Source organism: Hyphomonas johnsonii MHS-2 (assembly GCF_000685275.1).
GTDB classification, from domain to species: Bacteria; Pseudomonadota; Alphaproteobacteria; order Caulobacterales; family Hyphomonadaceae; genus Hyphomonas; species Hyphomonas johnsonii.
Genome location: NZ_ARYK01000001.1, coordinates 678,510 through 736,180 on the forward strand (window position 1 = coordinate 678,510; position 57,671 = coordinate 736,180).

52 protein-coding genes (2 of these 52 cut by a window edge) are annotated in these 57,671 nt (G+C 62.2%); 48 read left to right on the top strand and 4 right to left on the bottom strand.

Translation table 11 applies throughout. The features are described from left to right. A protein-coding gene (locus HJO_RS03195) for an alpha/beta fold hydrolase (protein ID WP_035613422.1) crosses the window boundary here: on the top strand, window positions 1-838 show its 3' portion. It extends 29 nt beyond the left edge of the window; 838 of the gene's 867 nt are visible here — the last part of the coding sequence; its start codon lies off the left edge, out of view; its stop codon occupies window positions 836-838. A gap of 21 nt (window positions 839-859) precedes the next feature. Here the strand turns inward: HJO_RS03195 and HJO_RS03200 are convergent, their stop codons facing one another. Further along, the gene (locus tag HJO_RS03200) at window positions 860-2,143 is read right to left on the bottom strand and encodes an FAD-dependent oxidoreductase (RefSeq protein WP_051618092.1); all 1,284 of its coding nucleotides are present in this window, start codon (window positions 2,141-2,143) and stop codon (window positions 860-862) included. A gap of 104 nt (window positions 2,144-2,247) precedes the next feature. On the opposite strand from HJO_RS03200, the gene HJO_RS03205 reads away from it, so the two are divergent. Continuing rightward, entirely contained in the window at window positions 2,248-3,942 is a 1,695-nt protein-coding gene (locus HJO_RS03205; RefSeq protein WP_035613426.1) for a sensor histidine kinase, read from the top strand. A gap of 4 nt (window positions 3,943-3,946) precedes the next feature. On the opposite strand, the gene HJO_RS03210 is transcribed toward HJO_RS03205, so the two are convergent. Continuing rightward, window positions 3,947-4,438: a flavin reductase family protein gene (locus tag HJO_RS03210; protein ID WP_035613429.1), complete on the bottom strand. Its 492-nt coding sequence runs from the start codon at window positions 4,436-4,438 to the stop codon at window positions 3,947-3,949. 195 nt (window positions 4,439-4,633) lie between these two features. Here HJO_RS03210 and HJO_RS03215 point away from each other — a divergent pair, with 195 nt between their 5' ends. From HJO_RS03215 to lpxB, 45 genes are all read left to right on the top strand, one after another. Then, window positions 4,634-6,229: an alpha-amylase family glycosyl hydrolase gene (locus tag HJO_RS03215; RefSeq protein WP_035613431.1), complete on the top strand. Its 1,596-nt coding sequence runs from the start codon at window positions 4,634-4,636 to the stop codon at window positions 6,227-6,229. 156 nt (window positions 6,230-6,385) lie between these two features. After that, complete coding sequence (zwf, locus tag HJO_RS03220) at window positions 6,386-7,855, top strand: glucose-6-phosphate dehydrogenase (RefSeq protein WP_035613432.1); 1,470 nt, start codon at window positions 6,386-6,388, stop codon at window positions 7,853-7,855. A gap of 4 nt (window positions 7,856-7,859) precedes the next feature. Continuing rightward, entirely contained in the window at window positions 7,860-8,570 is a 711-nt protein-coding gene (gene pgl / locus HJO_RS03225) for a 6-phosphogluconolactonase (protein WP_051618094.1), read from the top strand. After that, complete coding sequence (gene edd / locus HJO_RS03230; RefSeq protein ID WP_035614413.1) at window positions 8,570-10,402, top strand: phosphogluconate dehydratase; 1,833 nt, start codon at window positions 8,570-8,572, stop codon at window positions 10,400-10,402. Before pgl ends, edd begins: the two co-directional genes overlap by 1 nt. Before the next feature lie 3 nt (window positions 10,403-10,405). Continuing rightward, window positions 10,406-11,371, top strand: coding sequence for a glucokinase (locus HJO_RS03235; RefSeq protein WP_035613434.1), 966 nt, complete (start codon window positions 10,406-10,408; stop codon window positions 11,369-11,371). Continuing rightward, window positions 11,368-12,003, top strand: a complete 636-nt coding sequence (locus HJO_RS03240; RefSeq protein WP_035614415.1) for a bifunctional 4-hydroxy-2-oxoglutarate aldolase/2-dehydro-3-deoxy-phosphogluconate aldolase — start codon at window positions 11,368-11,370, stop codon at window positions 12,001-12,003. The genes HJO_RS03235 and HJO_RS03240 overlap by 4 nt, the downstream gene beginning before the upstream one ends. A 209-nt stretch (window positions 12,004-12,212) precedes the next feature. Then, window positions 12,213-12,578 (top strand): NADH-quinone oxidoreductase subunit A, encoded by a 366-nt coding sequence (locus tag HJO_RS03245; RefSeq protein WP_422120066.1) that lies wholly within the window; start codon window positions 12,213-12,215, stop codon window positions 12,576-12,578. Beyond that, window positions 12,575-13,150 carry a NuoB/complex I 20 kDa subunit family protein gene (locus HJO_RS03250; RefSeq protein ID WP_422120064.1) on the top strand — a complete coding sequence of 192 codons (576 nt, stop codon included), beginning with the start codon at window positions 12,575-12,577 and terminating at the stop codon, window positions 13,148-13,150. The genes HJO_RS03245 and HJO_RS03250 overlap by 4 nt, the downstream gene beginning before the upstream one ends. Before the next feature lie 10 nt (window positions 13,151-13,160). Continuing rightward, window positions 13,161-13,781 carry an NADH-quinone oxidoreductase subunit C gene (locus HJO_RS03255; protein WP_035613438.1) on the top strand — a complete coding sequence of 207 codons (621 nt, stop codon included), beginning with the start codon at window positions 13,161-13,163 and terminating at the stop codon, window positions 13,779-13,781. Beyond that, complete coding sequence (locus tag HJO_RS03260; RefSeq protein ID WP_035613440.1) at window positions 13,781-14,986, top strand: NADH-quinone oxidoreductase subunit D; 1,206 nt, start codon at window positions 13,781-13,783, stop codon at window positions 14,984-14,986. Before HJO_RS03255 ends, HJO_RS03260 begins: the two co-directional genes overlap by 1 nt. After that, window positions 14,983-15,330, top strand: a complete 348-nt coding sequence (locus tag HJO_RS03265) for a nuclear transport factor 2 family protein (protein ID WP_051618097.1) — start codon at window positions 14,983-14,985, stop codon at window positions 15,328-15,330. Before HJO_RS03260 ends, HJO_RS03265 begins: the two co-directional genes overlap by 4 nt. Beyond that, the gene (locus HJO_RS03270) at window positions 15,330-15,782 is read left to right on the top strand and encodes a VOC family protein (RefSeq protein WP_035613442.1); all 453 of its coding nucleotides are present in this window, start codon (window positions 15,330-15,332) and stop codon (window positions 15,780-15,782) included. The genes HJO_RS03265 and HJO_RS03270 overlap by 1 nt, the downstream gene beginning before the upstream one ends. Continuing rightward, complete coding sequence (gene nuoE / locus HJO_RS03275; protein WP_035613445.1) at window positions 15,783-16,889, top strand: NADH-quinone oxidoreductase subunit NuoE; 1,107 nt, start codon at window positions 15,783-15,785, stop codon at window positions 16,887-16,889. It abuts the gene before it with no gap. A 3-nt stretch (window positions 16,890-16,892) separates the two neighbouring features. Next, the gene (nuoF, locus tag HJO_RS03280) at window positions 16,893-18,197 is read left to right on the top strand and encodes an NADH-quinone oxidoreductase subunit NuoF (RefSeq protein WP_035613447.1); all 1,305 of its coding nucleotides are present in this window, start codon (window positions 16,893-16,895) and stop codon (window positions 18,195-18,197) included. Between the two features lie 6 nt (window positions 18,198-18,203). Beyond that, window positions 18,204-20,303, top strand: a complete 2,100-nt coding sequence (nuoG, locus tag HJO_RS03285; protein WP_035613449.1) for an NADH-quinone oxidoreductase subunit NuoG — start codon at window positions 18,204-18,206, stop codon at window positions 20,301-20,303. A 9-nt stretch (window positions 20,304-20,312) separates the two neighbouring features. Continuing rightward, window positions 20,313-21,404 carry an NADH-quinone oxidoreductase subunit NuoH gene (gene nuoH, locus HJO_RS03290; RefSeq protein WP_035613451.1) on the top strand — a complete coding sequence of 364 codons (1,092 nt, stop codon included), beginning with the start codon at window positions 20,313-20,315 and terminating at the stop codon, window positions 21,402-21,404. Continuing rightward, window positions 21,401-21,886 (top strand): NADH-quinone oxidoreductase subunit NuoI, encoded by a 486-nt coding sequence (gene nuoI, locus HJO_RS03295; protein ID WP_035613453.1) that lies wholly within the window; start codon window positions 21,401-21,403, stop codon window positions 21,884-21,886. The genes nuoH and nuoI overlap by 4 nt, the downstream gene beginning before the upstream one ends. A gap of 75 nt (window positions 21,887-21,961) precedes the next feature. After that, window positions 21,962-22,555, top strand: a complete 594-nt coding sequence (locus tag HJO_RS03300) for an NADH-quinone oxidoreductase subunit J (RefSeq protein WP_035613455.1) — start codon at window positions 21,962-21,964, stop codon at window positions 22,553-22,555. Window positions 22,556-22,559: 4 nt separating this feature from the next. Continuing rightward, a complete protein-coding gene (gene nuoK, locus HJO_RS03305; protein ID WP_035613457.1) occupies window positions 22,560-22,868 on the top strand; it encodes an NADH-quinone oxidoreductase subunit NuoK in 309 nt (102 codons plus the stop codon). A 7-nt stretch (window positions 22,869-22,875) separates the two neighbouring features. Next, a complete protein-coding gene (nuoL, locus tag HJO_RS03310; RefSeq protein WP_035613459.1) occupies window positions 22,876-25,002 on the top strand; it encodes an NADH-quinone oxidoreductase subunit L in 2,127 nt (708 codons plus the stop codon). Next, entirely contained in the window at window positions 25,002-26,501 is a 1,500-nt protein-coding gene (locus HJO_RS03315) for an NADH-quinone oxidoreductase subunit M (RefSeq protein WP_035613461.1), read from the top strand. The genes nuoL and HJO_RS03315 overlap by 1 nt, the downstream gene beginning before the upstream one ends. Before the next feature lie 6 nt (window positions 26,502-26,507). After that, complete coding sequence (nuoN, locus tag HJO_RS03320; RefSeq protein WP_035613463.1) at window positions 26,508-27,935, top strand: NADH-quinone oxidoreductase subunit NuoN; 1,428 nt, start codon at window positions 26,508-26,510, stop codon at window positions 27,933-27,935. Then, on the top strand, window positions 27,932-28,669 hold the full coding sequence (locus HJO_RS03325; RefSeq protein ID WP_162173762.1) for a biotin--[acetyl-CoA-carboxylase] ligase: 738 nt from the start codon (window positions 27,932-27,934) through the stop codon (window positions 28,667-28,669). Before nuoN ends, HJO_RS03325 begins: the two co-directional genes overlap by 4 nt. Before the next feature lie 5 nt (window positions 28,670-28,674). Continuing rightward, complete coding sequence (locus HJO_RS03330; protein WP_035613466.1) at window positions 28,675-29,442, top strand: type III pantothenate kinase; 768 nt, start codon at window positions 28,675-28,677, stop codon at window positions 29,440-29,442. A 6-nt stretch (window positions 29,443-29,448) separates the two neighbouring features. Next, the gene (locus tag HJO_RS03335; RefSeq protein ID WP_035613469.1) at window positions 29,449-31,134 is read left to right on the top strand and encodes a ribonuclease J; all 1,686 of its coding nucleotides are present in this window, start codon (window positions 29,449-29,451) and stop codon (window positions 31,132-31,134) included. A gap of 5 nt (window positions 31,135-31,139) precedes the next feature. Then, complete coding sequence (mce, locus tag HJO_RS03340) at window positions 31,140-31,568, top strand: methylmalonyl-CoA epimerase (RefSeq protein WP_035613471.1); 429 nt, start codon at window positions 31,140-31,142, stop codon at window positions 31,566-31,568. Then, window positions 31,568-31,801: a DUF1467 family protein gene (locus HJO_RS03345; RefSeq protein ID WP_035613473.1), complete on the top strand. Its 234-nt coding sequence runs from the start codon at window positions 31,568-31,570 to the stop codon at window positions 31,799-31,801. Before mce ends, HJO_RS03345 begins: the two co-directional genes overlap by 1 nt. A gap of 49 nt (window positions 31,802-31,850) precedes the next feature. After that, the gene (gene proS / locus HJO_RS03350) at window positions 31,851-33,173 is read left to right on the top strand and encodes a proline--tRNA ligase (RefSeq protein ID WP_035614421.1); all 1,323 of its coding nucleotides are present in this window, start codon (window positions 31,851-31,853) and stop codon (window positions 33,171-33,173) included. Next, entirely contained in the window at window positions 33,170-34,462 is a 1,293-nt protein-coding gene (locus HJO_RS03355; protein WP_035613475.1) for an ABC transporter permease, read from the top strand. The genes proS and HJO_RS03355 overlap by 4 nt, the downstream gene beginning before the upstream one ends. After that, entirely contained in the window at window positions 34,462-35,151 is a 690-nt protein-coding gene (locus HJO_RS03360) for an ABC transporter ATP-binding protein (RefSeq protein ID WP_035613477.1), read from the top strand. Before HJO_RS03355 ends, HJO_RS03360 begins: the two co-directional genes overlap by 1 nt. Window positions 35,152-35,229: 78 nt before the next feature. Continuing rightward, entirely contained in the window at window positions 35,230-38,652 is a 3,423-nt protein-coding gene (gene dnaE / locus HJO_RS03365; protein WP_035613479.1) for a DNA polymerase III subunit alpha, read from the top strand. Window positions 38,653-38,797: 145 nt separating this feature from the next. Further along, complete coding sequence (gene rpsB / locus HJO_RS03370; RefSeq protein ID WP_035613481.1) at window positions 38,798-39,619, top strand: 30S ribosomal protein S2; 822 nt, start codon at window positions 38,798-38,800, stop codon at window positions 39,617-39,619. 41 nt (window positions 39,620-39,660) lie between these two features. Then, on the top strand, window positions 39,661-40,566 hold the full coding sequence (gene tsf / locus HJO_RS03375; protein WP_035613484.1) for a translation elongation factor Ts: 906 nt from the start codon (window positions 39,661-39,663) through the stop codon (window positions 40,564-40,566). A 111-nt stretch (window positions 40,567-40,677) separates the two neighbouring features. Further along, window positions 40,678-41,433 (top strand): UMP kinase, encoded by a 756-nt coding sequence (gene pyrH, locus HJO_RS03380; protein WP_035613487.1) that lies wholly within the window; start codon window positions 40,678-40,680, stop codon window positions 41,431-41,433. Beyond that, window positions 41,430-41,984 carry a ribosome recycling factor gene (gene frr, locus HJO_RS03385; protein WP_035613489.1) on the top strand — a complete coding sequence of 185 codons (555 nt, stop codon included), beginning with the start codon at window positions 41,430-41,432 and terminating at the stop codon, window positions 41,982-41,984. Before pyrH ends, frr begins: the two co-directional genes overlap by 4 nt. Further along, complete coding sequence (locus HJO_RS03390) at window positions 41,984-42,745, top strand: isoprenyl transferase (RefSeq protein WP_035613491.1); 762 nt, start codon at window positions 41,984-41,986, stop codon at window positions 42,743-42,745. Before frr ends, HJO_RS03390 begins: the two co-directional genes overlap by 1 nt. Continuing rightward, window positions 42,745-43,563: a phosphatidate cytidylyltransferase gene (locus HJO_RS03395; protein ID WP_035613493.1), complete on the top strand. Its 819-nt coding sequence runs from the start codon at window positions 42,745-42,747 to the stop codon at window positions 43,561-43,563. Before HJO_RS03390 ends, HJO_RS03395 begins: the two co-directional genes overlap by 1 nt. 3 nt (window positions 43,564-43,566) lie before the next feature. Continuing rightward, complete coding sequence (gene dxr / locus HJO_RS03400) at window positions 43,567-44,766, top strand: 1-deoxy-D-xylulose-5-phosphate reductoisomerase (protein WP_035613495.1); 1,200 nt, start codon at window positions 43,567-43,569, stop codon at window positions 44,764-44,766. 59 nt (window positions 44,767-44,825) lie between these two features. Further along, on the top strand, window positions 44,826-45,941 hold the full coding sequence (locus tag HJO_RS03405) for a M50 family metallopeptidase (protein WP_277813151.1): 1,116 nt from the start codon (window positions 44,826-44,828) through the stop codon (window positions 45,939-45,941). 38 nt (window positions 45,942-45,979) lie between these two features. After that, on the top strand, window positions 45,980-48,535 hold the full coding sequence (gene bamA, locus HJO_RS03410; protein ID WP_035613501.1) for an outer membrane protein assembly factor BamA: 2,556 nt from the start codon (window positions 45,980-45,982) through the stop codon (window positions 48,533-48,535). 28 nt (window positions 48,536-48,563) lie between these two features. Continuing rightward, window positions 48,564-49,145 carry an OmpH/Skp family outer membrane protein gene (locus tag HJO_RS03415; protein ID WP_035613503.1) on the top strand — a complete coding sequence of 194 codons (582 nt, stop codon included), beginning with the start codon at window positions 48,564-48,566 and terminating at the stop codon, window positions 49,143-49,145. 50 nt (window positions 49,146-49,195) lie between these two features. Further along, window positions 49,196-50,173 carry a UDP-3-O-(3-hydroxymyristoyl)glucosamine N-acyltransferase gene (gene lpxD, locus HJO_RS03420; RefSeq protein ID WP_241764654.1) on the top strand — a complete coding sequence of 326 codons (978 nt, stop codon included), beginning with the start codon at window positions 49,196-49,198 and terminating at the stop codon, window positions 50,171-50,173. A gap of 53 nt (window positions 50,174-50,226) precedes the next feature. After that, the gene (gene lpxA, locus HJO_RS03425) at window positions 50,227-51,018 is read left to right on the top strand and encodes an acyl-ACP--UDP-N-acetylglucosamine O-acyltransferase (RefSeq protein WP_035613506.1); all 792 of its coding nucleotides are present in this window, start codon (window positions 50,227-50,229) and stop codon (window positions 51,016-51,018) included. 7 nt (window positions 51,019-51,025) lie between these two features. Beyond that, window positions 51,026-51,871: an LpxI family protein gene (locus HJO_RS03430; protein ID WP_035613507.1), complete on the top strand. Its 846-nt coding sequence runs from the start codon at window positions 51,026-51,028 to the stop codon at window positions 51,869-51,871. After that, window positions 51,868-53,025 (top strand): lipid-A-disaccharide synthase, encoded by a 1,158-nt coding sequence (gene lpxB, locus HJO_RS03435; protein WP_035613508.1) that lies wholly within the window; start codon window positions 51,868-51,870, stop codon window positions 53,023-53,025. Before HJO_RS03430 ends, lpxB begins: the two co-directional genes overlap by 4 nt. On the opposite strand, the gene gltA is transcribed toward lpxB, so the two are convergent. Next, window positions 53,022-54,326, bottom strand: a complete 1,305-nt coding sequence (gene gltA / locus HJO_RS03440) for a citrate synthase (RefSeq protein ID WP_035613510.1) — start codon at window positions 54,324-54,326, stop codon at window positions 53,022-53,024. The genes lpxB and gltA overlap by 4 nt on opposite strands. A 40-nt stretch (window positions 54,327-54,366) precedes the next feature. Continuing rightward, complete coding sequence (gltX, locus tag HJO_RS03445) at window positions 54,367-55,836, bottom strand: glutamate--tRNA ligase (RefSeq protein ID WP_035613513.1); 1,470 nt, start codon at window positions 55,834-55,836, stop codon at window positions 54,367-54,369. 181 nt (window positions 55,837-56,017) lie between these two features. Here gltX and HJO_RS03450 point away from each other — a divergent pair, with 181 nt between their 5' ends. Further along, on the top strand, window positions 56,018-57,671 hold the 5' portion of the coding sequence (locus HJO_RS03450; RefSeq protein WP_162173764.1) for a ComEC/Rec2 family competence protein. It continues 299 nt past the right edge of the window; the window shows 1,654 of its 1,953 coding nt (coding positions 1-1,654); its start codon is at window positions 56,018-56,020; its stop codon lies beyond the right edge, outside the window.

Sequence of the window (57,671 nt, forward strand, 5' to 3'; positions counted from 1 at the left end):
CATTTCCCAGCGCCTGCGCCTGCACTATGTCGACTGGGGCAATGCCGAGGCACCGCCACTGGTCCTGGTGCATGGCGGCCGCGACCATTGCCGCAGCTGGGATTGGGTGGCTCAGGAACTGAGTCGTGACTGGCATGTCGTCGCGCCGGACCTGCGCGGTCACGGCGACAGCGCATGGTCGGAAGACGGCGAATATTCGGTTCGCGCCTGTGTCTACGATCTCGCCCAGCTGATCCATCAGCAGAAGCTTGAACCGGTCACGCTGGTGTCGCATTCCTATGGCGGCGCGATTTCATTGCGCTATGCCGGAATCTATCCGGAGAAAGTCCGCCGGATCGTCGCCATCGAAGGCCTTGGTCCCTCACCCAAGGTGCTCAAGGAACACTTCAGCGCGCCGCCCGGAAAGCGCATGCGCGACTGGATCGATTCCAAACGCGCTGCCGCCGGGCGCACATCCAAGAAATATGCGACCTTGGAGGACGCCTACCAGCGCATGAAGACCGAAAACAGCTACCTTTCCGATGAACAGGCCCGCCACCTGACGATCCACGGCATCAGCCAGAACGAGGACGGCACATATTCGTGGAAATTCGACAATTATTTCCGCGTGATGACGCCCTATGACATCCCCCATGACGCCATCGAGACATTGTGGAGCCAGATCACCTGTCCGACGTTGCTGCTGTATGGGGAAAAGAGCTGGGCCTCCAATCCCGCAGAGGATGGGCGCCTCAAGCACTTCCAGAATGCTGAAGTGAAGCTCTACGAGAATGCCGGGCACTGGCTGCACCATGACCAGTTCGACCGGTTCATCGCTGATTTGCGGGCGTTCCTCTGAGGTCCGCTGCCCGGCTCCGGTTCAGGCGGCCTCGCGCGCTTCGGCCTTGAGCGTGGCCAGCATGGCATTCACCACAACTTCGCTGCGCGCAACGACACTCGAAACAAGTTCATGGGAGAAGGTCGATCCGCTGAACCAGGTGCGCTGGTGTCCCTGGACCCTCAGCAGGTTGCCGAACAGGCCGTCGGCCACGGCTTCAGGCCGGTATTGCGGAAAGTACTGCCAGGACTTCTGAAACACGACGTTGTTGATCGTGAAGCCGTGCAGCGCGGCGTCCGCATACAGGATTTCCCGCAATTCGTCCGGTGTCAGCCCGTCGGAAAACTGGCCGGTCACATACAGCCGTCCGCCAAGGTCCGCGCTCTCGCCTTCCGCGCGACCGCCGAGAATAGCGCCCCGCAGGCTGCTGTCGCGGGACGCCCGGGAATAGCCGATCACCTGGTGCCCGGTGAACCAGTCGTTCGATGCGATCAGTGTGGTTGTATAGTTCTTCCAGTCGATTCCGTCTGCGACGGCCTGTTCCAGGCTGCTTGCCTTCGCGAATGTCGTGAAGACCTGCATGGGCACGGTCGATAACACGGCGTCATATTCGGCTTCCGTGTCCGCCGTATGGATGACTGGCTTGCTGCCGGACCGGTCGAGACCGATCACGCGTGAATCCAGCCGCACGTCAAATCCGCTGGCGAATCGCTGCCAGAATGTCGACCAGCCTTGTTCGGGCATGTGCAGGTCGTTCAGGACACCGGACAGGAGGTATTGCAGGTCGCACCATTGCACGGTCTGGCCGATCGTCGCCTCATCAACATAGCCGTAGCCCTGCGTCGTCTGAATCCGGTGCATGGCGCGCTCGATTTTCGGGATATCCAGCGCGCGGACCCATTCGATTGTCGACATCGAGGCTTCCCGCCTCACGTCCGGGTCGTCCGGCCGGTCCCGAATCGCTTTTCGCAGGGTGCCAGCCTTCCGGATGAACCTGATGACCTGGTAGGGCAGGGGCTGGCCCGCCCCGTGCCGGACGTAGTTGACCACGGGTTCGCCGTCGAAAAGCGCCAGGCCGAGGCGTTTCAGCGTGATGCCGTGGGCCTTCATCCAGCCCTTCACCATCTTGTGGGAACGGGTCGTGTAGCAGGTCCCCATCTCGTTCAGGTGGTCGCCGTTAATGATCGAGAATGACTTTCCGCCTATACGGTCACTGGCTTCATAAACGACCGGATCAAACCCTTTTTCGCGGAGGAAATGCGCAGCGCTCAGGCCCGCCGGGCCCGCGCCAATAACTGCAATCCTGAAGCGATCCGCGGTGTTCACAGGCTGTCCATCAACTCTAAATATTAACGAATTCCCTTTCAGTTTCATAAAGTTACCTCACGGTGACAAGGCTGATTTTCACCAAATGGCGGTATTCAATCGGAATGGCGACACCCGGTTCACAAATAGCCTTCCTGAAGTACCTGCTGCAGCGCAAGCATCCAAGCGCTACAGCGGTGGACCGTGTCGTGCTGCTGGAGCAGCATCTGGCCTTTGCCAGCCACACGGCAACCATGGCCGGCGTTATGCTGGTCAACTCGACCGCCACGACAATCATGATCGAACAGAGCCTCGACAATACGTCGCTGCGGTTCTGGCTGTTCCTGAACTGGCTTCTCGCGGCCGTGCTGGTGATCGACGCGATCCTGAAGCGGGGCAGGGGGCGGCCCAATGCGGTCAGCGGGCGCTATCTGCGCCGCTCGGAATGGCTGGCTTTCCTGTTCGGCGGGGTCTGGGGATCCCTGCCGTTCTTTGTGGGTGGCGATGCTGGAAGCGCGATGCTTTACGCGACGTTGCTGACCCTGCCGATGATTGCAGGCATGTCTGCGCTGCTGCCATCCGTGCCGCGCGTGGCGCTGAGATATGCGACAGCCGCGGTCCTGACCCTGCTGACATTTGTCGCGATTTCGCAGCCGGCGAGCAGCGTTGTCATGTCGATCATGATCCTGGTGTTCATCCTGGCTGTGTATTTCGGCATGAAGCGGACATTCATGACCTTCGTTTCGAACGTCGAATCCCGGATCCGCGCCACCGATTCCCACCAGATCCTGATTGGAGCCCTGAACGCCAGTGGCCAGGCGTTCGCCTACCTTGATGCCAAGGGCAACGTCCTGGTCCAGAACGACCTGCACAAGGCCTTTTTCTCCGGCACAGAGGCAGACCTGACAAGCGGGTCGCGCCGGTTGCCGAAGGCCGGTGACCGCTACTGGCAGAAATCCGTCGAATCCGTCCCGAACGGCGGGCACGTCATCCTGCACACCGATGTGACGGACTTGGAACAGAGCAAGCGCGAAATCGAGATTGCCAAGGAGGAAGCCGAGACCGCGGATGCAGCCAAGACGCGCTTCCTCAATTCGATGAGCCGCGAACTCAAGGTGCCGCTGGACGTCATCGTCGGCTGTTCCGGCCTGATGGGGTCGGATTCCAACATTCCTTTCGATGAGACGGAATTCCGCCGCTACGCCGACCAGATCCGCAAGCATGCGTCCTATCTCGGCGGCATCATCGACCAGATCATCAGCTTCTCGAAGCTGAACCGCGAGACCGTGACCGCCGAGGAAGAAGTGGTGGAACTGGCGGAAATCGTGAACAGCGCCGTCGGCCGGGTGAGGCTGGCCTCGCCGGCATACCTGTCAGTGCCATTGCAGGTGTCGATGGAGCCCGGATTGCCGAAGGTCTATTATGACCGCACGGCGCTCGAGCGAATCGTCCAGAACCTGGTCACCAATGCATTCGAGCACGGGTCGAAATCGCCGATCACCGTGAAAGTGTCGCGAATCGTGGGACGCGGCATTCTGCTGATGGTCCGTGACAGGGGTGCCGGCATGGCCAAGCAGGACATGGACCAGGCGTTCGAGCCATTCTTCCAGGGCGGCCGGGCGAACGAGTTCAAGGATGGGCGCGGCGTTGGCCTCGGACTCACGGTCAGCCGGAAACTGGCACGCCAGCATGATGGTGACGTCCTGCTGGACAGCCATGAAGGCCGCGGGACGAGCGCGTTCCTGGTTATTCCGCCAAGCCGCTGTGTCACCGGCGCAGACCGCCAGCAGCAACCCGAACCCACCCGCGACCTGGTCTGATCGGCTAGTCCGACACCGTATCCGACAGGACCGCGTAACGCCCGCCGTGGTACAATAGCGGCCGCGCGGAATGGTCAGCCATGATGCGCAGGACCCGGCCCAGGAATATCACATGGTCGCCGCCATCGTGCTGGCCGTAGGTTTCACATTCGAGCCGTGCAGCACTGCTGGTGAGTATCGGCACGCCCCCTGTGCCGGTCTCCGTCTCCACACCCTCGAAACGGTCGATACTGCTTCTCGAGAACTGGCGCGACAGTTCGGCCTGGTCTTCCCGCAGGATGTGGACGCAAAAGTGGTCGGCTGCCTCGAAGTCCGGAAGGCAGCGTGCGGTCCGGGCGAGCGACCAGAGGATCAGGGGCGGGTCCATCGAGACAGAGTTGAAGCTGTTGGCCGTCACGCCAAACGGGCGTCCCTGCGGGTCGCGGGACGTGATCACTGTAACGCCTGTCACGAACAGGCCGAGCGCGTTTCGGAAAGTGCGGGTATCGAAATCCATATCCCGACATCTAAGTCGCTTTGCGGCGCGGACAAAGCGAGATTGCAGAAGAAATTGCCGTTCGCAGCGCTCGACCGCGCGTGTGAGGCCCTCGGGAAGCCTGAATTGCGGGCGTCGTTGACGGCGCTGCAAAATACTTCGATGCCTTGAACAGGCGTCCGATTTTGGCGGATGGCAGGCGTGGGAGGGTTCTCGATGAGTGTCACGGATGGCCCCTGGTGGCGCGGTGCAGTGATCTACCAAGTGTATCCGCGGAGTTATTGCGACACCAATGGCGATGGTATCGGCGACCTTGCCGGCATTACCGCGCAGCTCGACCATATTGCGTCGCTGGGCGTCGCGGGCATCTGGATTTCCCCCTTCTTCACCTCACCCATGAAGGACTTCGGATACGACGTGGCCGACTATTGCGATGTCGATCCGATTTTCGGGACGCTCGACGATTTCGACCGCCTGCTGGACGCAGCGCACGCGCGTGGCCTGAAAGTCATCATCGACCAGGTTCTGGCGCACACGTCAGACCTGCACCCCTGGTTCACGCAGAGCCGTCAGGATCGCTCCAATCCGAAGGAAGACTGGTACGTTTGGCAAGACGCGAACGCGGACGGCACGCCGCCCAACAATTGGCAGGCGGTGTTCGGTGGCGCGGCATGGACATGGGATGCGCGCCGGCAGCAGTACTACATGCACAATTTCCTGCCCGGCCAGCCGCAGCTGAACCTGCGCAACGCGGCGGTCCAGCAGGCGCTGCTGGACAGTTCGCGATTCTGGCTTGAGCGGGGCGTCGACGGGTTCAGGCTGGATGCGATCAACTTCTCGATGTTCGATCCAGACTTCACGGACAATCCGCCCTGGGACCCGGCGGGCCGGACGATCACCCGCCCGTTTGACCTGCAACATCACATTCATAACCAGTCCCATCCCGACATTGCCACGTTCCTCGAACGCGTGAGGGCGCTGACGGATGAGTTCGGCGACATCTTCACGGTGGCCGAGGTGGCCGGTCCGGACCCGCTGCCGGAAATGCGCGCGTTCACTGAGGGCAATGGCCGGTTGAGTTCGGCCTACAGTTTCGATTTCCTGTATGCCGGAACCCTGACACCCGGGCGTGTGAAGCGGGCGCAGGGCAACTGGACGGGGCCGGTCGAGGAAGGCTGGCCATCATGGGCATTTTCCAACCATGATGCGCCGCGTTGCGTCAGCCGCTGGTATGAAGGGCCTGATCGGGCCCGGTTCGCGAAACTGACCAATGCGCTGCTGCTGTGCCTCAGGGGCAATCCGATCCTGTACCAGGGCGAGGAACTGGGGCTGCCGCAGGCCGATGTTCCGTTCGAACGACTGCAGGATCCGGAGGCGATCGCCAACTGGCCCCGCACGCTGGGCCGGGACGGGGCCCGCACGCCCATGCCGTGGGACGCGCAGGCGCCGAATGCCGGGTTTTCGACTGGAACCCCCTGGTTGCCATTGGGGGCAGGCCATGCCGATCTTGCCGTTTCAGTCCAGGATGCCGACCCGGATTCGGTGCTGGAATTCACACGCCGGTGCATCGCCGTGCGCAATGCATCTCCGGCGCTGTGCCGGGGGGACATTGAATTCGTGGACATGGACGCGCCGCTGCTCGTCTTTCGGCGGCGGACGGCCGACGAGGAGCGGCTCTGCATCTTCAATCTCGGCGAGGTTCCCGTCCAAAGGCCGGCATCTGTGCCTGTACAGGGGCAACCGCTGGTCTCATCAGGGTGGGAAAAGGACGTGGATTGCGGCGTTCCGCCCCATTCTGCCCTAATTTTGTAGTCTCGACCGCATGGACTGTGCAATGGTCAATATGTTAGCGGTCTCATTTTGTTAAACGTTGTGACGCAGAGAGAATTTGTCAGGGTCGCAAAACATAGTATTCGGTGGCCGTGTGGCGGGTTCTGAAGGCCATGGGATTTGGAGAAACGCACCACGATGGCTAAATTCATACCAGTTGATCCCTTTGATATCGTGATCTTTGGCGGCACCGGCGACTTGTCCCGCCGGAAGCTGTTGCCTGCACTCTATCACCGCTGGGTCGACGGCCAGATATCAGAAACCAGCCGGATTGTCGGGACGGCGCGGTCCGAGATGACGACAAAGGCCTATCGCGCGATGGCGAAGGAGGCCTGCGAGACGGCGTCTGGCGCCAATTGGGACGCGACGGCCTGGAAGGGCTTCGAAAGGCTGATCGAATATGTGTCGATTGATGCGACCGCCCCGGATGGCGACTGGCCGGCCCTGAAGGCCAGCATCGCCGACGCGCCTGAGCGGCCTTGCGTCTTCTACCTGGCCACGTCACCGCGCCTGTACGTCAGCATCAGCGAAGCCCTCGGCCGGGAAGGCCTGGTGACACCGCAGAGCCGTGTCGTGCTGGAAAAGCCGATCGGCACCGATCTGGAATCTGCCCGTGAGATCAATAACGGGGTCGGCGCGGTCTTCGCCGAACGCCAGATATTCCGGATCGACCATTATCTCGGCAAGGAAACTGTCCAGAACCTGCTGGTGTTGCGCTTCGCCAATATCCTGTTCGAGCCGATCTGGTCGCGCAACTATATCGACCATGTCCAGATCACCGTCGCCGAAGACCTGGGGCTCGAAGGGCGCGCGGATTATTACGACAAGTCCGGCGCGCTGCGCGACATGGTCCAGAACCACATGCTCCAGTTGCTGTGCCTGACCGCGATGGAACCACCCAACCATCTCGACGACGATGATATCCGGACTGAAAAGATCAAGGTTCTCAATGCGCTGACTCCGATCACCGGCGAGGCAGCCAAGCGCATCACGGTGCGGGGGCAATACAAGGCCGGCGTGCGGGGCAGCGAGCCGGTAAAGGGCTATCTTGACGAATTGTCGAATGGTCACAACAGCCAGACCGAGACGTTCGTGGCGATCAAGGCATCCATCGACAATTGGCGATGGGCGGGTGTGCCGTTCTACCTTCGCACCGGCAAACGCCTGCCGTCCCGCCATTCCGATATCGTCATCCAGTTCCGGCCGACGCCGTATTCCCTGTTTGGCGCCGGCAATGACGCCGTCAACAGGCTGGTCATTCGCCTGCAGCCGGATGAAGGCGTGCGCCTCTACGTCCAGATCAAGGAACCGGGCCCTGGTGGCCTGCGTGTGAAATCGCTGCCACTGAACCTTTCCTATGCCGAAAGTTTCACCGTGCGTTATCCGGACGCCTATGAACGCCTGTTGATGGACGTCGTGCGGGGCAACCTCTCCCTGTTCATGCGGCGGGACGAAGTCGAGGCGGCATGGGCATGGGTCGATGGGCTCATTGATGCCTGGGAGCAGTCCGGTGAAGCACCGGAAGTCTACGCTGCGGGCAGCACCGGGCCGCTGGCGGCAGCCATGCTGATGGATCGCGACGGCCGCGAATGGTATCAGGGCGCATGACCGGATGAAGCACGAATTCCTGCCCCAGGCGACACGCGATGACGCAGCGGATTTTGCCGCCCGCATGGCGCTGGGCGTGCTGGAATCCGCGATCGAGGAATCCGGGCACGCAAGTTTCATGGTGTCGGGCGGGACGACTCCGGCGCCGATGTTCCGTCGCCTGTCCAATGCAAGGCTGGCATGGGAGCGGGTCACGGTCGGCCTGGTCGACGAGCGCTGGGTCAGCCCCGAGGATGAGGGGTCGAATGAGGCCCTTGTCCGAAAGCGGCTTCTGACCGGCAAGGCCGGCGCCGCCGGCTTCCTGCCGATGAAGACCTGGCATGCCAATGCCGAATCTGCTGCGCCAGATCGCAACCAGGCCTATCGCCCGCATTGCGATCCGATCGACCTGATCCTGCTGGGCATGGGCAATGATGGCCACACGGCCAGCTGGTTCCCGAATGCGGCTGGACTTGATGGCGCCCTGCACGCCGACGCGTCGACCGCCGTGGCCGCGATCGATGCCACGGGGTGCCCGGTCGCCGGGGCCCATACAGATCGCCTGACGCTGACCGGGCCTGCAATCATCGATTCGGACGCGGCGATCCTGCTGATATTCGGCGCCGAAAAGCGCGCCGTATTTGAAAACGCACTGTTGGCGGACCCTGTCCTGATGCCGGTGCGTTACGCCATTGATGGACTGGGGCCGCGTCTGACGGTCATATGGGCACCCTGATGAATGAAATGCATCCGAAAATCGTTGAAGTGACAGAGCGGATCCGGGCGCGATCCGTCGACACGCGGACGGCCTACCTGGACATGATCCGGGCGCGCCGGCCGGATACGTTTGCCCGGCTCAAGAAGACAGAGGGAAACCTCGCGCACGCCTCGGCGGGCTGCGCGGTGATCGAAAAGGCAGAACTGCTCGGCGCAGGCTGGCCCAATATCGGCATCATCACGGCCTATAATGACATGCTGTCGGCGCACGCCCCGTTCGAATCCTACCCTGACATCATCCGCAAGGCGGCCCGGGACGTGGGCGCGATTGCGCAGGTCGCCGGCGGCGTGCCCGCGATGTGTGATGGCGTCACGCAAGGCCAGGAGGGCATGGAACTGTCCCTGTTCTCGCGCGATGTGATTGCCATGGCCTCAGCCATCGGTCTCAGCCATGACGTGTTCGACGCAGCGCTGCATCTCGGCGTCTGCGACAAGATCGTGCCGGGCCTGGTGATCGCTGCCCTGCGGTTCGGCTGGCTGCCATCGGTATTCGTGCCGGCGGGGCCGATGCCGTCGGGCCTGCCGAATCCGGAAAAGGTGCGGATCAGGCAACTGTTTGCCGAGGGCAAGGTTGGCCGGGACGCCCTGCTCAAGGCGGAGTCCGAGAGCTACCACTCGCAAGGCACGTGCACCTTCTACGGCACAGCCAATTCGAATCAGATGCTGATGGAAGTCATGGGCTTCCATCTGCCGGGAGCCGCCTTCACCAATCCCGGAACGCCGCTGCGCGAAGCGCTGACGCGGGCGGCGACCCAGCGCGCGGCGGAACTCACCGCGCAGGGTGGCACGTACCTCCCGGCCGGCGAAATGATTGATGAACGGTCCATCGTGAACGGCACTGTGGGCCTCATGGCGACTGGCGGGTCGACCAACCATGCGCTGCATATTCCTGCGATGGCGGCTGCTGCGGGCATCAATATCACCCTGGAAGATTTCGCCGACATCAGCGCTGTGACGCCGTTGCTGGCGCGGATTTATCCGAATGGCCCGTCCGACGTGAACCATTTCCACGCCGCAGGCGGCATGGGCTACCTGGTGCGGGAACTGCTGGGGGCCGGGCTGCTGGATGGCGACGCGCAGGGGGTGGCTGGCCCGATATCCGGCTATGATCGCGAGCCGTATCTCGAAGATGGTGCTGTCGTGTGGCGGGATGCCCCGGCGGCCAGCGCCGACCTGGATATCCTCCGGCCGGCATCTGACCCGTTTTCCAAAGATGGCGGGCTGCGCCTGATGAACGGGCCTCTCGGGCGCGGTGTCAGCAAGGTGTCAGCCGTGAAGCCGGAAAACCGGGTGGTCGAGGCTCCGGCGATTGTGTTTGAATCTCAGGCGGCCCTGAAGGAGGCATTCGCTGCCGGGCGCCTCGACAGGGACTTCGTCGCGGTTGTCAGGTTCCAGGGGCCGGCCGCCAATGGCATGCCCGAACTGCACAACATGACGCCCATCCTGGGTATACTTCAGGATCGGGGATACCGGGTCGCGCTCGTCACTGACGGGCGGATGTCGGGTGCCAGCGGCAAGATTCCGTCAGCCATTCATGTCAGCCCTGAAGCGGCTCGCGGCGGGCCGCTGGCGCGTGTGATGGACGGTGACGTCATCGTCTTTGATTCGGAAAAGGGAACACTGGATATCAATGTGGATCCCGACACGTTCGCCAAGCGCGAATCGGCGCCGTTCCGCCCGAATGAGTCGTCGACGGGGCTCGGTCGGGAAATGTTCTCGTATTTCAGGGCGATGGCCGGCCATGCGGATACCGGGGCGAGCCAGTTCTCCTTTCTGGCCGGTGGAGACTGAGCCTTGGACACTCCCATTCTCGTAGGCGATATCGGCGGCACGAATGTCCGCTTTGCCATGGCGCGCCGCGTGTCCGGGCGTTTCAGGATAGAGCAGTTCGCGAAGCTGGAAGGCGATGATTTCTCGTCCTTCTACGATGCGCTTGGGCATTATCTTGCCGATGCGGACATCAAGCCCGCGCATGCCTGCTTCGCGATGGCGGGGCCGGTCCGGAACGGTACGGTGGTGCTGACCAATCGTCGCTGGGAGATTTCGGCGCAGGATGTCACGCGCCGTTTCGGCATTCCTGCGGTACACATGATCAATGATTTCGCGGCCATGGCGCGGTCGGTCCCGGAACTCGACAAGGCCGCGTTCGAGCCAATCGTTCACGGCGACTCGGTACAGGACGCGCCGATCCTGGTCGCAGGCCCCGGGACGGGGTTTGGCGTCGGGACGCTTTTCAAGACACGGCTTGGCGGCTGGCGGGTGCTGAATGGGGAGGGGGGGCACATGGCCTTCGCGCCGCAGGAAGACCTTGAAATCGAACTCACCCGTATCCTGTTGCGGGAATATGGCTATGTGTCCAACGAACTGGTCGCCTCCGGCAGCGGCCTCGAAGAGATGCATATGGCATTCTGCGAGATATACGGGCGCGAGGTGGAACCGATGTCGCCGGAAGAGATGCGCGTCCGCGCCGATGATGGCGACGAAATGTTCCACAATCTCATTCGGGTGCGTGCGAACACCACGATGCGTGCAGTCGGCGACCTCGTGCTGGCGAATGGTGCGTTGGGCGGGGTTGTGCTTGCGGGCGGCGTGACCGAACGTATCGCGGACTACCTGAAGACTGACGAGGCGCGGGCCCGATTTGTCGAACGCGGCCCGCTCTGCCAGTATCTTCGCGGGTGTCCGGTGAATCTGCTGCACGACCCGGAAGCGCCGCTGCTCGGCGCGGCTGCTTTTTTTGAACAGGAATGGACATCATGACGTCACCGCTGGACTTCCTCCTTGAGGCGGCACGCCGCGCGCCGATCGTGCCGGTCTTGATCGTGGAGCAGTCCGAAGTCGCTGCAGACCTCGCCCGCGCCCTGGTGGATGGCGGGCTGACCATCGCGGAAGTCACCTTGCGGACGCCGAGCGGGTTTGCGGTGATCGAGGCCATGAAAGCGGCCGCGCCCGAGCTGATTGTCGGCGCGGGGACCGTTCTGACCGGGTCCGATGTGGAGAATTCGATTTCGGCAGGCGCTGACTTCCTGGTGTCGCCCGGCATGTCGCCGCGGCTGCTGGATGCGCTGGGCGAGCGGCGCAAGATCATGATCCCCGGAATTGCCACAGCGACAGAAGCCATGTGCCGGTATGAGGAGGGCTTCGGCCTGCTCAAATTGTTCCCGGCATCCGTCGTGGGGGGCGTCGGCGCGCTGAAGGGGTTTGCCTCGCCCCTGCCACACATGCGCTTCATGCCGACCGGTGGCGTTACCGAGGCCGATGCCGGCAACTATCTCGCCCTTCCAAACGTGTTCGCTGTGGGGGGATCGTGGATTGCCAGCAGCGCCGATATCGCCGCCGCCGACTGGCGTGGAATCAGCACAAAGGCGACGCGGGCGCTTGCGCGTGCATGAGCCGGGCAGGGGGATTGGCAGGATATGCCGCCGCGGGCGGAGTTGCCGCCCGCACGTGACGCACCGCCGCAGTCCGTAGCGCCGAAAAATATGGGAGTCACGCGCATAGGGTTTTCCCCTGAGATATAATGTGCGTGTCTGTTGCGCGGCGGGCGAAACCGTCCTAATCCGGCGCCAGACAAGGTCAGGAGACACAGAATATGACCGAGATTGAACGCCTCGCGCTCGATTACCTGCCCGTGATCATTTTCCTGGTCATCGGCGCGGCAATTTCAAGCCTCTTCATTGTCGGTTCCGCACTGCTGGCGCCGTCGAATCCCGACCCTGAAAAGAACTCGGCCTACGAGTGCGGGTTCAACGCGTTCGACGATGCCCGGATGAAGTTCGACGTGCGATTCTATCTCGTTGCCATCCTGTTCATCATCTTCGATCTCGAGGTCGCGTTCCTGTTTCCGTGGGCAGTGTCGCTCGGATCAATCGGCCTGCTCGGCTTCTGGTCCATGATCGGCTTCCTGGGCATCCTGACCATCGGCTTCATCTACGAATGGCGCCGTGGCGCGCTGGAGTGGGAATGATGGCTGACGACGGCTTCAAGAAATATGCGCTCGGTGGCGCGCGTGCCGGGGTTGAAGGCGGCTTTGTCCCGCGCGACGACGACCCGTTCTATAATGGCCTGTCGGACCATCTGGCCGACAAGGGGTACTTCACCGCCTCTGCCGACGACCTGATCGCCTGGGCGCGGACCGGGTCCCTGATGTGGATGACCTTCGGGCTTGCCTGTTGCGCCGTCGAGATGATGCATGCAGGCAACCCGCGCTACGACCTTGAACGTTTCGGCATGGCACCGCGCGGTTCACCCCGCCAGTCGGACGTGATGATCGTCGCGGGCACGCTGACCAACAAGATGGCACCCGCCCTGCGCAAGGTTTACGACCAGATGCCCGAGCCACGCTATGTGATCTCGATGGGCAGCTGTGCGAATGGCGGCGGCTATTACCATTACAGCTATGCGGTCGTGCGTGGCTGCGACCGGATCGTGCCGGTGGATATCTATGTGCCGGGCTGCCCGCCCACCGCCGAGGCGCTGGTTTACGGTTTCCTGCAATTGCAGAAGAAGATCCGTCGCGAAGGCTCGATCGAGCGCTAGGGGAAACGGAATGAGTGTCGAAGCGCTGAAAGATCTCGCTGCCCACATCGAGGAATCGCACGGTGATGCCGTGCGGGCCTCGCAGATCGTGGTGGGCGAACTGACCCTGCTGGCAGAGCGTGACCAGATCGTGAAACTGCTGCGCTTCCTGCGCGACGACCAGCAGTGCAATTTCGAGACGCTGATCGACATTTGTGGCGTGGACTATCCTGAGCGGTCCGACCGGTTCGAGGTCGTCTACCACCTCCTGTCGATGCGCATGAACCACCGTATCCGCGTCCGCATCCGCACGGACGAGGAAACGCCGGTTCCTAGCCTGACGGCCCTGTGGCCGGCCGCGAACTGGTTCGAGCGCGAGGCGTTCGACATGTACGGCATCCAGTTCGCCGACCATCCGGACCTGCGCCGCATTCTCACGGACTATGGTTTCGAGGGCTATCCGCTGCGCAAGGATTTCCCGCTGACGGGGCACTACGAGGTTCGCTACGATGACCTTGAAAAACGGGTCATTTATGAGCCCGTCCAGCTGACCCAGGAGTATCGCAACTTCGACTTCCTCTCGCCCTGGGAGGGGATGACCAGCGAAATTCCCGGCGACGAGAAGGCCGTCACCGAGGAGGTGCCCGAATAATGGCTGACACTGTTCACACTTCGATCGACGACGAGCGCAAGTTCACGCTGAACTTCGGGCCACAGCACCCGGCGGCCCACGGCGTGCTGCGCATGATCATGGACCTTGATGGCGAGGTCGTGACGCGCATCGACAGCCATATCGGCCTGCTGCACCGCGGCACCGAGAAGCTGCTCGAATACAAGACCTACCTGCAGGGCCTGCCGTATTTTGACCGGCTGGACTATTGCTCGCCGATGAACCAGGAGCACGCCTGGTGCCTGGCGATCGAGAAACTGCTCGGCGTCGAAGTGCCTCGCCGCGCCAGCATCATCCGCGTCCTTTTCTCTGAAATCGGTCGCATCATGTCGCACATCCTGAATGTCACGACACAGGCAATGGATGTCGGTGCGCTGGCGCCCATCACCTGGGGTTTCGAAGAGCGCGAGAAGCTTTGCGGGTTCTATGAGCGCGCGTCGGGCAGCCGCATGCACGCGGCGTATTTCCGCCCGGGCGGCGTCCATCAGGACCTGCCGCAGCAGTTGATTGATGACATCGCGACCTGGTGCCGGCATTTCCCGATTGCGATGGAGCGGATGGAAGTTCTCCTTACCGAGAACCGCATCTTCAAGCAGCGCAATGTCGATATCGGCGTTGTCGATGTGAAAACCATCATGGAATGGGGCTTTTCCGGCGTGATGGTCCGCGGGGCCGGACTTGTCTGGGACTTGCGGCGGTCACAACCCTACGAATGTTACGACGAACTGGACTTCAAGATTCCGGTCGGCCGGAACGGCGACAATTATGATCGCTATGTCTGCCGCATGGAGGAAATGAAGGAGTCCACGAAGATCATCGAGCAGTGTATCGAATTGCTCGCCAAGGAAGGCCCGGGGCCGGTCCTGCCGCGTGATTCCAAGCTTGCGCCGCCACGGCGGACCGAGATGAAGAACTCGATGGAAGCGCTGATCCATCACTTCAAGCTCTACACCGAAGGCTTCCACGTTCCAGAGGGCGAATGCTACGCCCCGATCGAGGCGCCCAAGGGCGAATTCGGCGTCTATCTCGTTTCAGACGGCACCAACAAGCCATACCGAGCCAAGATCCGCGCGCCCGGCTACCCGCATCTGCAGGCAATGGACCACCTGTCCAAGGGACACATGCTGGCCGACGTGTCGGCAATCCTTGGCTCGCTCGACATCGTGTTCGGGGAGATTGATCGGTGAGCGCATCTGCCGACCTTATCCAGCGCCAGCTCGACGCCTACAATGCCCAGGATATTGAGGCGTTCATGCGGTGCTATGCCGACGACGCGGTGCTGGCGGGCCTGAACGGGGTCGTGAACCAGGAGGGCCACGAGGCTATCCGCTCGCGGCACCTCGCCCTGTTCGCCGAATTTCCGCAGAACAAGGCCGAACTGGCGAACCGCATCGACCTGGGCACAACCGTGATTGATCACGAGCGCGTCGAGCGCGCGCCGGGCGGGGACCGTTTTGACGTCGCCGCAATCTATACGCTCCGCAACGGCGAGATCGCCCGGGTCGATTTCGCGAAGGCGGGGGCGGTCTGATGGGCGTTCTTCCGGAACAGCGTGTGTCGGTCATCACGATCGGGGTCAGCGATCTCGACGGCATGATCCGTTTTTATACAGACGTTCTCGGATTCGAGGATCGCGGCGTGAAGAACGAAGTTGCGTTCTTCAATGCCGGTGGGCTGGTGATCGGTCTCTGGGACGAGAAGAAGCTGGCGGCCGATGCTGGCGTCGCGGCGGACCGGGCAGGGGCCTTCAAGGGCTTCGCGCTGGCGTACAATGCGCGATCCGCAGACGAGGTGGACGAGATTTTCGGCCGGCTGGAGAGCGCCGGCGTGCGCATCCCCAAGCCGCCGCACAAGGCATATTGGGGCGGCTATTCCGGCTATTTCGCAGACCCTGAGGGGAATGCCTGGGAAGTCGCGCACAATCCATTCTGGCCAATTGACGAGGCGGGCCGTGTCAGCGTCCCGCTTGCGAAGGAGCAATAAATGGCATTGCGCCGGTTTGATATCGAGGCGGGAGGCGACAGCTTCTCGTTCAAGTCCGAGACGGAAGAAAAGATCGCTTTCTGGCGTGCCAAATATCCGGCCGACCGCCAGCGTTCGGCCGTGATTCCGATGCTTTGGCTGGCCCAGAAAGACAATAATGGCTGGCTGTCCGAACCGGCGATGCGCGAAGTCGCAGACCGTCTGGAAATACCTTACATCCGCGTCTACGAGGTTGCGACATTCTACACGATGTTCCGACTGCAGCCTGTCGGCAAGTTCCACATCCAGCTTTGCGGCACCACGCCCTGCATGTTGCGCGGTGCGGAAAAACTCAGGGACGTTTGCATCGAGGAGATCGGTCCGGGCATGTTCGTGACCGACGACAAGCGCCTGTCCTGGGAAGAGGTCGAGTGCCTCGGTGCCTGTGTGAATGCGCCAATGGCCCAAATCAATGACGATTATTTCGAAGACCTGACGCCTGAAAGCTTCCGCAACATCATTGCCAAGCTGAAGAATGGTGCCGAGGTCCATCCCGGTCCACAGATCGACCGCATCAACAGTGGCCCCGAGGGCGGTACGACCGTCCTGACCGAGCCGCACCTTTTCGATGGCAGCCGAAGCACTGCGTCTGTCCTGCCGAACCTGCCCGGATCGCTGCCCACCGCCGATGGCGGAGGCGCGAAGGGCCTGCCCGCACAGGCGGCGCCGACAAACACGAAACGCGAGACGACCGAAGCCACGCCGGCAACCAAGACGACATTGCTGCCAAAGGCTCCGCCTGCGGAAGCGGCCAGGGACGTGCCGGGCGAGCGGCCCGAGGCGGTCAACATTCCGGTTGAGAATCGCGACGACCTGAAGCGGATCAAGGGTATCGGCCCCTCAAACGAGGATGCGCTCAACGCGCTTGGCATCTGCACCTTCCGGCAGATCGCGGAATGGACGCCGGCCAATATCGACTGGGTCGAAGGCAACCTGAGCTTTCCGGGCCGCATTGAACGCGAACAATGGGTAAGCCAGGCCAAAGACCTGGCGGCGGGCCGCGAAACGGACTTCTCGCGACGCGTCGATGCCGGCGAAGTGCCCTCCAGCCAGGATGATGAGGACTAGGACATGCTGCAGGACAAGGACCGCATCTTTACCAACCTCTACGGCTTGCATTCGCCTGGCCTGGAAGCCGCCAAGCAGCGCGGTGCGTGGCACCTGACGCGCGAAATGCTGGCGCAGGAACCGGAATGGATCTGCGAACAGATCAAGGCCAGCGGCCTGCGCGGGCGCGGTGGTGCGGGCTTTCCGACCGGGCTGAAGTGGACCTTCATGCCCAAGGAAGTGCGCGAGCGTCCGCACTACCTGGTCGTCAACGCTGATGAATCCGAGCCGGGCACCTGCAAGGACCGCGAAATCATGCGGCACGATCCGCACCTTCTGGTCGAGGGCTGCATGGTAGCGAGCCGCGCGATGCGGGCACACACATGTTATATCTACGTGCGCGGCGAATACATCGCCGAACGCCATGCCATGGAAGCCGCGATCAAGGAGGCCTACGAGGCCAGGCTGATCGGCAAGAACAACGTGAATGGCTGGGATTTCGATCTCTACATCCATCACGGCGCAGGCGCCTATATCTGCGGCGAGGAAACCGCGCTGCTCGAAAGCCTTGAGGGCAAGAAGGGCCAACCGCGCCTGAAGCCGCCATTCCCGGCCAATGCCGGGCTGTATGGCTGCCCGACGACCGTCAACAATGTCGAGTCCATTGCGGTGGCGCCGACCATCCTGCGCCGCGGGGCCGAATGGTTCACAGGTTTCGGACGCCCGAACAATTCCGGCACGAAACTGTTCTGCATTTCCGGCCATGTGAACAAGCCGTGCAATGTCGAGGAAGAGATGTCGATCAGCTTCCGCGACCTGATCGAAACTCACTGCGGCGGCATGCGTGGTGGCTGGGACAATCTCAAGGCCGTGATTCCGGGCGGAGCATCCGTGCCGATGGTGCCGGCCGACCAGATCATGGATGCCTACATGGACTTTGACACGCTGCGCGACCTGCAGTCGGGTCTTGGCACGGCCGCCGTCATCGTCATGGATAAGGACACCGACCTGATCAAGGCGATCGCGCGGCTGTCATATTTCTACAAGCACGAATCCTGCGGCCAGTGCACGCCTTGCCGCGAAGGGACCGGCTGGATGTGGCGCGTGATGGAACGCATGGTCAAGGGTGAAGCCGAGCATGACGAGATCGACACGCTTCTCGACGTGACCACGCAGGTCGAGGGCCACACGATCTGTGCATTTGGCGACGCAGCGGCCTGGCCGATCCAGGGCCTGATTCGCCACTTCCGGCACGAAATTGAAGCCCGCATCAATGAATACCGTCTGCCTCGCGCCATGGTGCAGGGCGCGGTCATCGCGGCGGAGTAGGAAATCATGTCTGACACGTTCAAGCTCAAAATCGATGGCAAGGAAATCGAGGTTCCGAAGCACTACACGCTGATGCAGGCGTGCGAGGAAGCGGGCGCCGAGATTCCGCGCTTCTGCTATCACGAGCGCCTGTCAGTCGCCGGCAATTGCCGCATGTGCCTGGTCGAGTGGGAAGGCGCGCCCAAGCCGATCGCGTCCTGCGCCCAGACGGTGGGCGACATGCGCCCGAACCGGGACGGCTCCGCGCCGAACATCCGGACCAAGGGCGACTATGTCCAGAAGGCCCGCAATGGCGTGATGGAATTCCTGCTGATCAACCACCCTCTGGACTGCCCGATCTGTGACCAAGCGGGCGAATGCGACCTGCAGGACCAGGCCGTGGCCTATGGCCGGGGCGGCAGCCGCTTTGCCGAGAACAAGCGTGCCGTCGAAGACAAGAACATGGGGCCGCTGGTCAAGACGATCATGACCCGCTGCATCCAGTGCACGCGCTGTGTCCGGTTCGCGGCAGAAGTGGCGGGTGTCGAGGAAATCGGCATGATCTCGCGCGGCGAGAATGCGGAAATCACGACCTATCTTGAAAAATCCCTGACGTCGGAACTGTCCGGAAACGTGATCGACCTCTGCCCGGTCGGCGCGCTGACCTCCAAGCCGTACGCGTTCAATGCCCGGCCGTGGGAACTGCGCAAGACGAACTCGATCGACGTGATGGATGCCATGGGCGCCGGTATCCGCGTGGATGCCAAGGGCGCCGGCGTGATGCGCATCCTCCCGGTGACGAATGAAGAGGTCAACGAGGAATGGTTGTCTGACAAGTCCCGGTTCATCTGGGACGGACTCGCCCGCCAGCGCCTCGACCAGCCGTTTGTGCGGACAGACGGCAAGCTGATGCCGGCAACGTGGGGCGAGGCATTCGCGGCCGTGAAGACAGCACTCTCGAAACCGGCCGAGAAGATTGGCGTGGTCGCAGGAGACCTGATCGAGGTCGAACAGGCCAAGGCCGCGCTCGACCTGTTCCGCAGTCTCGGCGTCCAGAACACGGATTGCCGGCCCGCGGGCGCTGCCTATGGCACAGACGGCGTGCGGGAACGCTATATCCTGAACCCGACCCTGATGGGTGTGGAAGAAGCCGATGCACTGCTGCTGATCGGCACCAACCCGCGTGTCGAGGCGGCGGTCTGGAACGCACGAATCCGCAAGTCCTGGCTGTGGGGTGATCTCAAGGTCGGATTGATCGGTGAAGCGGTCGACCTGACCTATAAATATGACCACCTCGGTACAGGCGGCGACACGCTGGCCAACATTGCCAGCAGCGATTTCTACGATGTGCTGAAGAATGCGAAACGCCCCATGGTCGTTGTCGGCGAAGGCGCACTTTGCCGCGCCGACGGGCAGGCCGTTCTCGCAGCCGCCCTGAAAGTGGCCCAGGACGTGGGCGCGGTGGCGGACGACTGGGCCGGGTTCGGCGTATTGCACAATGCAGCAGGCCGGGTTGGCGCGCTGGATGTCGGGTTCCTGCCAGGTGAAAATGGCAAGGCGACTGCCGACATTCTTGGCGGCACCATGGAAACAATCGTCCTGCTCGGCGTCGACGAGATGGACCTGTCCAGGACAGGCGGCGCCACGGTGATCTATGTCGGCTCGCATGGTGATGCCGGTGCAGCGCATGCCGATATCGTCCTGCCTTGTGCGACCTATACTGAAATGGACGCGACCTACGTGAACACCGAAGGCCGGGTCCAGATGACGACACGCGCAGTCCAGCCAAAAGGTGAGGCGCGCGAGGGCTGGGCGATTTTCCGGGCCATCTCGGGCGTGGTCGGCAAGACATTGCCTTATGACACAGCTGCGGCCCTCCGGTCCCTCCTGCAGGGTCCGGAAGGGGAGAGCACCGTATTCTCCGGGCTTGGATTTGCGCCGGGGGCAAGTGGAGCTGCGGCTCTGAAAGCGGCCATTCCGGCCGGTCCGGTCAGCCTGCAATCGTCCAGATTCACGAAAGTGATCGACGACTTCTACCTGACCAATCCGATCGCGCGAGCGTCCAAGACCATGGCAGAGTGCTCGGCGCTCACCACGGCTCTGGACACTGCGGTAGCGGCAGAGTAGGGCGGCGGCATGAGCAACCTGATCGAGTCTTTTGGCGAAATTGCAGGCTTCTGGCTGGTGCTCGGGCAGATCGCCCTGTTCACGCTCGTCCTGCTGTTGTCGATCGCATTCCTCCTGTTGCTGGACCGCAAGGTCTGGGCCGGCGTGATGATGCGCAAGGGCCCCAACGTGGTCGGCCCCTTCGGCCTGTTCCAGTCATTTGCAGACTTCGGGAAGTTCCTGCTGAAGGAAATCGTCATTCCCGCCGGGGCCAACAAGACGGTCTTCCTGATCGCCCCGGTCCTGACCTGTACGCTGGCCTTCGTGGCATGGGCCGCGATCCCGGTGGCGCCCGGAACGGTCGCGGGTACGAGCTGGGTTGTCTCCGACCTGAATGTCGGGATCCTCTACCTTTTCGCGATCAGTTCGCTGGGCGTGTACGGGATCATCATGGGCGGCTGGGCGTCCAATTCGAAATACCCGTTCCTCGGCGCGCTTCGTTCCGCGGCGCAGATGGTGTCGTATGAAGTGTCCATTGGCTTCGTGCTCGTCACGGTGATCCTGCTGGTCGGGTCAATGAACCTGACGGATATCGTGAACAACCAGACTGGCGGCTTCTGGAACTGGCACGCGTTCAGCTTCCAGAACTTCCCGCTGATCGTCGTCATGTTCCCGATGTTCGTGATCTTCTTCATCTCGGCGCTGGCCGAAACGAACCGCCCTCCATTCGACCTTCCGGAAGCGGAATCGGAACTCGTTGCCGGCTACCAGGTCGAATACGGTTCGACGCCCTACCTGCTCTTCATGCTCGGTGAATACCTCAACATCGTCCTGATGTGCGCGATGATGACCATCCTGTTCCTGGGTGGCTGGCACGGCCCGATCGCGCTGGGCGATGATTTCGCGCGGGACTATGCCCTCCTGACCAGCCTTTCAGGCCTGTTCTGGTTCATGCTGAAGATCCTGTTCCTGTTCTTCATGATCTCGATGGTGAAGGCGATCGTCCCCCGTTACCGCTATGACCAGCTGATGCGGCTTGGCTGGAAGATATTCCTGCCGACGACTCTTGCGGCGGTGGTCATCGTTGCCGGATATGTCGCCTATTCTGGAGTGCAATCATGAGTTTCGCGCAAACCATTCGCGGTGTGCTGCTGACCGATTTCATCGGGGCCTTCTGGACGGCAGTGCGCGAAATGTTTCGTCGCAAGGCGACCGTGAACTATCCGTTCGAGAAGAACCCGCTCAGCCCGCGTTTCCGGGGCGAGCACGCCCTGCGCCGCTATCCCAGCGGTGAGGAGCGGTGCATCGCCTGCAAGCTTTGCGAAGCGGTCTGTCCGGCGCAGGCGATCACGATCGAAGCCGAGCCGCGTGCCGATGGCGCGCGCCGGACGACCCGCTATGACATCGACATGGTGAAATGCATCTATTGCGGTTATTGCCAGGAAGCGTGCCCGGTAGACGCGATTGTCGAGGGGCCAAACTTCGAGTTCGCGACGGAAACGCGCGAAGAACTTTTCTACGACAAGGACCGCTTGCTGGCGAACGGCGATCGCTGGGAGCGTCTCATCGCGAAGAATCTGGAGCTTGATGCACCCTATCGCTAGGGCGTGTTGAAAATAACTGAACCGGAGCGCCAGGGCATTGCCCGCTGCTTCACCAAAACGGGAGCTTTGAGGGCTTTGGCTGTTTACGCTTTCTGGATATTGGCGACGATTGTTGTGCTGTCGGCGGTCATGGTGATCGCCGCGCGAAACCCGGTCCATTCGGTCCTGTTTCTGATCCTTACGTTCTTTACCTCTGCCGGCCTGCTCGTGCTGATCGGGGCCGAGTTCATCGCGATGCTGCTGGTCGTTGTCTATGTCGGCGCCGTTGCCGTGCTGTTCCTGTTCGTCGTGATGATGCTCGATGTCGATTTTGTCGAGTTGAAACAGGGCTTTCTCAGCTATCTTCCGTTCGGTTTGCTGGTCGGTGCGGTGTTCCTGGCTGAGATCGTCCTGGCATCCGTTTCCAGCGTCGGCGCTGTCACGGGTAATTTTGATGCTTCGCCGGGGGCAGACACCAATACCGAGGCGATCGGGCAGGTCATGTATACCGAGTACCTGCTGCTGTTCCAGATGGCTGGCATCGTCCTGCTGGTCTCGATGATCGGCGCAATCGTTCTGACACTGCGCCACCGCCCGAACGTGAAACGGCAGAGTATCGCCAAGCAGACTGCGCGGCGTCGTGCTGATGCCTTTGAATTGAAAGACCCCAGCTCGGGGCAGGGGATCTGATATCATGGACCTTGGGCTTTCCCACTACCTGGCCGTCTCGGCGGCGCTGTTCACGATCGGTGTCGTGGGCATTTTCGTGAACCGCAAGAACATCATCGTCATCCTGATGGCGATCGAGATGATCCTGCTGTCAGTGAATATCAACATGGTCGCCTTTTCGGTCTTCAACGGCGACATCACCGGGCAGATCTTCGCCATGGTGGTGCTGACAATCGCCGCGGCCGAAGCAGCGGTCGGCCTGGCCATCCTGGTCGTCTTTTTCCGCAATCGCGGGGACATCGCGGTCGAAAACGTCGATCTGATGAAAGGGTAAGGGCCAGATGCTTCCGGATATCTTTCTGTATTTCATCGTGCTTGCGCCGGGTCTGGTCGCGCTGACCGGGCTTGTCCACAAGCAGATCGGCGACAGCGCCGTCATGTTCCTGACGACAGGCGTTGTCCTGGCCGCCGGCGCGCTGTCATTGTTCCAGCTCTTTGCCTACGTCTCCGGGATCGGCGGCGCAGACGTGCCTGTTGACGAAGCCGGGCATGCCGTCGAGGCGGCTGCGGCGCACGGCGCCCATGTCCTGACGCTGATGTCGTGGATTGATGTGGGAGCCTTCCAGGCCAACTGGGCGATCCGAGTCGACGCATTGTCCATGGTCATGATGGCCGTGATCACGGGCGTATCCGGCCTCGTTCACCTCTATTCATGGGGCTACATGAGCGATGATCCACATCGCGCACGCTTTTTTGCCTACCTGTCGCTGTTCACCTTCGCGATGCTGATGCTGGTGGTGGCAGACAATTTCATCCAGCTGTTCTTTGGCTGGGAAGGTGTCGGCCTGGCGTCCTACCTCCTGATCGGTTTCTGGTACACGAAGAAGGCGCCGAACGACGCGTCGATCAAGGCGTTCGTGACGAACCGCGTCGGCGATTTCGGGCTGGCAATCGGGATCATGGCGGTGTTCTTCGTTTTCGGATCGGTCGAGTTCGAGCCGGTCCTCAGCGCCATCCGCAACAATACCGTGATCACACCGCTCGCTTTCGCGGACCCGGCGCCCGCGCAGGAGGCCGTGATCGTGTTCCTCGGCCAGCGAGTTTATGCGCTGGAAGTGATCGGCATCCTTCTCTTCATCGGTGCGATGGGCAAGTCGGCCCAGTTCTTCCTCCATGTCTGGCTGCCGGACGCCATGGAAGGCCCGACTCCCGTTTCGGCCCTGATCCACGCTGCGACCATGGTGACGGCAGGCGTCTACCTGGTCTGCCTGATGTCGCCCATCTACGAGCATACGCTCTACGCCGCCGGCATGGTCACGATCATTGGCGCTGTCACCGCGCTCTATGCGGCCACAGTCGGCATGGCGCAGAACGACATCAAGCGCGTCATCGCCTATTCAACCTGTTCGCAACTCGGCTACATGTTCTTCGCGGCCGGTATAGGCGCCTACGAGGCGGCGATGTTCCACCTGTTCACGCACGCCTTCTTCAAGGCGCTCCTCTTCCTCGGAGCAGGGTCTGTCATTCGCGGCATGCACCATGAGCAGGACATGCGCAAAATGGGCGGTCTCGCGAAGTTCATGCCGGTGACGTATGCCGCCATGCTGATCGGAACGATTGCGATTATCGGCCTCGGCGTGCCGCAGACCCTGATCGGATTCTCGGGCTTCTTCTCGAAGGATGCGATTCTCGAGAGTGCGTTTGCCGCCGGCGAACACCATGTGATGTTCGGTCAGGTCGCCTTCTGGTTCGGCATCGTCGCCGCACTGCTGACAAGCTTCTATTCGTGGCGTCTGATCTACATGACCTTTCACGGGCCGATGGCGTCTGGGCACGAAGACGGCGATGCGCATCACGATGCGCACGACGCAGATCACGCGCATGACGCCCACGCGCATGACCCGCACGAGAGCCCGGCGACCATGCTGGTGCCGCTCGCGCTGCTCAGCCTTGGTGCCATGTTTGCCGGATTCTATTTCCACGAATGGTTCGTGGGCAATGAAGAAACCGCGTTCTGGGGTGGCACGCTCTATTCGGCGGCCGACAACCATGTCCTGCATGACCGGCACAACGTCCCGCAATGGGTGCTATGGGCGCCTCTTGTGGTGACACTGGCGGGCTTCGTCATCGCGACCATGACCTATTATTTCAACCGCGGATTCGGCAAGCGGATCGCCGACAGTGGCGGCCCGCTGTACCAGCTGTTTTCGAACAAGTGGTATTTCGACGAATTGTACAACGCGACCCTGGTCAAGGGATCGGCCATGCTGGGCAATGCGTTCTCGAAGGCCGACAAGAAAATCATCGATGGGCTCGGGCCTGATGGTGTGACGTCGCTGACGCGCTGGGGCGCACGGCGGCTGTCTGCCATGCACACCGGGTACCTGTATCACTATGCGTTCGTGATCATCGGCGCCGCCCTCGTTTTTGGCGCGGTCATGTGGCTGAACGCCGGAGGAGCTAACTGATGGGCGGCTTTCCCATTATCTCAGCAGTCGTCCTGCTGCCGCTGCTTGGTGCATTGATCATCATGGCCGTGCGGACCGCGACAAGCGGCAGCTTCACCAAGGAAGAAGCCGGCCGGGAAGGCCGTGCCGCATTGCTCGCCGGGATGATCATTTCCAGCGCGACCTTTGTGGCGTCGGTGGTTGCGTTCCTGACGTTCGATATTGGCACGGCCGGCTATCAGTTGGTCGAGCAGTACTCCTGGTACGGGGCGATAAGCTACAAGGTGGGCGTGGACGGACTGTCCTTGCCGCTGATCCTGCTGACCACGTTCCTGACCCCGATCTGCCTGCTCGCCAGCTGGAACTCCATCCATACGCGCGTGACGGAATACGTTGTTGCCTTCCTTGTCCTCGAGACCTTCATGATCGGTGTCTTCGCGGCGCTCGATATCGTGCTGTTCTACGTGTTCTTCGAGGCCGGCCTTATCCCGATGTTCCTGATCATCGGCATTTGGGGCGGCAAGGAGAAGATCTATGCGGCGTTCAAGTTCTTCCTGTACACGTTGCTTGGTTCGCTGTTCATGCTGGTGGCGGTTGTCTACATGTTCCAGGCTGCCGGCTCGTCCGACATTGAGATTCTCGAGACTTACGCCTTCTCGCCCCAGGCACAGACGTGGCTGTGGCTGGCATTCCTGGCGTCATTTGCCGTCAAGCTCCCGATGTGGCCGGTTCATACATGGCTGCCGGATGCGCACGTCCAGGCGCCCACTGCGGGGTCTGTCATCCTGGCCTCGGTCCTGCTGAAGATGGGCGGTTACGGGTTCCTGCGCTTCTCGGTGCCGATGTTCCCTGACGCCAGCCAATTGTTCCAGCCGGTGATGTTTGCGCTGGCGGTGATTGCCATTGTCTACACATCCCTCGTCGCCTGGCGCCAAACGGACATGAAAAAGCTGATCGCCTACTCGTCGGTCGCGCACATGGGCTTTGTCACGCTCGGTATCTTTTCCTTCAACGAGACAGGCGTCCAGGGCGCGATGTTCCAGATGATCAGCCACGGCCTGATATCCGGCGCCCTGTTCCTGATTGTCGGCGTCGTCTACGACCGGATGCATACACGTGAGATTGCTGCCTATGGCGGCCTCGTGAACCGCATGCCGGTTTACGCCGCCCTGTTCATGCTGTTCACGATGGCGAATGTCGGCTTGCCCGGCACCAGTGGGTTCGTTGGCGAAATCCTGACCATGGTGGGCGGGTTCCAGGCGTCCACATGGGCTGCTGCGGGTGCCGCACTCGGGGTCATCTTCTCGGCGATCTACATGCTGACGCTGTACCGCCGGGTCGTGTTCGGGGAAATTACCAATCCGGCACTCAACGGCATACGGGACCTGAACGTGATCGAACTGGTCTGCATCGTTCCGCTTGCCTTGCTGACGCTTCTGTTCGGCGTCGCACCAAACCTGATATTCAATGTGACCGAAGGGGCTGCCAATCGCATTCTGTCCCTGATGGTGGGAGGCTGACGGCCCATGCTCGACTACACCGCCATGATCCTCGCAATCGGACCCGAACTGTGGCTGGCAGCTGCGGGCCTGTTGGGCGTGCTGCTTGGCGCCCTGCTGAAGGACCGGTTCAACCGGATATCGTTTACCTATGGCGCCTTGGCGCTGTTCGGCGCGGCCGCGCTGTCTCTGCTGTTCTATCAGGGCGGTGAGGCGTTCGGCGGGCTTGTGCGCACGAACACGTTCGTCAACTTCGCGAAGTTCGTGAGTTTCGCGATTGGCGGATTTGCCTTGATGATGTCGGAAGGGTTCCTGCGCCGGCACGACACGATCCGCTACGAATTCGTGCTGCTCACGATCTTCGCCAGCTTCGGCATCGGTATCATCCTGTCTGCGTCCGACCTGATGACGCTCTACATGGGCATCGAGACGCTCAGCATCTCGTCCTATGTCCTGGCTGCGTTCCACCGGGATTCGGCACGGTCTTCGGAAGCTGGCCTGAAATATTATGTGCTCGGTTCGCTGGCATCGGGAATATTGCTGTACGGCGCGTCGCTTGTGTACGGATTTTCGGGCACGACCAATTTTGCCGGAATTTCGGCTGCAGCGCCTTCCATCGGCATGATGTTCGGCATGGTGCTGATGATCGTCGGTCTCGGGTTCAAGATCTCCGCCGCGCCAATGCATATCTGGACACCGGACGTGTATGAGGGCGCCCCGACACCGGTTGGTGCGTTCTTCGCATCCGCACCGAAAATGGCGACTGTGGTCGTGTTCGCGAACGTCATGTTCACGGCCTTTGGCGACATCATGGACCAGTGGCAGCTGGTCATCGCGATCATCGCCGGGATGTCCATGCTGATTGGTTCGTTCGGCGCGTTGACCCAGATGAATATCAAGCGGCTCCTCGGCTATTCTTCGGTCGCCAATGTCGGGTACGCGCTCGTCGCTGTCGCTGCCGGCCCGGCAGCAGGCGGGTCCGCATTGCTGATCTTCATGACAATTTACGTCGTCTCCTCGCTCGGGCTGTTTGCCGGGGTGCTCGCCATGCGCCGTCGTGGCGGCATGGTGGAGACCATTGACGAACTCGGCGGTTTGATGAGCTCGCGGCCCTGGCTGGCCATTGCGTGGACGATCCTGCTGTTCTCGATCGCCGGCCTGCCACCATTTGGCGGTTTCTTCGGCAAGTGGGTGGTCTTCAATGCGAGTCTGGAAGGTGGCTTGATGCCGCTGGCGATCATTCTCGTCATCTCGTCGATCGTGTCGTTCGGATACTACCTGCGGATCGTGAAGGTCATCTGGTTCGACGAGCCCAAGGAGCGCTTTGAGACAATCGACCGCTCTGTCACGATAACGGTACTCGTAACCGCGCTGGTGTCGGGTATCCTGTTCATGGTCTTCATCAACCAGCTTGCCAGCTGGGCCAATACAGCGATGCTGGGATTGCCCTCTTGAGCCAAGCATGGCCTGTGCACCACCTCGGAACGATCGACAGCACCAATAGCGAGGCAAAGCGACGTGCGGCCGCCGGTGCAATTGCCGACTGCTGGCTGGTCGCCGAGCAGCAGTCGGCCGGTCGCGGACGACTCCAGCGTGCATGGATTTCGCCGCCCGGAAACCTGTTTGCGACAGCGTTGTTCCGGGAGCCGGGTGGCATGGCGGTTGCCATCAGGCTGCCCTTCGCGGCCGCCCTGGCGGTCAGCGATGTCGCCGTCCAGCTGGCGCCCGGTACGGATGCCCGCCTGAAATGGCCCAATGATGTTCGTATTGATGGCGCAAAGCTCTCGGGCATCCTGATTGAAACCGGCAGCCACGCCGATTCAGTCTGGGTCGCTGCCGGTATCGGCATCAATGTCTCTCACGTGCCGGATTCGGCCGGGCAGAGCGCGACCTGCATCGCGGCGCTGAGAGGGGACACCGCGGTGACGACGGATATGGTCCTGGAGGCGTTACGGGCGGCATTTGCAAGGCGGCTGGAGCAGGCCCGGGGCGGGTTCGCCTCCTTGCGGACAGACTGGCTGGAGCGGGCCGAGGGCCTCGGGGCCACAATTCGCGTCACGGCCGCGGGCGAACCGATCGAGGGCGTGTTTGAAGATATGGATGCGTCCGGCGCGCTGGTGCTCAGATTGCCCAATGGCGTTCTCCAGACGATAAGGGCAGGAGATGTCGACTTGGTGAGGAAAGTGTAGGTCCGATGCTGCTGGCAATTGACGTTGGGAACACGAACACGGTTTTCGGTGTGCACGATGGCACACGGTGGATAAATCAGTGGCGAAGCGCCACGGACGCCCGGAAAACGGCTGACGACCACGCCGCCTGGCTTTGGCGCCTGGCAGACATGCATGGCATGGACCTGAACAGGATCAATGGCTGTGTCATTTCAACGGTTGTGCCGCAGGCCGTGTTCAACTTTCGAAATCTCGCCCGTCGCTATCTCAATGTCGAACCCATGTTCATCGGTGATCCTGCCCTGAAAACGGGGGTGGAAATCCGCATCCGGCGCCCCGAGCAGGTTGGCGCGGACCGGATTGTCAGCGCGCTGGGAGCCCACAAGACCTATCCCGGCAACCTCATCGTCATCGACAGCGGAACCGCCACGACGTTCGATGTCGTGGCTGCGGACGGCGCGTTCGAGGGCGGCATCATTTCGCCCGGTATCAACCTGTCGGTCAGCGCGTTGCACGACGCGGCGGCCCAATTGCCCCGGATTGCGATACAGCGCCCGGCGCAGGTTATCGGCCAGGATACGATCAGCGCCATGCAGTCCGGCGTGTTCTGGGGGTATATCGACCTGATAGACGGGCTCGTCAGACGGATAAAATCAGAGTATGGCAAGCCGCTCGAGGTTGTGGCCACCGGCGGTGTGGCCTCGCTGTTCGAAGGCGCGAGCGAAACCATCGATCATTATGACGTCGACATCCTGATCAAGGGCCTGCTCGAAATCTACAAACTCAATAGCTAGGACGTAATGGCTGATTCAGAACATTCCGAAGACGAACTCGTATTCCTTCCGCTAGGGGGGTGCGAGGAAATCGGCATGAACCTGAATGCCTACGGGTACGGGCCGCCACATGCGCGCCGGTGGATTCTCGTCGATATCGGCGTCACGTTCGGGTCGCTTGATACGCCCGGAATCGACCTGATCTGCGCGGATCCGGAATACCTGGTCGGCGAGCATATCGATGCCATTTTCCTGACCCATGCCCACGAAGACCATATCGGCGCCGTCGGGCTGCTCTATCCGCGCCTTCGCACCAAGGCACCGATCTATGCGACACCGTTCACCACGGAACTTGTGCGCTCGAAGATGCTCGAACGCGGTGTCGACCCGAGATGGCTGAAACCTGTCGACCTTGGCGGGACGGTGAAGGCGGGGCCGTTCACCGTGACTTACGTGACCCTCACCCATTCGATCCCGGAGCCGAATGCGCTGGCGATCGACACGCCTGCGGGCATGATCCTGCACACGGGCGACTGGAAGATCGACCCCAATCCGCAAATCGGTGGGCCGACAGATATCGCGGGCCTGACAGCCCTTGGGGATGCCGGTGTCCTGGCCATGGTCTGTGATTCCACCAATGTGTTCGAAGAAGGCGAGTCCGGGTCAGAGGAAAGCGTCAAGCAGGGCTTGATCGACCTGATCGCCGAACAGACCCAGGCGGTCGCCGTGACCACGTTTGCGTCCAATGTCGCGCGTGTGAAATCCATCATCGAAGCGGCGAACCAGGCGGGCCGGAGCGTCTGTCTGGTCGGTCGCAGCATGCATCGCATTACAGATGCCGCCAAGGCTGTCGGCATCCTGCCTTCAAGCATGGAATTCGTGCATGAGTCCGACGCGAACTCCATGCCGGCCGAAAACATTCTCTACCTCTGCACCGGCAGCCAGGGTGAGGACCGCGCGGCCCTGGCCCGCATCGCCCGGAACGATCACCGGCATGTGTCGCTCGGTGAAGGCGACTGCGTGATCTTTTCCTGCCGCATCATTCCGGGCAACGAGAAGGAAATCTTCGCCCTCCAGAACTCGCTTGCCGACCAGGGCGTCCGGGTCATCACGCCGCGCATGATCAAGGAGCCTATCCACGTTTCCGGGCATCCCTGCCGGGACGAGTTGCGGCGGATGTACCAATGGGTCCGGCCACGCATTTCCGTGCCGGTCCACGGTGAGCGGCGTCACATCATGGAGCATGCCGCCTATGCGCGGTCGCTGCAGGTGCCGGAAGCCGTGACACCGCGTAATGGCAGCCTGGTGCGTCTTGCGCCCGGTCGCGCGGAGGTCATTGATCTCGTTCCCGCGGGCCGCTTGCTGCTGGACGGGAAGGTCCTGGTGCCGGATGGCGCGCAAGGCCTCGAAGAGCGCCGCAAACTGTCGCGCGACGGGCTGGTTCTGGCCAGCGTCGCCATCACTGAGGCCGGCGATGTGATTGACGGACCGGTCGTCATTGTTCGGGGCTTCTCCGAATCTGATGGACGCCTCGCGGACGAAAGCCTGGAGGCGCTTGATGAAGCGGCTGAACTGGCTGTGACAAAGATGAAGCGCAAAAACCGCGTCGATGATGATATGGTCGAGCGTGAGATTGGCCGTGCCCTGCGCAAGGCCTGTGAGGTGACGTTCGGTCGTCGCCCGATGATCGACGTAACTGTATTGAGGAGCTGACGCCCATGTCCGAATTCAAGATTGGCCCACTAAACCATGTCGGTGTCGCGGTCCCCGACCTTGAAGCGGCCTGCGAGACCTACAGGTCGCTGTATGGCGCCACCGACATCACCACGCCTTTCGACATGCCGGACCAGGGGGTCAAGGTGTGCTTCGTGAACCTGCCGAACGCCCAGATCGAACTGATCGAACCGTTGAATGCCGAGTCACCGATCGCGAATTTCATCACGAAGAACCCGAAAGGCGGCCAGCACCATGTCTGCTTCGAGGTGCGCGATATTGATGAAGCGGTCGTCGAGATGGGCAAGCGTGGCGCGACGGTGCTGGGCAAGCCGCGCATCGGCGCGCACGGAACCATGATTGTCTTCGTGCACCCCAAGGATTCGAATGGCGTCCTCATCGAGCTGATGGAAACACCTGTGGGAGCGCACTGATGACGCCCCTTGGTGCCGCTGTCGTCTTCGTCATTGCCTGGTGGCTCTGTTTCTTCGCTGTCCTTCCGATCGGCGTGCGCGGCCAGTTCGAGGATGGTGAACACACCCCGGGCACCGAAGAGGGCGCGCCGGTACACCCGATGCTGGCAAAAAAGGCCATATGGGCGACAATTGGCGGCGTGATACTGACCGGGCTTATCGCCCTGATTGTGCCTCATCTTCTTGCGAACTAGAGGTGGCTGCGGCTAGTTGACCGCCACGCTTACCTACAACGGGGAATTCATGCGCCTTTCCAGATATTTTCTGCCGGTTACCAAAGATGCGCCGGCGGATGCGGCGATTGCGTCGCACAAGCTCATGCTGCGCACAGGCATGGTCCGCCAGAACGGGGCGGGCATCTATTCGTGGCTGCCGATGGGCTTCCGCGTGCTCAAGAAGATCGAGCAGATCGTGCGCGAGGAAATGGATCGCGCCGGCGCCGTTGAAATGCTGATGCCGACCCTGCAGCAGGCCGACCTCTGGCGTGAATCCGGCCGCTACGAGGCCTATGGCAAGGAAATGCTGCGGATCCAGGACCGGCATGAGCGGGACATGCTGTACGGCCCGACCAATGAGGAACTCGTCACGGATGTGTTCCGGTCCTATGTCAAAAGCTACAAGCAGCTGCCGCTGGTGCTGTATCACCAGCAATGGAAGTTCCGCGACGAGGTCCGGCCGCGTTTCGGCGTGATGCGGGGCCGGGAATTCCTGATGAAGGATGCCTATTCCTTCGACCTGACGGAAGAGGACGCGCGCGTCTCCTACCGCAAGATGTTCTGCGCCTACCTGAATGCATTCGGGCGGATGGGGCTGACAGCAGTCCCCATGCGTGCCGATACGGGCCCGATCGGCGGCGACATGAGCCATGAGTTCATCATCCTGGCCGATACTGGCGAAAGTGCGGTGTTCTGCGACAAGGCGCTGCTCGACATGCCGGCGCCCGGACTGGACCTCGATTTCGATGGCGACCTGACGGCAGAGGTCGAAAAGCGGACGCAGTACTACGCCGCCACGGAAGAGATGCACGATGCAGACGCTTTTGCGGCCCTGCCGGCAGACCGGCAGGTTTCTGCGCGCGGCATTGAAGTCGGCCACATCTTCAATTTCGGAACCAAGTATTCGGTGCCGATGAATGCGGTCGTTCAGACAACGGACGGGCAGATGGTGCCGGTCCAGATGGGCAGCTACGGGATCGGTGTGTCGCGTCTCGTCGGCGGGATCATCGAGGCCTGTCATGACGAGAACGGGATCGTCTGGCCGGAATCTGTCGCGCCCTGGCAGGTTGGCCTGATCAACATGCGGGTTGGTGACGCGGCCTGTGATGCCGTTTGCGAGCGGATCTACCAGGCGCTCCAGGCGGCCGGCCGCGAAGTCCTCTACGATGATACAGACGAACGGGCGGGCGGGAAGTTTGCCCGGATGGACCTGATCGGGCTGCCATGGCAAACGACAGTCGGGCCGCGCGGCGTTGCCGACGGCAAGGTCGAGGTCAAGAATCGCAAGACGGGTGAAAAGCACGAGGTCTCGATCGAAGACATGCTGAATCAGTTGGACGCGCAAAAATGAGCGAACTCGGCCATGTCGCCGCGCCATTCGGCAAGCTGGAACGTACGCTGGCATGGCGCTATTTGCGGGCCAAGCGCGAACATGGCGGCGCCTCGCTGATCTCCATCATTTCCTTTGTCGGGATATTCTTTGCCGTCGCAGCGCTGATCATCACGATGTCGGTGATGAGCGGCTTCCGGGCGACACTGCTCGACGCACTCCTCGGCGGCCAGCCACATGTCTACGGTGTCGTGGCCAGCTATTCGGAAGAGGAAGCTGACGCGCTCGCGGCCAAGATCCGCACCGTCAACGGCGTCACCAGCGTCACGCCCTATATCGAGGAATACGTTCTGATATCGGCAAATGGCCGCAAGACAGGTGCTGCGGTGCGGGCGATCCGGAACCAGGACCTCGCAACGTTGCCCTTCCTCAAGGACGGTGGGCAGGCGGCAATCGACGCAGGCTTTGGCGTAGGACGCAACGGCGGAGACGTGATCATGCTGGGCGCCTTCCTGGCTGCCGGCCGCGAAGGTCTCGGCGTGCGCCCCGGCGACAAGGTCGATATCGTTACAGCGCAGCAGACTGCCGGCCCGATGGGCGGAACGCCGCGCAGCAAGTCGTATGTCGTGGGAGATGTCTTCAAGACCGGGAGCGTGGAGCTCGACAGTCTCTACGTCTTCATGCCCATGGACCAGGCGCAGATCCTGTTCCAGTCGAAGGACCATTACCAGATGCTCGACATCCGGCTGAAGGATCCCGACAAGACGCACGAGGCGATGGCCGGTATTGCGAGCGTCACCGGCAACGCGCTCTACACGTTTGACTGGAAAAGCCAGCGCCAGGCCTACCTCAATGCATTGCAGGTCGAGCGCTCGATGGTGCGCCTGCTGGTCATGGTCATCATGGCCATCGCCACGCTGAACATCATTGTCGGCGTGGTCATGCTGGTGAAGAACAAGTCCCGCGACATCGCGATCCTGCGCACGATCGGCCTCGGACGCGGCGGCGTGCTGCGGGTGTTCCTGCTGGTCGGCACGGTGTTGGGCACGATGGGCGCCGCGCTGGGCGTGGTGGTTGGCGTACTGGTGGTGACGAACATCGGCGTCGTCGAGGATTTCCTGAACCTGTTCGTGCCCGGCAAGGTCTTCGATCCGGACGTCTATGGCCTGGAGGGCCTGCCGGCGATCCTCGATTGGGCCGAAGTGACGCGGACAGGCCTCTATGCCCTGTTCATGTCGATGGGCGTTTCGATCATCCCGGCCTGGTGGGCTTCGCGCCAGGACCCTGTCAGCGCGCTGAGGTTCGAATAATGGCCGAACCTGTCCTGGAACTTGCCGGTATCGACCGGGTATACCGCACCGAAGCGGGGGAGCTGCACGTGCTGCGTGGCACGAACCTGCGCCTCAATGCCGGTGAACTGGTCGGCCTGGTGGGGCCGTCGGGGTCTGGCAAGTCCACGCTGCTTCACACTGCCGGCCTGCTCGAGCGGCCCGAAGCGGGCAAGGTCATGCTTGATGGCATCGACTGCCTGGCGCTTGACGACAAGGGCCGTACGGCGATCCGGCGGGCCAAGATCGGCTTCGTCTACCAGTTCCACCACCTGCTTCCCGAGTTCAACGCGTCCGACAATATCGCGATGCCGCTGATGATTGCGGGCGTGAAGAAGAAGGCCGCGCGTGAAAAGGCCGAGCGCCTGCTGGAGGTGATGGGCCTGGCAGACCGGGGTCACCACCAGCCGGGGCAGATGTCCGGCGGTGAGCAGCAGCGTGTGGCGATCGCCCGCGCCCTGGCCAATGACCCGCGTCTCGTGATCGCGGACGAACCGACCGGCAACCTCGACCCGATCACGACCGAGCGTGTGTTTGCCGCGCTGATCAAGATGGTCCGGGATGAGGGCGCAGCGGTCCTTGTGGCGACGCACAATTTTGCCCTGACCCAGCACATGGACCGCGTCCTGACGCTGAAAGACGGCCAATTGGTGGATTACCAGCCGGAATAAGCTGTGGAAGGCTGGACATGACCGGTGGTCTGGCGTCGCTGGCAGCGGCACAGTATTCTCTCCACAGGAGAACCCCTATTGCCTGAGTCGCCATTCATCCATCTTGCCGTCCGTTCCAGCTATTCGCTGCTGGAAAGCATGATCACGCCCAAGGGTTTGAAGGGCTGGCTGCTGACGCAGGGTATGCCGGCAGTGGCTATTACGGATCGCAACAACCTGTTCGGCGCGCTGGAAGTGTCGCTCACCATGTCGGAAGCCGGCATCCAGCCCATCATGGCCTGCTGCTTCGACCTGACCGATGGCGGCCACCGGAGCGACACCAGCCGGGTCTCGCTCTATGCGCAGGATGAAACGGGGTACAAACGGCTGATGTACCTGTCGTCGCGGGCCTACCTCGATGCAGATGACGGCGTTCCCAGGCTTCACCGCGACCTGCTTCTGGAAAAGACCGACGGCCTGATCGTTCTGACCGGGGGCGCAGAGGGCGAGACGGCGCGCCACCTGCTGAAAGGCCGGGTCGCCGACGCGCGAACCGAGCTTTCCACTCTGGCTGGCGCCTATCCCGGCCGCTGCTATGTGGAAATCACGCGCCACGGCACGCCTGAAGAGGTGGCAACAGAGCCTGGCCTGATCGACCTCGCCTACGAGCTCGGCCTGCCACTGGTCGCGACGCATGATGCCCGTTTCATGCAGGCGGCCGATGCCGGCGCGCATGACGCCTTGATGTGCATCGCGAATGGCCAATACCTCGGCCAGGAAGACCGCAAGAAGGTCAGTCCGTCCCAATACCTCAAGACGCCATCGGAAATGGCGCTCCTGTTCGCCGACCTTCCGGAAGCACTGGCCAATACGACCGAGATCGCCCGGCGCTGTTCCGTGCGATCTGTTACGCGTGATCCGATCCTGCCCTCGTTCAGCAATGCGGGCCGGTCCGAGATTGAAGAGCTGAGGGAACAGGCGACCGAAGGGCTGGAAGGCCGCCTCGCAGCCGCCAGCAAGCTCTACGCGGAGCGTGACGCCTATTTCAAACGCCTTGACTACGAACTCGGCGTGATCGAGCGGATGGGGTTTCCCGGCTACTTCCTGATCGTTTCCGACTTCATCAAGTGGGCGAAGGAACAGGGCATTCCGGTCGGACCGGGCAGGGGGTCGGGCGCCGGCTCGCTGGTGGCCTGGTCGCTCTTGATCACCGATCTCGATCCGCTGCGCTTCGACCTCCTGTTCGAGCGCTTCCTGAACCCGGAACGTGTGTCGATGCCCGACTTCGACATCGACTTCTGCCAGGAGCGTCGTCACGAAGTCATCCGCTATGTCCGCGACAAATATGGCGCCGAAAGTGTCGCCATGATCATCACGTTCGGCACGCTGCAGGCGAAGGCCGTGGTGCGCGATGTCGGCCGCGTGATGCAGATGCCGTATTTCCAGGTCGATCGGCTCGCAAAACTGATCCCGTTCAATCCTGCCAAGCCGCCGAAGCTGCAGGAAGCGATCGACGACGAGCCGAAGTTCGATGACGAGATTACCGAAGACCCTCGCGTCGGAGAATTGATCAAGATCGCGCTGGCGCTGGAAGGGCTATACCGGAACGCTGGCACCCACGCAGCGGGCGTGGTGATCGCCGACCGGCCCCTGGTCGAAATCGCTCCGCTCTACCACGATCCGCGCGCCGACCTGCCCGCATCGCAGTTCAACATGAAATATGCCGAGATGGCGGGTCTCGTGAAGTTCGACTTCCTCGGCCTCAAGACGCTGACGGTGATCGACCGTGCGCTGAAGCTGATCCGGCGTGACGGGAGGGACGTTGGTCCTGAATGGGAAGGGCTCGACGACCAGGCAACCTACGACCTGATGGCCAGTGGTGACACGCTCGGCGTGTTCCAGCTGGAAGGCGCTGGCATGCGCGACACGCTGCGCAAGGTGCGCCCGAACAATATCGAAGACGTGATCGCCATCATCTCGCTCTACCGGCCAGGGCCGATGGAGAACATTCCGGTCTATGTGCAGGGCAAGGAGAACCCGGAAGGCGTGCAATACGCGCACCCCGACCTGAAGCCCGTGCTGGAAGCCACATATGGCGTGCCTGTCTATCAGGAACAGGTCATGCGGATGGCGCAGGAGATCGCTGGCTATTCGCTCGGCGAAGCCGACTTGCTGCGCCGTGCGATGGGCAAGAAGAAGATTGAGGAGATGGTCGCGCAGCGCAAGCGCTTCGTTGAAGGGGCGGCCGCGACCAAGCAGATGGACGAACCACTTGCGAACGAAATCTTCGATACGATGGAGAAGTTTGCCGGCTACGGTTTCAACAAGTCACACGCGGCGGCCTACGCGCTGATCGGGTATCAGACCGGCTACCTGAAATGCCATTTCCCGGTCGAGTTCCTCGCCGCATCCATGAGCCTGGACCTGGGCAACACGGACAAGCTGGCCGCCTTTTTCCAGGAAGCCCGACGCCTCAAGATCCCGGTCCTGGCGCCTGACGTGAACACATCGACGGCAGATTTCGACGTGCGCGATGGCGCGATCGTGTATGCGCTCGGGGCCCTGAAGGGCGTCGGGCTGGAAGCCATGCGCCATGTCGTGTCCCTGCGCGAAGCCGACGGGACGTTTGCCGACCTCTACGACTTCGCCGAACGGGTCGACCCACGACATGTCAACAAGAAGGCATTCGAGTCCCTGGCGAAATCCGGCGCGCTGGACGGGCTTGAGCCGAACCGGGCAAGAGTGCTCGCTGCGGCCCCGATCCTGGCCCAGATGGCGAACAAGTCAGCCGAGGACAGGCAAGGCGGGCAGGGCGGCCTGTTCGGAGAGGCCGAGCCCGCGCTGCGCCCGGCCCTGCCGCCCAGCAAGGCCTGGAACGGACAGCAGAAGCTGGACGAGGAGTTCAAGTCGATCGGGTTCTATTTCTCCGGTCACCCGCTCGATGACGTGCTCGAGGGCATTGACCGGGAGCGCGTGACCCTCGCGATCGAGATCGAGGAACGCGCAAGTGACGGCAAGCCGCTGGAAATGATCGGCGTCGTCCGGATGCGCAATGAGAAGCCCGCCCGCAATGGCGGCAAGTTTGCCTTCCTCACGCTGTCCGACCCGACGGGCGAGGTGGAAATGATGGTGTTTCCCGAGACACTGCAGCAGAACTACGACCTGCTGCAGGTCGGGAATTCGGTTGCCATCACGGTTGGCGTGAAGCGGACCGGTGACGAGATCAAGCTGAACGCCGAGCGTGTCGTCCAGCTGGAATCAGCGCGGCTGTCGAAGGCGATGGGCGCCCTCAAGGTGCGCCTCGCCGTGGGCGCCAGGACGGACGATATCGTCGGCATCATCAGCCATCTGGGGCGGCTGCAGGACCATGAGCGGGGTGCGATCCTGGTCGAAATGCCACTCGAGGACGGCCGGATCGTGATCCTGCGGCTTGCTGACACCTACACGATCGGCCTGAAAGCGCAGCGCGCGCTGAAGGATGCGCCGGGCGTGGAACGTGTCGAACCGATGAAAGCGGCCTGACAAAAGCACATCCGTGCCGCTTGCCGCCGGTGCGGAATTCTGTATAAGCCGCCTCATCTGAAACCATTTCGCGGGTGCATCCGGTGCGGAAAGCCATTTTGGCCCAACGTTCCACCTGCGAAGGCTAACCGGATGGAGAAAATTCATGGCACTACCTGACTTCACCATGCGTCAGCTGCTCGAAGCTGGCGTTCACTTCGGTCACCAGACCCACCGCTGGAATCCCCGCATGAAGCCGTACATCTACGGCGAGCGCTCCGGCATCCACATCATGGACCTGTCCCAGACCGTCCCGTCGCTGCACCAGGCGCTCGTTTTCGTGCGCGACACGGTGGCCAAGGGCGGTCGCGTGCTGTTCGTCGGCACCAAGCGCCAGGCGTCTGATCCTGTGGCTGAAGCAGCCCAGCGCTGCGCGCAATACTACATGAACCACCGCTGGCTCGGCGGCACGCTGACCAACTGGTCGACCGTGTCGAAGTCGATCAAGCAGCTCAAGGAACTCAACGCGATGTTCGCTTCGGGTGGCGGCGAAGGCCTCACCAAGAAGGAGCTGCTGGACCTGCAGCGCCGTCGCGACAAGCTGGAGCGTGCGCTCGGCGGTATCGCCGACATGGGCGGCCTGCCCGCAGCCATGATCGTGATCGACACGAACAAGGAATCCATCGCTGTCATGGAAGCCCGCAAGCTGGGCATCCCGGTCGTTGCCGTGCTCGACACGAACTGCGACCCGGCGGATGCCGATTACGGCTTTGCCGGCAACGATGACGCGGCCCGCGCGATCTCGCTTTACTGCAACCTGTTTGCAGATGCGGTGCTCGACGGTCTGGCAGAGTCGACAGCCGATCTCGGCGTTGATCTCGGCGCCCTCGAAGACCTCGAGGGTCTGGCTGATGCAGACGTCGCTGTTGCCGATGGCGATGCTGCGCCGGCTGCGAGCGAAAAGACGGAAGATGCAACGGGCGCCTGAGCGCCTCAGGAATTGAACTTTTACACTGAAGGATATCCGTAATGGCCCAGATTACTGCTGCGCTCGTCAAGCAACTGCGCGAGAAAACCGGCGCAGGCATGATGGATGCCAAGAAAGCCCTCGTCGAGAACGACGGAGACGAAGAAGCTGCGATCGAATGGTTGCGTGCCAAAGGCCTGTCCAAGGCTGCAAAGAAATCAGGCCGCACGGCCGCTGACGGCCTGGTGGCCGTCAAGGTTTCTGAAGACGGCAAGAGCGGCGCGATCGTCGAGTTGAATGCCGAGACCGACTTCGTTGCGCGCAACGAGACGTTCCAGAAGGCCGTCGCCGGCATCACTGCAGCGGCACTGGACACCGATGGGTCCGTCGCCGCCGTCGCTGCAGCGCCTGCGCCTGATGGCCAGGGCACTGTCGACGACATGATCAAGCGCCTGATCGCCAGCATCGGCGAGAACATGACCCTGCGCCGTTCGGCCAAGATCACGGCCAATGGCAAGGTGGCGTCCTATATCCACAATGCCGAGACGGCAGGCATGGGCAAGGTCGGCGTTCTTGTTGCACTCGAAGGCACGGGCGACCTCGACGATATTGGTCGCAAGATCGCGATGCACATTGCAGCGACCTCGCCGGCCGCGGCAACGACCGCCGAGCTTGATCCAGTGCTGATCGAAACCGAGAAGCGCATCCTGACGGAACAGGCCCGTGAAAGCGGCAAGCCCGACAATATCATCGAGAACATGATCAAGGGCCGCCTGCAGAAATTCTACAAGGAAGTGGTTCTGGTCGAGCAGCCGTTCGTCATGAACCCGGACCAGACGGTCGCGGCCTATCTCAAGGATCAGGGCGCAACGCTTGTTGGCTTTGTTCACTTCAAACTGGGCGAAGGCATCGAAAAGGATGCCGACAACTTCGCTGACGAAGTTGCGTCGCTTACAAAAGGCGGCTGATCCCGCTTGCCTTTCGGTCGCACTGCGGCCTTAAACATCCCGGCTGCCCATGACAGGCAGCCGGGAATCTTTTAGGAGCCATGGTTGCGGCTTCCACGGACGGAGAGAGCGATGCCAGGCGATGATCCGGAAACAAGTACGCTGAAATACAAGCGGGTACTTCTCAAACTGTCCGGCGAGGCGCTGATGGGCCCCGGCCAGTTCGGCATCGACATTCCGACAATCGAACATTTTGCCCGGGCGATCGCCGATGCGCGAACGGCCGGCGCCGAAATCTGCCTTGTCATCGGCGGTGGCAACATCTTCCGCGGCATGGCAGGCGCTGCAAAAGGCATGGAGCGGGCCCAGGCCGACAGCATGGGCATGCTGGCGACCGTGATGAACGCGCTGGCCATGCAAAGCGTGCTGGAGAGCCAGGGCGTTCCAACCCGGGTCCAGTCCGCCATCGCGATGGACCAGATCTGCGAGCCCTACATCCGTCGCCGGGCGCAGCGCCACATGGAAAAGGGCAGGGTCGTGATCTTTGCCGCCGGTATCGGCAACCCGTTCTTTACAACCGACACGGGAGCGGCCCTGAGAGCCATCGAGATGAACTGCGATGCCCTGCTCAAGGGGACGCAGGTTGACGGCGTCTACACGGCGGATCCCCGGCTCGACAGCACGGCTGCCCGGTACGAACAGGTGGCCTACCAGGAGATTCTCGCAAAAGACCTGCGCGTGATGGATCCGTCTGCTGTCAGCCTGATGCGTGACAACAACATTCCGATTGTGGTCTTCTCCCTGAAGGAAGAAGGCTCGTTGCTGAATGTGCTGCATGGACGCGGCAAATCGACAACAATTTCGAACGAGGGAGGAGTGGCAAAATGAGTTACGACAAGAAAGACCTTGAGCGTCGCATGGAAGGCGCCATCGCCGCCCTTTCAACGGAATTCAGCGGCCTGCGCACGGGACGGGCGTCGGTGAACCTGCTGGATTCCATCCAGGTGCCTGCTTACGGATCGACCGTGCCATTGTCGCAGGTCGCGTCCGTGTCGGTCACCGACATGCGCATGCTGTCGGTCAACGTGTGGGACAAGACGGTCGTCGGGGCGACCGACCGCGCGATCCGCGAATCGGGCCTCGGCCTGAACCCCGTGATGGATGGGCAGACACTTCGGATTCCGATCCCGCCCCTGAACGAGGAACGCCGCGTCGAACTGACCAAGATCGCCGGCAAGTATGCCGAGGCAGCCAAGGTTGCCGTGCGCAATATCCGCCGCGACGGCATGGACAGCCTCAAGAAGATGGAAAAGGATAGCGAAATCAGCGAAGATCGCCTTCATAGTCTGTCCGACGAAGTCCAGAAACTGACTGATGCCTTTGTGGCCCGTGTCGACGAAGCCCTGAAGGCGAAGGAAGCGGAGATCATGCAAGTCTGATGTCGCCAGTGTCCAATCCTGACGTGACCCGGGCCGGGTCCGGGCAGACGCCCGGGCTGGACCATATTGCGATCATCATGGATGGAAACGGACGCTGGGCGAAGGCGCGGGGCCTGCCCCGGGCAGCCGGACACGAGCGCGGCGTGGAAGCGCTGCGCCGTACGGTGGAAGCGGCCGGTGAACTCGGCATCCGTTACCTGACCGTCTTTTCCTTCTCCACCGAGAATTGGCGCCGGCCTGCCGCCGAAGTGAACGCCCTGTTCGGCCTGCTGAAATCGTATGTGCACCGTGACCTGTCGCGGCTGAAGCAGGAAGGTGTCCGTATCCGGGTCATCGGACAGCGCACCGGCCTGCCTGATGATGTCGCCGCACTGGTCGAAAAGGCAGAGCAGGAAACGGCGCTCAACAACGAATTCTTCCTGACCATCGCCTTCAACTATGGCGGGCGCGAGGAAATTGCCCGCGCAGCCAGGCGCATGGCCGAAGCGGTCCAGGCCGGTACCCTTTCCGCAGACGCCATTACCGAAGAGACCGTTGGTCGTTATCTGGATACGGCATCGCTGCCTGACCCGGATCTCCTGATCCGTACCAGCGGCGAATATCGTCTCAGCAATTTCCTGCTGTGGCAGAGTGCCTATTCGGAGCTCATTTTTGCCGACGTGCTCTGGCCGGATTTCGACCGGTCCTGCCTGGAATCGGCAATCGCCATGTATCATGAGCGTGAGCGCCGGTTCGGCGCGGTTCTTCCAGGGGCCTGCTGATGGGAGACTGGACGCCGCGAGACCGGCGTTTCTCGGAGCTTGGCCTCAGGCTCATGTCGGCCGCGATCCTGATCCCGGCAGCCTTGGCTATGGTCTGGTTTGGGGGCTGGTTCCTGGCCGTCGGGTGCTCGATCTTTGCTGCGGCGATGGCCCGCGAATGGAGTGCCATCAGCGCGTTTCCGCGCGGGTGGTCCATGGCGGCGGCGACGGCGCTGTTCTGCCTGTCACTGCCGCTGGGTATCTTCTGGCTCAGCGGGCTTGTCCTGGCTGGCGGCCTGGTATTCTGCGCAGCGAGCGCGCCTGGCGGCGCACCGGAGCGTGGCATGGCCGTATTCGGGCTCATCTATGTCACGGCCATGGCTGCCGGCCTGTTTTTCCTGCGTGAGGGGGACTGGGACGGCCGGTCTGCCGCGCTCTATTTCATGTCTTTCGTCTGGGCATCTGACGCGGCCGCCTATTTTACCGGGCGGGGGCTCGGCGGGCCACGGCTGCTGCCGAAGGAAAGTCCAAACAAGACCTGGAGCGGGGCGATCGGCGCTGTCACGGCATGTGCCTTTTGCGGGCTCGCAGTGGCCGATATCCAGATGGTGTCCTTCGCGGCCTGGATTGCAGCCGGTATTGCGATTTCGATCTGCGCCCAGATCGGAGACCTGTTCGAGAGCGGGCTGAAACGGCGCTTCAAGGTCAAGGACGCAGGCACCCTGCTGCCGGGCCATGGCGGCGTGCTGGACCGCGTCGACGGTCTTGGTGCAGTTTGCATTTTCGGGTCGCTGGCACTCTATGCCATACCCGGCATTGCGGACGCACTTGGATTATAGGCGATGACTGTCACCAGGCGTATATCGATCATGGGGTCGACCGGATCGATCGGCACATCTGCGCTTGATGTCATCGCGCACGCCAATGCCGGCGAGGCCGGCACATTCCAGCTGGTAGCGCTTGTGGCCGGTCAGGATACTGAAGCGCTGGCCCAGCAGGCCCTGACGTTCAGGCCGGACATCGCGGTGGTGGCCGATCCGTCCAGGCATGATGACCTGCGGGCCCGTCTGGAAGGCAGCGGCATCGAGACAGCCAGTGGGCAGGCGGCCGTGCTGGAAGCAGCCACGCGGCCCTGTGACCGCCTTCTGGCGGCCATTGTCGGGTCGGCCGGCCTCGCCTCGACCCTCGCTGCTGTCCGGCAAGGCACGGTCGTGGCGATCGCCAACAAGGAAAGCGTGGTTTGTGGGGGCAAGCTGATCCTGTCCGAGGCCGAAAAGTCCGGTGCGCGGATCCTGCCGGTGGATTCCGAGCATAGCGGCATATTCCAGGCGCTCGGTGACGGGCGTTCTCTCGAAAAGCTGACAATCACGGCGTCCGGCGGGCCGTTCCGCACGGCATCGCTTGATGAGATGGAGCACGCGACCCCGGCGCAGGCCGCCGCGCACCCGAACTGGGACATGGGGATCAAGAATTCCATCGACAGTGCCACGCTGATGAACAAGGCCCTGGAATTCATCGAGGCCGCGATCCTGTTCGATACGGCGCCGGACCGGATCGACGTGCTGGTTCACCCGCAATCGATCGTGCACGGGATGGCCCACTTCACCGACGGGTCGGTCATTGCCCAGCTGGGTGCGCCGGACATGCGCACACCGATCGCGTACGCCCTCGGCTGGCCCGACCGCATCGAGACAACCGTAGACCGTCTGGATCTCGCCCAATTGGGGAGACTCGACTTCACGACAGTTGATGAAAAGCGATTTCCGGCGATCCGCCTCGCCCGTCAGGCGCTCGCACTTGGGCCGGGGGGCGCGACCGTATTAAATTGCGCTAATGAATCGGCGGTTTCTGCATTTATTGCGGGTCATTGCGGGTTTCTGGACATAAGCTGGGTCGTGGAAAAGGTGCTGAGTCGCTTTTCCTTGGGCAATATGGCCGGTCTGGGCTGTGACACGCTTGAGGAAATAGCTTATCTGGACCGGTTCGGACGCGATATGGCCGCCGAATTGCTAGGACAAGCCCATCATCGGGCAGGAGGGTAAATCGTTTGGGTCAGCTGTTGAGCCAGGGTCCATTATTTATCGTGTGCCTCATCTTCATGATGGGGATTGTCGTGATAATTCACGAGCTGGGGCATTTCCTGGCGGGACGGCTCTTTGGTGCGGCTGTCGAATCCTTTTCAGTCGGCTTCGGGAAGCCTCTGTTTGAGCGTCGTGACCGGGCCGGGACGCGCTGGCGCGTCAACTGGATTCCGCTTGGCGGGTTCGTGAAATTCGTCGGGGAAAGCCAGCTCGCCGGAGACGTCGGCAAGGTCGAACAGGGCCCGGTCGGCAAGCCATACAAGCAACTCAAGGTCTGGCAGCGCTCGATCGTAAGCCTGGCAGGCCCGCTCGCGAATTTCGTGCTGGCGGCGGCTATCTTCGCCCTGATCCTCGGTACGCACGGCAAGGCCAATTATTCCGTTGGCATCGCCGGGATATCTCCTGATTCTCCTGCAGAGCGGGGCGGCATGCAGGTTGGTGACGTCTTTCTCCAGGTGAACGGCAATGATGTTACGGATTCCTCCGGCATCACGATCCCGATCCTCCTGAATCCCAACAAGGCAATGACCTTCACCATGTCCCGCGATGGCGTGCCGGTCGACCTGACCGTGACACCGGCAGAGGTGGTGCGCGAGAACGAATTTGGCCAGATGGTGCCGCAAAGCACGATCGGGGTCAGTCTTGCGGGCGTCAAACTGGGCGAACGCACGACGTACAATCCCATTCAGGCAGTCGGCGCAGGCGTTGTGGAAACCGGCGCCACGATTGACCGCACGGTGACCATGCTCAGCCGCATTGTCACCGGCAAGATGTCGTTCAATGCGATGACCGGCCCGGTCGGCATCGGCGATATCTCCCGCCGCGTCGTCAACAAGGTCTGGAACCAGAAGGAACTGTCGACAGGCCAGCGCCTGGACCAGCTGTTCTGGATGCTGCTCAGCATTTGCGCGGCGATATCCGTGGGCGTTGGGTTCTTCAATCTCCTGCCGCTGCCTGTGCTGGATGGCGGCCACCTCGTGTTTCATGCTTATGAAGCTATTGTCGGCAAGGAACTGCCGGAAAAAGTGCAGGAGATGAGCCTGACATTCGGTTTGATCCTGCTATTGGGAATGGTGGTGGTGATCACGTGGGGTGACATCATCGAAACCGGCTTGTTCGGGGGAGTGGGCGGCTGACCCGGCCGACCCAAATATAACCAGAGAGTTTTTCCACGATGCGTAAGTTTCTTGCAGCAACCCTTGTGGCGACCAGCGTATTTGCGTCTGTTGTCCTGCCGGGGCTGACCAACACCGCGAACGCACAGGAAGACGGCCGCTATGGCGGTACGATCCGGTCGATCCTGGTGGAAGGGAACCAGCGCATCGAGGCGCGCACGGTCCAGTCCTACCTGCTGCTGGAGCCAGGCGACCCGTTCGATGCCGAGCGCATCGACCTGTCCCTGAAGACGCTTTTTGCGACCAATCTCTTCGCTGACGTGTCGATTGACCGGACAGGCGACGATCTACTCGTCCGCGTGGTGGAGAACCCGATCATCAACCGCGTGATCTTCGAGGGCAACCGTGCGCTCAAGGACGACAAGTTCAGGGAAGAAATCCAGGCCGCCCCGCGGGGCATCTTCACCGCCGCGCGCGTGCAGACCGACGTGCAGCGCATCCTGGAACTCTACCGCCAGTCCGGCCGGTTCGCCGCCAAGGTCGAGCCGCAATACAAGCCGCTTGAGCAGAACCGCGTCGATCTCGTGTTCGAAATCACCGAAGGCCCGGTCACGGGCGTACGGTCGATCAACTTCATCGGCAACAAGGCCTATTCCGACTCCCGCCTGCGCAGCGAGATTGTGACGCGCCAGTCGCGCCTGTGGCGCTTCTTCAGTTCGAATGACAACTACGACCCCGGCCGCCTGGAATATGACCGCGAGAAACTGCGCGAATTCTACCAGAACAACGGCTATTACGATTTTCGCGTGACGTCGGCGGTGGCCGATCTGACGCCGGACCAGAAAGACTTCTACATCACCATGACGGTCGACGAAGGCCGTCAGTATGATTTTGGAGAGGTCAAGGTTGAAACCGCGCTCGAGAAACTCGATGCGAGGGCCCTGCGCGCGGCTGTGCCGATCAACAATGGCGACCTGTTCAAGGCCGACCTGATCGAAAACACGATCGACACGCTGACCTACGCTGCCGGTATTGCAGGTTACGCATTCGTCGACATTCGCCCGCAACTCGACGTGAACCCGGATACGGGCCGCATCGATGTGACCTTTGCGGTGGATGAAGGCCCACGTGTGTATATCGAGCGCATCAATATCGTCGGCAATACCCAGACGCTCGACCGCGTCATTCGCCGTGAACTGCGGATTTCCGAAGGCGACGCGTTCAACCGTATTCTCCTCGACCGGTCGAAGAACCGCGTGCGGTCGCTCGGGTTCTTCAAGGACGTTGAAATCGTGGAAACGCCGGGTGACGGACCGGACCGCAGCATCGTCGATATCAAGGTGACCGAACAGCCGACTGGCGAACTTTCGTTCGCTGCCGGCTTCTCGTCCGTCGATTCCTATCTCTTCGATCTTTCGGCGTCGCAGCGAAACCTGCGCGGCCGTGGCCAGTCGGTGGTCGCACGCATTTCGACGTCAAGCCGCCAGCAGGTCGTCGACCTTCGCTTCACCGAGCCGCGGTTCCTGGACCGGAACCTGTCAGCGGGTGTCGACCTGTTCGCAACGCGCCAGGATTTCAAGGATTTTGGCAGCTTTACCGCCGAGACATTCGGTACCGGTCTGCGCGTCGGATTCCCGCTGTCCGATCGCATGCAGCTTGGCCTCAGCTATCGATTGCAGTCGGATGACGTGAAAGTTCCGGACCGTGACATCCTGCTCGATACGGCAACCAACTTTCAGTCAGTGCGCCTCATCCAGACGGGCGGCGCCGATACACCCAACGATGCGACCGACGACACCTATCGGACCGCGACGCCGGACGACTTCCCGGGCGAGCTGATTATCGTTGACCAGTGCGATCCGCTGTTCCTGCTGCGTGATTCCAGCTGCCGTTCGGAACGCAGCGAAATTTCGAGCATCATCGGTTACAACTTCCTGTGGGATCGCACCAACGACCCGATCACGCCGACCCGCGGGTTCGATTTCCGCTTCAACCAGGATATCGCAGGCCTCGGCGGAGACGTGAAATACATGCGCACCGAAGCAAGCGCGTCGGTGTATCGCGGCATCTGGAAGAGCGTGATCGCAAGCGCGCGTTTCTCTGGCGGTTATATTTTCCCGCTTGAAGATGGCCAGGGCATTCGGATCAACAACCGCTTCTTCCGGGGTGGCAGCACGTTCCGCGGCTTTGACGTTGCCGGTCTCGGCCCGCGCGAGATTGTCCGCATCGTCGATCCGACGACAGGCGAAGTCATCCAGACCCGCCGCCTCAATTCGCAGGGCGGTAACGCATACTACCAGGGCACGTTCGAACTCTCGCTGCCGAACATCTTCCCCGAAGAGTACGGCATCAAGAGCGCCCTGTTCACCGACGTCGGGGCGGTCGGAACGCTGCGCGGCCCCGACCAGAGCCCGACGGTCTACTTCACCGACCAGAGCGGCCTGCCTGCTGTGCGCCTGACAAAGGATGCCGCCTCGCTGCGTGCGTCCGCGGGCCTCAGCGTGTTCTGGGATTCACCGTTCGGTCCCATCCGCTTCGATTTCTCGCAGATCCTCCGCAAGGAAGACTATGACCGGACAGAAACGTTCCGGTTCTCGACCTCAACTCGTTTTTAAACCAGAAGCCCCAAACAGGAGACTCACCATGTCCCCAATCAAGTATCTACTCGCTGCACTCGCGATGGCCTTCAGTAGCGCGGCGCTTGTCGCACCAACCGCCTCTGCCCAGGGCACTGTCGTCATCACGATCGACGAAGGCAGCATCCTCTCGCAAAGCAAGGCTGGCAAGGACATCCAGACCAAGCTGAAAAATATCGAAACCCAGATGAAGAACGAGCTGGAACCGACCCGCAAGTCGCTTGAGACCGAAGGCAAGGCGCTTCAGACCAAGGTCGAGGGCAAGACCCGCGAAGCGATTGCTGCTGATGCGGCGCTTGTCGCAGAACTCACCGCCTACCAGACCAAGGCTGCCACATATGGGCAGAAGCGCCAGGTTGCGTCCCAGGAGTTCCAGCTGACCGAACGCCAGGCGCTGATCGACTTCAACAAGGCCATCGAACCGGTCCTCATGGAAGTCGTCAACGAGAAGAAGGCACAGGTCGTCCTGGCCAAGAGCCAGCTGATCTACAGCACCGACGCCGTCGATGTGACACCGCTTGTCATCAGCAAACTGGACGCCACCACGCCAACAGTCGCAGTGACGCGCCAGCGCGTGCCTGCCCAGTAAGGAATACACCTGTGACGGTCGATCCACGATTCTACGCGCCATTGGGGGCCTTGACGCTAGGAACAATCGCGGAATTGACCGGTGCCGGATTGGAGGGCGATCCGGACGTTGAAATCACAGGGGTCTCCGCAGCGGAAACAGCCCGCCGCGGAGACCTCGTTTTCCTGGATGGCGACGGCAAGGCCGCGCCACAGATCAGCGCGGAAACGTCTGCCCTGATCGTCAACGAAGCCAATATTCACAACGTTCCCGACGGCATGCCCCGGCTCGTGTCGGCCTTGGCGCGTCATTATCACGGCGTGGTTTCCTACGCCCTGTTTCATCCGCGCCACGAGACATGGTCTGGTGAGACGCTGATATCTCCAGAAGCGAGCGTGCATCCGACGGCCATCGTATCACCGGGCGCGACGGTCGGGCCAGGCGCGAGCATCGGCGAGGGAACGGTTATCGGTTCAAATGCGGTGGTCGGTCCTGGAGTGCAGGTCGGGCGGCATTGCCGGATCGGGTCGGGCGCATCGCTCGTCTGCGCGCTCCTCGGTGATCACGTCAGGCTCCTCGCCGGCGCGCGCATCGGCGAGCCCGGATTTGGCGTGACCGCGGGTCCGTCAGGCCAGGAAGACGTGCCGCATTTCGGCCGGGTCATCCTGCAGGACCGTGTCACGATCGGCGCAAATTCGTGCATCGATCGCGGCATGTTCGACGACACGATCATCGGCGAGCGCACGAAGATCGATAATCTGTGTCAGGTTGCGCATAATGTCGTCTTTGGCCGCGGTGTCGTCATGGCGGCGTTCGGCGGCATTTCCGGATCGGTCAGGGTGGGCGACGCGGCGCGAATTGGCGGCCGGGTCGGAATCGCCGACCACGTCCGCATCGGCGAGGGAGTTAATCTCGCCGCCTCGTCCGGTGTCTTCAGGGATATCGAACCGGGCGAAACCTGGGGCGGTACACCGGCCAAGCCGCTGCGTCAGTGGATGCGGGAAGTTGCCTGGTTGCAGAAGCACGCAAATGCGAAGAAAACCACCTGATACGTCGACGCCCCCGATCCTGACTTCGCAACCCGCCGCGCCCGGACACGCACATGCCTGTTGAAATCCATCAGACCGCCCTCGTGGAGCCGGGAGCCGAATTGGGCGAAGGCGTCCGGATTGGTCCTTTCTGCCAGGTCGGTCCGCGTGCGGTCATCGGCGCAGGCACCGAGCTGCGCTCGCACAGTGTCGTCACCGGGTTCACCCGTCTCGGCGAGGCGTGCGTCCTGCACCCGCACGCGGTTGTCGGTGGGCCACCGCAGGTCATCGGATTCCAGGAGACGGATGAATCCCGGCTCGAGATCGGCGACAATTGCACCTTTCGTGAATACACGACCGCGCATACCGGCATCCCGAAATTCGGCGGCGTCACGAAAATTGGCAATGACTGCTTCATCATGGTCGGCGGGCACATCGCGCACGACTGTCATATCGGCAACAGCGTCGTCATGGCGAACAATGTGCTGATCGGGGGGCATGTCACGGTTGGTGACAATGTCTGGTTTGGCGGGCTCGTCGCGGTGCACCAGTTCACCCGTATCGGTCGCAACGCGTTTATCGGGGGCGGCGCGATCCTCGTCGAGGATGTCATTCCGTTCGGGTCGGTCATCGGCAATCGCGCCCGGCTGGCCGGGCTGAACGTGGTGGGCCTCAAGCGCCGCGGGTTCGACAAGGCGCAGCTGCACGAGATCCGCAGCGCCTACAAGGCCGTGTTCTCGGGCGACGGGCTGTTCAAGGACCGTCTCGACCTCGCCGCCCGGACCTTTGCGGGCAAGCCGCTGGCGATGGAGCTGATCGATTTCATCCTGGCCGGCGGCAACCGCGCCATCTGCAAGCCAGGGTGATTGCGCCATGACCGCTCCCTTGGGACTCATCGCGGGCCTCGGTGACCTGCCGGTTGCGATCGCCGAGAATGCCGTCTCGACCGGGCAGGGTGTCTATGTCGTCCGCCTCAAGGGCTTCGAGGATCCAAGGCTTGCCGGCTATCCGGGCGCCGTTGCCGGTCTCGGCGAGGTTGGCGGCCTGTTGTCCAAGCTGAAATCCGCGGGCTGCAAGGACGTCGTGTTTGCCGGCATCGTGTCCCGGCCGAATTTCAGGGACCTGAAGCTCGACCTGCGGGGCGCGGCCCTGCTGCCGAAAGTGCTGGCAGAGGCCGGCAAGGGCGATGATGCCCTCCTGCGCCTGCTGGTGAACGAATTTGAGAAGAACGGCTTCAATGTGATCGGGTCACATGCCGCGCACAAGGCCCTGCTGGCCCCGCAGGGGCACATTGCCGGGCCGGCGCCGGGAGACGGCCATCTCGCAGACATCGCGCGTGCTGCGCACGTTGTGGCTGCTCTGGGGACCCTTGATATCGGACAGGGGTGTGTCGTGTGTGACGAACTCGTGCTCGCGGTCGAGGCGCAGGAAGGCACAGACGCCATGCTGGACCGGGTGGCGACGCTGCCCGAGGCCGTTCGCGGAACTGAAGCCGCGCGGCGAGGTGTCCTGCTGAAGCGTCCCAAGCCCGCGCAGGAACGCCGTATCGACCTGCCGACAACCGGCGTTTCGACTGTCGAGAAAGTGGCCGCCGCCGGGCTTGCCGGCCTGGCCCTCGAGGCGGGCGGCACGCTGATGCTGAACCGCGCCGAGATGGAGGCGGCGGCCGAACGGCTCGGCATCTTCCTTTACGGGTTTGATCCGGGGTTGGGGCTGTGAGTGCACCGCGCCTCTACTTCGTGGCGGCCGAGGCCTCGGGAGACCTGCTGGCACGCGAAGTGATCGAAGCCGTCCGGGCCCGCGTGGCCGATGTGCATATTGCCGGGATCGGCGGTGCCGAAATGGCGAGCATTGGAATCCAGTCGCCGATCGACGTGTCTGCGCTGTCCGTGCTGGGCCTGCTGGAAGGCCTGAAAGTGTATGCCACGGCTGTCCGCCTGGCCGACGCGGCGGCCGATGCAATCATTGCAGACGCACCGGATGTCGTCGTGCTGGTCGATTCCTGGGGCTTCATGCTGCGCGTCGCCCAGCGTGTCCGCGCGCGGGCGCCCGGGATCCGGCTAGTCAAACTCATCGGGCCACAGGTCTGGGCAACCCGCCCCGGGCGGGCGAAGACGCTCGCGGCGACGGTGGACCACCTGCTCTGCATGCATGAAATCGAAGTGCCGTACTATGAACCCCACGGCCTGAAGACCACCGTCGTGGGCAACCCCGCGCTTTCCCGGCATGAATGGGGGGATGGGGCAGCCTTCCGAAAGGCGCACGGTATCAGCGAGGCAGCGCAACTCGTCCTCGTCCTGCCCGGCAGCCGGCCGAGCGAGATCAAGCGTGTCGCGCCTGCGCTCGTCGGAGCGGCGCGGATCATCAAGGACTCAGACCCTGACCGGCAGGTCGTGATCGCCCCTGCTGCGGGGGTCGCTGCCCAGTTCTCCGAGGCTTTCCCGGATGTCTCCGAATGGGCAACCGTCACCGTCAATCCCGGCGAGCGCTATGACGCCATGGCAGCGGCTGATCTCGCACTTGCCTGCTCGGGCACGGTGACCAGCGAACTCGCCATGCAGGGAACGCCGATGATCGTGGCCTACAGGACCGGCTGGGTGACATGGGCATTGGCCCGGGGCCTGCTGTACCAGAAGACCCACATCACGCTCCTGAACATCGTGTCCGACGATACCGAGATCGTGCCGGAATTCGTCCAGACGAAACAGACACCAGACCTGATCGCCGCCCGGGCGCTGAATTGGCTGACCGATCCCGCCGCGCTGGCCGAACAGCGCGCCGCACAGCAAATCGCCCTCTCCCGGATGAGAGAGGGCGATCATGACGCGGCCGATATTGCCGCGCGTGTCGTGCTTGAAGAGGCTCGCGCCTAGCGGTTGGCCATCGGCACGTAATCGCGCTGGGCCGCGCCGGTATAGATCTGGCGTGGGCGACCGATACGCTGCGACGGGTCTTCGATCATCTCGTTGAGTTGGGCGACCCAGCCGACAGTACGTGCGAGTGCGAACAGCACGGTGAACATCTGTTTCGGGAAGCCCATCGCGTCGAGGATGATGCCGGAATAGAAGTCGACGTTCGGGTACAGCTTCTTTTCGACGAAATAGTCGTCTTCCAGGGCAATCCGCTCGAGTTCCATCGCAACTTTCAGGATCGGCTGGTCCTTGAGGCCGAGCAGGTCGAGCACTTCGTGGGCCGATTCGCGCATGACCGTCGCACGCGGGTCATAGTTCTTGTAGACGCGGTGGCCAAAGCCCATCAGGCGGAAGCCGCTTGATTTGTCCTTGGCCTTTTCAACGTATTCCGGAATCCGGTCGACCGAGCCGATCTCGTGCAACATGTTGAGGCACGCCTCGTTGGCACCGCCATGGCTTGGCCCCCACAGGCAGGCGACGCCGGCCGCGATGGCCGCGAACGGATGGGCGCCTGACGATCCGGCGAGGCGGACGGTCGACGTCGATGCGTTCTGTTCGTGATCGGCGTGGAGGATGAAGAAGCGATCCATCGCCCGGGCGATCGCCGGGTCGACATTGTAGTCCTCGGCGGTCACCGAGAAGCACATGTTGAGGAAGTTTTCGGCGTAGCTGTACTCGTTGCGGGGATCGACGAATTTCTGGCCCATATTGTACTTCAGGATGCGCGCGCAGAGCGTCGGCATCTTGGCCACCAGCCGGACCGAACTGAGGTGGCGTTCGTCGGGGTCTTCGCTGTCCATCGCGCCGGGATAGAACGAGGCAAGCGCGCCGACGGCGCCGGTCAGCATCGCCATCGGGTGGCTGTCACGCCGGAACCCCTCGAAGAAGCGGTCCATCTGCGTGTGCAGCAGTGTGTGCTGCTTGATCTCGGCATTGAAGTCGGCGAGCTCGGGCTTGGTGGGCAATTCACCTTTCAGGATGAGGTGACAGACTTCCGGGAACGTCGACTTCTCGGCAAGCTGGCCGATCGGATAGCCGCGGTGAAGCAGGACGCCTTCGTCACCGTCGATGAAGGTGATCTGGCTTTCGCAGCTGGCAGTCGACGTGAAGCCGGGATCGAACGTGAATTTGCCCGTTTCAGCATAAACCTTGCGAACATCTATGACGTCCGGCCCGTGAGTCCCTGAAAGAATGGGCAAGTCATACGTCTTGCCCTCAATTTCGACCTTTGCGGTGCCGGCGTTCTTCGTCTTGTTTTCCATCAGATCTGGCCCTTCTTGTTCTTATTCCGTCCGGCGCGCCTCATTGGCCAGCCTGGACGAGTTGATCATCTATCCGTCCGAGCGCTTCGTCGCGTCCCAGCCATTCCAGCACGGGTGCGATGTCCGGTGCCGGAAGGCCGCCCGTGAGTGCGGCGCGCAGAGGTTGACCTATCTGCCCCATAGATAGGTCTTGCGCAGTGCAATACGAAGTGATCGTTTCTGAAACGTGATCACTCGTCCACTGCGATATGCGCTGCAGTTCGTCGCGCAGACCGCGCAGTCGGTCAAGTCCCTCTGCGGAAAGCGCCTTTCTGGCGTTCTTGTTGAGATTGATCGGTCGCTGCACCGTGAGGAAGGCGAAGCTGGCCGCGAGTTCCGGCAGGGTCGCACCGCGATTCTTCAGGTGGGGCAGGCCGGCGCGGACCCGCTGTACCTGCTGGGCATCAAGCGATGCGGATGCTTCCAGCAGGGGCTTGAGCAGGCCGAACAGGCGTTCGTCGTCGGCCTGTCGCAGGAAATGTGAATTGATCGTCCCGAGCTTGTCGAGGTCGAGTCGCGCCGGCGACTTGCCGATGCCGGACACGTCGAAAACCTTGATGGCTTCGTCCTGTGTGAAGATTTCCTGGTCGCCATGGCTCCAGCCAAGGCGTAGCAGGTAGGCATTCAGCGCTTCGGGAAGGTACCCCATGTCGCGGTAGGCCAGTGTCGACAGCGCGCCGTGGCGCTTGGACAGCTTGGCGCCATCGGGCCCGTGGATCATCGGGACGTGGGAAAACGCCGGCACGTCCCATCCCATCCCTTCGTAGATCGGGATCTGGCGGAACGTGTTGCGCAGGTGGTCGTCGCCGCGGATCACATGTGTGATACCCATGTCGTGATCGTCGACCACTACCGCCAGCATGTAGGTCGGCGTGCCGTCGGCGCGCAGCATGATGAGGTCGTCGATTTCGCTGGCCTGGACGCGCACAGTGCCCTGCACGCCATCTTCAACCACCATTTCGCCGCCATCCGGTGCCCGCAGGCGCACGGTGTAGGGGGCATCCGGCGAGGGCGCAGGCGCCCCGTCGCGCCAAGGCGACCGGTAGGGGGCCAGGAGTGCGTTGGCTTCTGCCAGGAGGGCGGCCCTGTCATCGTCGCTCAGCCCTTCGGCGCGAGCCTCCTTGCGTCTCTGCTCGCCTAGATCGCGGCGCGCCTGCAGCTCTTCCTGCGTCGCGTAGCATTTGAAGGCCGTGCCGCGCGCCAGCATCTCGGCTGCCACTTCGGCGTGGCGCGCCTCGCGCGTGGATTGCAGCAGGGGTGGGGCATCCGCGTCCAGGCCGAGCCAGGCCATGCCCTCGATGATCGCGGCTGTCGCTTCATCCGTGGAGCGCGCGCGATCGGTGTCTTCGATCCTCAACAGGAACTGGCCCTCGTGATGGCGGGCAAACAAGTAGTTGAAAAGTGCGGTTCTTGCCCCTCCAATGTGCAACATGCCGGTGGGAGAGGGGGCAAATCGCGTGACGACGTTCATCAGGGTGGCAGGCTCCAGGTAAATGCAGGCAGATATCTCTTCTGCGGTGCACAAACACAAGGTTTCACCCGAAAGCAAGGGGTGGGCTGGGCGGCTGCTGGGTCTGTCGCATGGCATGTGGTCAATCGCGTCAATCGACTCCCGCCCGCTTTTGTTCGCCTTTTCGCTGTGCGCAGGGGCCGTGACCTATTTCACGCTGCCGTTCGAGCCGGCACTCGGGCTCTGTCTTGCCGGCTGGCTGGTGATGACCGGCCTGCTGATTGCTGCCCGGCGGCGCGTGACGTTCACGTTCCTGTATGTCCTGGCGGTTGTGGGATTCGGGCTTGTCACGGGGCTTGCGGCAGGCGCTGTCCGGACAACGCTGGTCGCGGCGCCGTCCGTGGCGGCGGAGACGCGGCCGGTGATGTTGGAGGGCTGGGTGGCCGGTGTCGAGCCCGGCGCGAAAGGCCCGCGCCTGCGCATTGACGTGCACGCAATTGCCGGGTTCTCACGGGCCGATACCCCGAAATATGTCCGCCTGACCCACATGGCGCGCCTGGAAGTGGCGCCCGGCCGGTTCGTGCGGTGCTGGGCGGTGCTGCGGCCGCCGCCAGCGCCGACACTGCCGGGCGACTATGACTTCCAGCGCCAGGCCTGGTTCCAGCAGCTGGGCGCCGTCGGGTATGTCCAGGGGCGGTGCCGGGGCGGCACGCTGGGGGCGCCGCAGGGGTGGGTGAACCAGTTGAAGGTCCACCTGTCGACGTTCAGGCGAAACCTTGCCGCGCACGTCAATGTGGCTGCCGGCGAGCGGGCAGGCGGGTTCGCCGCTGCGCTCGTCTCGGGCGACCGCAGTTTCATGGCGCAAGCGGACCAGGACGCCCTGCGCGGGTCAGGCCTGGCGCATCTGCTCGCCATTTCCGGCCTGCACATGGGCATTGTCGGCGGCCTCGTGTTCTTCCTCGTCCAGCGCGGACTGGTGCTGATCGAGCCGCTGGCGCTGCGCATGCCGGTGCAGAAGCCGGCCGCGGCGACGGCGTTGCTGGCAAGCCTCGCCTATCTTGTGCTGTCCGGTGCGAGCGTGTCGACGCAGCGCGCCTTCATCATGTCGGCCGTGGTGTTCGGTGCCGTCCTGTTCGACCGGGCCGCGATAAGCATGCGGTCCTTCGCGATCGCGATGATCGCTGTGGTCCTGCTGGAGCCTGAAAGCGTGATGACGCCGGGATTCCAGATGTCGTTTGCGGCCTCCGGCGCATTGATTGCGACCTATGAGGCCTGGTCTCACCGCCGCGCGGGGCGCGAGCGGGTGCTGGGGCCGGTTCCGTTCGCCTGGGCGTCACTGGTGATGACGTCTGTCGTGGCGGCAGCGGCGACCGCGCCGTTCGCGCTGTACCATTTCGACCGGCTTGCCGGGCTCGGCCTCGTGGCAAACTTGCTGGCGATGCCGGTGATCACCTTTGTGAGCGCGCCGATGGCGGCAGTGACCCTGCTGCTGACCCCGTTCGGCTATGGCGACGTCGGCCTGCGCCTGTTCGGCTATTCGCTCGAAATCGTCCTCGCCATTGCCCATTGGTGCAACGACCTGGCGCCGGCGAAACTGTCCATGCCGGTTGCGATGCCGGGCCTCAGCCTCGCCTGCTTCGCTGCAGCGCTGGCATTGGTGACGACTGCGCGGGGCGCGGGGCGCCTGTTGCTCTGCCTGGCAGCGGCTGTGCCGGGCATCTGGCTGTGGGTCGCCAGTCCGGCGCTGGTGGTCCACTGGTCGCAGTCGGGTGACGTGTTTGTCCGAACCACAAGTGGCGGGCTTGAACGGATCGCATTTGCCGATGGTGATGGCCTCGCGCCGTTGCGGTTCAGCA

Excerpts from the sequence above, each read along its gene's own strand:
- HJO_RS03270 (WP_035613442.1), top strand. The coding sequence starts at position 15,330 with ATGGGCGTTCTTCCGGAACAGCGTGTGTCGGTCATCACGATCGGGGTC.
- zwf (WP_035613432.1), top strand. The coding sequence starts at position 6,386 with ATGGCTAAATTCATACCAGTTGATCCCTTTGATATCGTGATCTTTGGC.
- HJO_RS03345 (WP_035613473.1), top strand. The coding sequence starts at position 31,568 with ATGACGCCCCTTGGTGCCGCTGTCGTCTTCGTCATTGCCTGGTGGCTC.
- lpxA (WP_035613506.1), top strand. The coding sequence starts at position 50,227 with ATGCCTGTTGAAATCCATCAGACCGCCCTCGTGGAGCCGGGAGCCGAA.
- pyrH (WP_035613487.1), top strand. The coding sequence starts at position 40,678 with ATGCCAGGCGATGATCCGGAAACAAGTACGCTGAAATACAAGCGGGTA.
- HJO_RS03415 (WP_035613503.1), top strand. The coding sequence starts at position 48,564 with ATGTCCCCAATCAAGTATCTACTCGCTGCACTCGCGATGGCCTTCAGT.
- HJO_RS03395 (WP_035613493.1), top strand. The coding sequence starts at position 42,745 with ATGGGAGACTGGACGCCGCGAGACCGGCGTTTCTCGGAGCTTGGCCTC.
- nuoL (WP_035613459.1), top strand. The coding sequence starts at position 22,876 with ATGCTTCCGGATATCTTTCTGTATTTCATCGTGCTTGCGCCGGGTCTG.
- gltX (WP_035613513.1), bottom strand. The coding sequence starts at position 55,836 with ATGAACGTCGTCACGCGATTTGCCCCCTCTCCCACCGGCATGTTGCAC.
- nuoG (WP_035613449.1), top strand. The coding sequence starts at position 18,204 with ATGTCTGACACGTTCAAGCTCAAAATCGATGGCAAGGAAATCGAGGTT.
- HJO_RS03315 (WP_035613461.1), top strand. The coding sequence starts at position 25,002 with ATGGGCGGCTTTCCCATTATCTCAGCAGTCGTCCTGCTGCCGCTGCTT.
- nuoF (WP_035613447.1), top strand. The coding sequence starts at position 16,893 with ATGCTGCAGGACAAGGACCGCATCTTTACCAACCTCTACGGCTTGCAT.
- HJO_RS03255 (WP_035613438.1), top strand. The coding sequence starts at position 13,161 with ATGAGTGTCGAAGCGCTGAAAGATCTCGCTGCCCACATCGAGGAATCG.
- tsf (WP_035613484.1), top strand. The coding sequence starts at position 39,661 with ATGGCCCAGATTACTGCTGCGCTCGTCAAGCAACTGCGCGAGAAAACC.
- nuoN (WP_035613463.1), top strand. The coding sequence starts at position 26,508 with ATGCTCGACTACACCGCCATGATCCTCGCAATCGGACCCGAACTGTGG.
- HJO_RS03260 (WP_035613440.1), top strand. The coding sequence starts at position 13,781 with ATGGCTGACACTGTTCACACTTCGATCGACGACGAGCGCAAGTTCACG.
- HJO_RS03405 (WP_277813151.1), top strand. The coding sequence starts at position 44,826 with ATGGGGATTGTCGTGATAATTCACGAGCTGGGGCATTTCCTGGCGGGA.
- HJO_RS03335 (WP_035613469.1), top strand. The coding sequence starts at position 29,449 with ATGGCTGATTCAGAACATTCCGAAGACGAACTCGTATTCCTTCCGCTA.
- HJO_RS03355 (WP_035613475.1), top strand. The coding sequence starts at position 33,170 with ATGAGCGAACTCGGCCATGTCGCCGCGCCATTCGGCAAGCTGGAACGT.
- HJO_RS03240 (WP_035614415.1), top strand. The coding sequence starts at position 11,368 with ATGACGTCACCGCTGGACTTCCTCCTTGAGGCGGCACGCCGCGCGCCG.
- rpsB (WP_035613481.1), top strand. The coding sequence starts at position 38,798 with ATGGCACTACCTGACTTCACCATGCGTCAGCTGCTCGAAGCTGGCGTT.
- nuoI (WP_035613453.1), top strand. The coding sequence starts at position 21,401 with ATGAGTTTCGCGCAAACCATTCGCGGTGTGCTGCTGACCGATTTCATC.
- frr (WP_035613489.1), top strand. The coding sequence starts at position 41,430 with ATGAGTTACGACAAGAAAGACCTTGAGCGTCGCATGGAAGGCGCCATC.
- HJO_RS03330 (WP_035613466.1), top strand. The coding sequence starts at position 28,675 with ATGCTGCTGGCAATTGACGTTGGGAACACGAACACGGTTTTCGGTGTG.
- HJO_RS03390 (WP_035613491.1), top strand. The coding sequence starts at position 41,984 with ATGTCGCCAGTGTCCAATCCTGACGTGACCCGGGCCGGGTCCGGGCAG.
- HJO_RS03210 (WP_035613429.1), bottom strand. The coding sequence starts at position 4,438 with ATGGATTTCGATACCCGCACTTTCCGAAACGCGCTCGGCCTGTTCGTG.
- nuoH (WP_035613451.1), top strand. The coding sequence starts at position 20,313 with ATGAGCAACCTGATCGAGTCTTTTGGCGAAATTGCAGGCTTCTGGCTG.
- proS (WP_035614421.1), top strand. The coding sequence starts at position 31,851 with ATGCGCCTTTCCAGATATTTTCTGCCGGTTACCAAAGATGCGCCGGCG.
- bamA (WP_035613501.1), top strand. The coding sequence starts at position 45,980 with ATGCGTAAGTTTCTTGCAGCAACCCTTGTGGCGACCAGCGTATTTGCG.
- nuoK (WP_035613457.1), top strand. The coding sequence starts at position 22,560 with ATGGACCTTGGGCTTTCCCACTACCTGGCCGTCTCGGCGGCGCTGTTC.
- HJO_RS03215 (WP_035613431.1), top strand. The coding sequence starts at position 4,634 with ATGAGTGTCACGGATGGCCCCTGGTGGCGCGGTGCAGTGATCTACCAA.
- HJO_RS03250 (WP_422120064.1), top strand. The coding sequence starts at position 12,575 with ATGATGGCTGACGACGGCTTCAAGAAATATGCGCTCGGTGGCGCGCGT.
- HJO_RS03360 (WP_035613477.1), top strand. The coding sequence starts at position 34,462 with ATGGCCGAACCTGTCCTGGAACTTGCCGGTATCGACCGGGTATACCGC.
- HJO_RS03430 (WP_035613507.1), top strand. The coding sequence starts at position 51,026 with ATGACCGCTCCCTTGGGACTCATCGCGGGCCTCGGTGACCTGCCGGTT.
- pgl (WP_051618094.1), top strand. The coding sequence starts at position 7,860 with ATGAAGCACGAATTCCTGCCCCAGGCGACACGCGATGACGCAGCGGAT.
- edd (WP_035614413.1), top strand. The coding sequence starts at position 8,570 with ATGAATGAAATGCATCCGAAAATCGTTGAAGTGACAGAGCGGATCCGG.
- mce (WP_035613471.1), top strand. The coding sequence starts at position 31,140 with ATGTCCGAATTCAAGATTGGCCCACTAAACCATGTCGGTGTCGCGGTC.
- HJO_RS03205 (WP_035613426.1), top strand. The coding sequence starts at position 2,248 with ATGGCGACACCCGGTTCACAAATAGCCTTCCTGAAGTACCTGCTGCAG.
- dxr (WP_035613495.1), top strand. The coding sequence starts at position 43,567 with ATGACTGTCACCAGGCGTATATCGATCATGGGGTCGACCGGATCGATC.
- gltA (WP_035613510.1), bottom strand. The coding sequence starts at position 54,326 with ATGGAAAACAAGACGAAGAACGCCGGCACCGCAAAGGTCGAAATTGAG.
- nuoE (WP_035613445.1), top strand. The coding sequence starts at position 15,783 with ATGGCATTGCGCCGGTTTGATATCGAGGCGGGAGGCGACAGCTTCTCG.